A 57,281-nucleotide genomic window follows, 5' to 3' on the forward strand; every position below is an offset into this window, starting at 1 on the left:
AGCCACCAGCGTTCGCCAAAAAGCTGAATGCCGCACCCGGATTCAGGACATGAACGAGGTTGAAAAACGGGGTGATTTCGACTTGCTCACCGTAGGCAAACGTGCGGATGATGGCGAACTTCGTGAGCTGATCGGTCATGACAGCACTGGCGGCCACGGTGAACCAGACCCAAGCCGATGTGCGGCGGGCCGATTGCCACACAGGGGCGGCCAACGGCAGCAACCACCCGGCGAGTGCCGTGCAGCTCCATCCCAGCGTCCACCCCGCCAACACATCGGCCGGAAAGTGCATTCCGGCCGCGATGCGCGACCAGCCGACCAATGTGGCGTACAGCATTAAACTGAGACGACCACGGCGGCCCATCAAAGGCCAGAGCGCGCCGACCACCATCGCGGCATAGGTGGCATGCCCGCTGGGCAGGCTGTAGTGAAGCTCTTTGTCCCCGATGACGCGCGCCAGGTCGCCAAGGACGGCAGGCGGGCGTGGAAAGTCGAACCATAGCTTCAAGGCGGTGGCGACCAATAACGCCAGCAAGAAGGCCGCGCTAAAACCAATAAGGCGATGCCGAACGGCCGTACCACGCGCCGGGTTTGTAGCCGATTTCGACCACCACCACAGACCCAACAGCATCAGCGGCGCTGTCCAGTAACTTCCCACGAGGCCAAAGAACCATGCCAGTGGTTTCAGCGTGGCGGGCGTGCCTGTGTTGATGGCTTGAAACAACGCGATGTTCAGGCCACCCCAGTCATAGAGAAAGAGTTTCCAGCTCATCGGCGCAACAACCTCAAGCCGTTGCCGACAACAAGCAAGCTGGCACCCATATCGGCGAACACAGCCATCCACATGGTCGCGTGACCCGTGAAGGTGAGCACCAAAAATACCGCCTTGATGCCAAGGGCCAGCACAATGTTTTGCATCAGCACCTGTGCTGTCGCACGCGACAGGCGCACGAAGGTCGGAATCTTGCGCAGGTCATCGTCCATCAGGGCCACGTCGGCGGTTTCAATAGCGGTATCTGTGCCCGCCGCTCCCATTGCAAAGCCAATGTCCGCACGCGCCAAGGCCGGTGCGTCGTTGATGCCATCACCGACCATGCCAACCTTGCCGTTTCTGGACAATTGCTCCACTTCGCGCAGTTTGTCGTCGGGCAGTTGGTTGCCTTGCGCGCGGTCAATGCCGGCTTGTGCGGCGATGGCCTGTGCCGTGTGGGGGTTATCGCCGGTCAACATCACGGTGTTGATGCCCAGAGCATGCAGCTCGGCGATGGCTCTCTTGCTGCTGTCCTTGATGGTGTCCGCAACGGCGAATAAGCCATGTACCCCTTTTGCGCCCACCAGCATCACGACGGTCTTGCCTGCGGTTTCCAGCGCTGCGATGCGCTGCTCCAGCTCTGGTGTGCACTGCCCCAGCTCTTCCAGCATCCGGTGGTTGCCCAGATGGTAGGTCTCCCCGTCGATTTGGCCTTGCACACCTCGACCGGGCAGCGCGCTGAACTCGGCCACGTCGAGCAAGGCAACCCCATCCCGCTGCGCAGCCTGCGCCACCGCTTTGGATACCGGATGGTCTGAGCGGGCCGCCAGACTGGCAGCGATGCTGCGGCTATCCGAGGCGAGTGCATGACCCCATGCGACAAAATCGGTCTGAGCAGGCTTGCCGTGCGTGATTGTGCCGGTCTTGTCCAGAGCCAGCCAGCGCAGCTTGCGGCCTTCTTCCAGATAGACACCGCCCTTAACGAGAATGCCGTGGCGGGCAGCGGCGGCCAAGCCGCTGACGATGCTGACCGGCGTGGAGATCACCAAGGCGCATGGGCAGGCAACCACCAGCAGAACCAGTGCACGGTAAATCCAGTCCATCCATGCCGCGCCCATGAAAAGCGGGGGCAGCAGTGCGACGGCGATGGCTAGGGCGAACACGAGAGGCGTGTACCAACGGGCGAACTGATCGACAAAACGCTGGGTCGGCGCACGGCTACCTTGTGCAGCCTCTACCGCGTGAATGATGCGGGCCAAAGTGGAGTTGCTGGCCAAGGAGGAAACGCGGTACTCGAAGGAACCGGATTCGTTGATCGTGCCCGCAAACACCGGATCGCCGGGGGACTTCTCGACCGGGAGGCTTTCGCCCGTGATCGGGGCTTGGTTGACCGTGGAGCGTCCGTCTAGCACCTCGCCATCGAGCGCGATGCGCTCACCCGGTCTGACCCGGACTCGGCTGCCAATGGCGATTTGCTTGGCGCTTGCCTCTCGCCAGGTGCCGTCAGGCTGTTGCACCGTGGCCTGCTCCGGGGTCAGGTCGAGCAGTCCACGGATGGCGTTGCGGGCGCGATCCAATGACTTGGCCTCGATCACCTCGGCCAGCGCGAAGAGCACCATCACCATCGCAGCTTCGGGCCAGTGGCCGATGAACATGGCACCTGTGACAGCAATGGACATCAGGGCGTTCATGTTGAGGTTACGGTTCTTGAGCGCGATCCAGCCCTTCTTGTAGGTGGACAGGCCTCCCGTCAAGACCGCTACAAGCGCCAGAATGACGACCGACCAATGATTGCCGTTGTGGAACCAGTAGACCGCTTCGGCCGCTGATGCGGCGATGAGGGAAATACCGAGTGGCCACCAGTTGGTCTGCGTTGTCACAGGGGACGCCGATGGCGACGCGGCCATGGCCTTGTCCTCGACCTGCGCCTCGAATCCGAGCGCTTGTAGTGCCACAAGCACATCCGGCAGAACCCCGTCAGCATGGCGTACCGACAACGTGCGCTGCATCAGGTTGAAATCGAGACCGGTAACCCCGGCCACGGTGCCGAGCTTGTTGCGGATCAATGCTTCCTCTGTCGGACAATCCATCTTGGCAATGGACAGCTTGGTTGTCTGCCCAGCCGACGCCTCATCCATGCGCACAGCTTGCATGCCGATGGCCTTCAGTGCCTGTTCAACGGGAGACAGCGAAGGCAATTCGTGCTGCACGGTCAAGGTACGCTGCATCAGGTTGAACTCAAGACCAACCACACCCGCCAGCCCAACCAGCTTGCCTCGGATCAGCGCCTCTTCCGTGGGGCAATCCATGTTCTCGATGCGGTACACCGCTTGAGCCGATCCGGTTGTCGGCGGGGCTTGTGTCGTGGGTTGCATGATCGGCCCAGCCGAGCAGCCACACGCCTTTGAAGCGCATTCACTCATGGATAACTCCTTCAAATCTTCTGTACAACCTCCATTAAAAACTCTATAGTTACTATAGAGTCAAGTGATAAATGGAGATTGAGGCATGGAAATCAGAATTGGCGATCTAGCCAAGCGCTCTGGGTGCGAGGTCGTGACCATCCGCTACTACGAAAAGGAAGGGCTGCTGCCAAAGCCAGCGCGAAGCGGTGGCAACTTTCGGTTGTACAGCGATGTGCACATCGAGCGTTTGCAGTTCATTCGTCATTGCCGTTCGCTTGACATGACGCTGAGCGAAATCAGGATACTGCTGGGCCTACGAGATAACCCTGCTCAGGACTGCGGCGACGTCAATACACTACTGGATGCCCATATTCGTCAGACCGAAGATCGCGTCGAAGCGCTGTTGCAATTGAAGCGGCACTTGCTCTCGCTGCGTGAAAAATGCTCGGGCGCTCGACGAATAGAGGCATGTGGCATCTTGCAAGGTTTATCAGATTGCAATCATCCGGGATGCAACGCATAGCATGAGTTGTTTCGCACGCCGACATTGGCCTGCGATTTTGGATTCGTGAGCGGCCTGCCTAATTGGCATCGGAGAAGGTCGTGCGGCTGACTTCTGATATTCCGTGCAGTCGTCTTCTGAAAATGACAACAATCGACTCTATTCTGACGTTTCGAGATGGGCTATCCTGACATCAGGTTAGGGTATAGCTCAAGCAGACACATGCCTTGAGTCAACCTTGAGGCGACACTATCTGGCGTTTCGAACGCAAATTGAAAGCGAAGGCGACTAGCGCCGTGAACAGTACGGCGAGTTGAGCCAAGAGTGTTTGCCACGATGGATGAATGCCCAGCAGGTCGATGCGAGGAATTGCGATTGGACTAGTGTGCAGCAATCCGGCTTCTTGAAGCCCCGCGATGCCCTTTCCTGCTAAGACCACGGCAAGTACGGCCACCAGTAGCGAGCTGGCAGCGAAAAACTGACCAATCGGCAGACGCGCACTGGTACGCAGCAGTATGATCGCAAGTAAGGCCAACAGTACAATGCCGGTGCCCAAGCCTGCCAGTAAGGGCCAGCCATTCCCCTCTGTCCAGAGCGCGGCAAAGAACAGCACTGTCTCGAATACCTCGCGATATACGGCGACGAAGGCCAACGAAAACAGGAACCATGCCGTGCGCTTATTGAGTGCAGAGGACAACTTTTCCTTGAGGTAGACCTGCCAGCGACCGGCAACGCTCTTCTGGTGCATCCACATGCCGACGCCGAGCAGTACCACGGCGGCAAAGAGTGACGAAAAGCCCTCAGTTAGCTCCCGGCTTGCCCCGCTGACGCCGACCAAGTAGGTCGCTACTGCCCATGTTATCCCGCCAGCCGCCAGCGCGACAATCCAACCAGCATGGACGTATACCACCACGTCCTGCCGTTCGGCCTTCTTGAGAAATGCCAGCATGGCCACCACCACCAGCAGGGCTTCCAAGCCCTCACGCAGCAGGATGGTTAACGCACCGACGTAGGCCGCCACGGCATCGTCTTCGGAGGGGGCAAGCACTTTGTCCGCTTCATCCAGCAGTCCCTGCAAACGTTGCTGGGCCGTCTGAACGTCAGTGGGTGCGCCTTTAGCAACCAAGGCGCGATAAGACACCATCGCGGCTTCGATCTTCTCGAACAGCGGCCGATTGCGGGTGGCCAGCGCGGGTTCGACTGGCTCGAAGCCATCGAGATAAGCAGACAAGGCCAGCTTGGTCGCGCCTGCGCGGTCGCCAGCCAGCAATGCCGTCACACTCTCGCTGAGTTTGGCCTTGGCAATCGCGGTGCCCTTCGGGCTGTTGACGGTCAGCGCGTTCGGGTTGGCGCGTAAATAGGCGGTAAGGGCTTTGGCGGATGGCACATCCAGCTTGTCCGCCAAGACATGCTCGGAGGTTTGCGTCAGCGCATCCAGACTGGCGACCGTCTGGCGAACCTGCGCATTGGCTTGCCAGAGCTTGGCCCCTTCGTCCTTGTCGCTTTGCGCATAGGGCAGTGTGCCGACAAAGAACGCCAGTGCCCAACGATCTTCATCCGACAACGCGCCAAAGCCCTGCATGGCGGTGCCTTGGACACCGTTGCTGATAATCTGGTGCAGCGCGAACAAGCTGCGCTCACGCGCCCGCGTGTGATCGGCCAGCGCGGTCGGCTTGGGGTTCAGGGATGCCGCCAGAGGGCCGTCACCGCGCCCTTGCTGACCGTGACAGGCCGCACATTGCGCCTGAAACAACTGTCCTCCCTTCGCCAAGACCGGCATCGCAGTCGGCGCGACTGGAAACGGATACGTCTTTTGCACCGCACTGGACAGCGCATGCGCCAGTTTCGCCACGCTGACCGGATCGGCCTTAGCAGCTACCGCAGCACGCAACGCGGACGCTTGTTGCAACAGGATGCCCTTATCGGTCTGGTCAGGCAGTTCTCCCAGTTGACGCTCGGCTGTAGCGGCAAATTCCTGCATTTCAGCGTACTCCGACGCTTTCAGCACGGCACCGTTGGCGACCGCGCCGCCGTAATCGACGGCGACGTAGTCCAGAAGCTGCCAAATCTGTTTGGCTTTGAGTTCGGTGGTTTCGGCTGCGTAGTTTGGCCCGCCAATCAACGCACAAGTCGCCAACAGCAAAGTCATCAGCCAGCGATAGGTTGCTCGGCAAGTCATGGAAATTCTCGGATTATATCATTGTGAATGATTATAATTCTCATTTACGCCGGTGTCCAGTGCCTTGCCTTGGGTCAACATCTGCATGATGAGCAAAGCAGCGCCCGATGTGATCGCCACATCAGCGAGGTTGAAGGCGGGCCAGTGCACAAGCTGCCAATGGAAGTCGAGGAAATCGACAACCGATCCACGCAGCACACGATCCGCGACATTGCCGAGCGCGCCACCAAGGATCAGGCTGTAGCCCACCGCTTCGAGGCGTGGCCGCTGCTGGCACAGCATGCGACCCAGCCAAGCAGAAACGACCAGACCCAGCGTGATGAAAAAGTAACGTTGCCAGCCGCCAGCGTTCGCCAGAAAGCTGAATGCCGCGCCGGGATTCAGGACATGGACGAAGTTGAAGAAGGGCGTGACTTCGACCTGTTCACCGTAGGCAAACGTGCGGGTGATGGCGAACTTTGCGAGCTGATCGGTCATGACAGCACTGGCGGCCACTGCGAACCAGACCCAAGTCGATGTGCGGCGAGCCGATTGCCACACAGGGACGGCCAGCGGCATCAGCCACCCGGCGAGCGCCGTGCAACTCAATCCAAGTACCCACCCCGCCAGCACATCGGCAGGAAAGTGCATTCCGGCTGCGATGCGTGACCAACCGACCAATGCGGCGTACAACACCAAGCCGATGCGGCCACGACGGCCTATCAAAGGCCAGAGCGCGCCGACCACCAGCGCGGCATAGGTGGCATGCCCGCTGGGCAGGCTGTAGTGTCGTTCGATGCCCCCGATAACGCGCACCATGTCGCCAAAAACGGCAGGCGGGCGTGGAAAGTCGATCCATAGCTTCAAGATGGTGGCGACGAGAAATGCCAACGCAAAGGCCACGCTAAAGACTCTGAGTCTGTACCGGATGGCATCGGCCCGCGTTGGGTCAGGTGCCGACTTTGACCATCCCCACATCGCCAAGAGCATCAGTGGTGCAGTCCAGTAGTTGCCTATCACAAGGTTGAAGAACGATGCCAGCGGTTCCAGCGCTGCAGGTGTGCTCATGTTGATGGCTTGGAACAACGCGATGTTCAAGCCACCCCAGTCATAGAGAAAGAATTTCCAGCTCATCGGCGCAGCAGCCTCAAGCCATTGCCAACGACGAGCAAGCTGGCCCCCATATCAGCAAACACAGCCATCCACATGGTCGCGTGACCCGTGAAGGTAAGCACCAGGAATACCGCCTTGATGCCGAGGGCCAGCACGATGTTTTGCATCAGCACCTGCGCCGTCGCACGCGACAGGCGCACGAACGTCGGTATCTTGCGTAGGTCATCGTCCATCAGGGCCACGTCGGCGGTCTCGATGGCGGTGTCCGTGCCAGCAGCTCCCATGGCAAAGCCGATGTCCGCTCGTGCCAAGGCCGGGGCATCGTTGATGCCATCGCCAACCATGCCGACCTTGCCGCTTCGGGCCAATTGCTCAACTTCGCGCAGTTTGTCGTCTGGGAGCAGATTGCCTTCTGCACGGTCGATCCCGGCTTGTGCGGCAATGGCCTTTGCCGTGTGGGGGTTGTCGCCGGTCAGCATCATGGTGTTGATACCCATTGCATGCAACTCGGCGATAGCTCTCCTGCTACTGTCCTTGATGGTGTCCGCTACCGCGAATAGGGCATGAACCCCCTTTGCGCTGACCAACATCACGACAGTTTTACCTACGGTTTCCAGCGCCGCGATGCGCTGTTCCAGCTCTGGCGTGCTCTGCCCCAGCTCTTCGAGCATCCGGTGGTTGCCAAGATGGTAGACCTCACCGTTGATTTGGCCTTGCACACCCCGACCGGGCAGCGCGTTGAATTCGGCCACTTCGAGCAAGGCAACCCCGTCCGTCTGCGCGGCCTGTGCCACCGCTTTGGATACAGGATGGTCCGAGCGGGCCGCCAGACTGGCAGCGATGCTGCGACTGTCCGAGGCGAGCGCATTGCCCCATGCGGAAAAATCGGTCTGTGCGGGCTTGCCGTGCGTGATCGTGCCGGTCTTGTCCAGTGCCAGCCAGCGCAGCTTGTGGCCTTCTTCCAGATAGACGCCACCCTTGATGAGAATGCCGTGGCGTGCAGCGGCGGCCAAGCCGCTGACAATGCTGACCGGTGTAGAGATCACGAGTGCGCACGGGCAGGCGACCACCAGCAGAACCAATGCACGGTAGATCCAGTCGAGCCATGCCGCACCCATGAACAGCGGCGGCAACAACGCGACGGCGATGGCAACGCCGAATACAACGGGGGTGTACCAGCGGGCGAACTGATCGACAAAACGCTGGGTCGGCGCACGACTCCCTTGAGCAGCCTCGACCGCATGAATTATGCGGGCCAGTGTGGAGTTGCTGGCCACGGCGGTGACGCGGTACTCGAATGAACCGGATTCGTTGATCGTTCCCGCGAACACCGGATCACCGGGGGATTTCTCGACCGGCAGGCTTTCGCCCGTGATCGGGGCTTGGTTGACCGTAGAGCGGCCTTCCAGCACCTCACCATCAAGGGCGATACGCTCCCCCGGCTTCACCCGGACGCGGCCGCCGAGGGCGATTTGCTTTGCGCCCACCTCGCGCCATGTGCCGTCAGCCTGTTGTACCGTGGCCTGTTCCGGGGTCAGGTCGAGCAGGCCACGAATGGCGTTGCGGGCGCGATCCAACGATTTGGCCTCGATCACCTCGGCTAGGGCGAACAGCACCATCACCATGGCCGCTTCGGGCCAGTGGCCGATCAACATGGCACCCGTGACGGCAATCGACATCAGGGCGTTCATGTTGAGGTTGCGGTTCTTGAGCGCAATCCAGCCCTTCTTGTAGGTGGAGAGGCCGCCCGTGAAGACCGCGACGAGCGCCAGAACGACGACCGACCAATGATTGCCGTTGTGGAGCCAGTAGACCGCCTCGGCCGCCGATGCAGTTACCAAAGAGATGCCCAGCGGCCACCAGTTGGTCGGCGTGGTCAAAGGGGAAGCGGATGGCGCGGCCTCGGCCGTGTCCACCACCTGCGCCTCGAATCCAAGCGTTTGCAGAGCCACGAGCACGTCTGGCAGAGCCTTATCGGCGTGGCGTACCGACAGCGTGCGCTGCATCAGGTTGAAATCGAGATCGGCAACCCCGGCCATGGTACCGAGCTTGTTGCGGATCAACGCCTCTTCGGTCGGGCAATCCATTTTGGCAATGGACAGCTTGGTCGTTTGCCCGGCCGACACCTGATCCATGCGCACGGCTTGCATGCCAATGGCAGTTAGCGCCTGCTCAACGGGAGACAGCGAAGGCAGTTCGTGTCGAACGACCAAAGTACGCTGCATCAGGTTGAATTCAAGACCCACCACACCCTCAAGCCCGCCCAGCTTGCTTCGGATCAGCGCCTCTTCCGTGGGGCAATCCATGTTCTCGATGCGGTACACCGCTTGAGCCGATCCTGTTGCCAGCGGGGCCGGTGCCGTGGGTTGGGTGATCGGTTCGACCGAGCAGCCGCACCCCTTTAAAGCGCATTCGCTCATGGGTAACTCCTTCAAATTATCTGTTCAGACTCCATTAAAAGCCCTATAGTAACTATAGAGTCAAGCGATAAATGGAGATTAAGTCATGGAAATCAGAATTGGCGACCTCGCCAAGCGCTCTGGTTGCGAGGTTGTAACCATCCGCTATTACGAGAAGGAGGGGCTGCTGCCAAAGCCGGCACGTAGCGGAGGCAACTTCCGGCTGTACGGTGATGCGCACATCGAGCGTTTGCAGTTCATCCGGCATTGCCGTTCGCTCGACATGAGGCTTGCCGAAATCCGGACATTGTTATCCCTCCGTCAAATGCCGAAGCAGGATTGCACAGAGGTCAATTTGTTACTCGACGCTCATATAGCAAACATTGAAGAGCGGATTAATGACTTAACAAACCTGCGAACTCATTTATTCGCGTTGCGAGGAAAATGCGCTGGTATGCGCCCCACTGAGTCTTGCGGCATTTTGAATGGCTTGTCGCGTTGCGACTGTCACTCGCAAGTGCAGAATATCGAAACGGAGACTGCCTAAATTGCCGCTTCGTAGAGCTAAGAAGGAGCTTCAGGGTTAAATACGTTCAAAAGGAGAAGTGAAATGAAACAAGCCATTCGGTCCATGATTTTTGTTGTTGCCTCTTTGGTTGTGGCGGGTCCAGTACCCGTTTTTGCACAGACCACAAAGCCTTCCCCGGTGCAACCAAGTATTCCCAATGTGCAAGAGTTCGATAAACAACTTTCTCAAGCACAAGAGAATATGAAGTTGATGCAGGAGCAAATGGAAAAAATCCGCCAAACTCAAGATTCACAGGCGCGGCAGAAACTTCTACAAGATCATTGGGCAACGATGCAGAGCAACATGCAGTTGATGCATGGAATGTGGGGGGCGAGTGGAGGCGCTGGCTGCTGCATGCGAGGCTCTGCCATGGGCCCCGGAATGATGATGGACGGGCCCATGATGGGATGGGGGCATATGGGCGGCTACTACTCGAAACTGACCCCGGAACAACAAAAGCAGCGCCAGTACATGACGGATCAATATATGCCAATGCAGCAATTCATGATGGATCACATGATGCAACACAATCAATGGATGTGGCAGTCCCGGTAATCGTTATGGCTGCACGGGCCGGAGGTGGTCGGAGATAAAGTTGACACCGAGAGCTGTTTTGGGTAGCGCCGGTTGAGGCCGCAGTCTCTCACCTCCTCGCATGCGCGGCGGCGTTCTTTCCGGGCTATGAGAACAGCTGGGAGTGTGTGTCGCTTCGACCGCTGCAACCGCCTTAGCGTGCTTTATTTTCCGTTTTCTGAGACGACCCCTGTTAGCGCGGGGCGCCGATGAAAATCAATGTCGGCTTTCCGCCATCGTCGTCACCCCGGACAACCTCGATCCGCCCCTCCTGGTTCCCGCCGATGGTCAGGAGGCCGTGCCGGCGCGGCTGTATTCGCAGTTCGGCCATACGGTCTGGCGATACGACTTCCGTCTCCCTTCGCGCGAGAACGCCGCCTACCGTTTGGGCGATGTCATTTTTCCGGTGGCTGCAGACCTTTCAGGAGATGTGCGGATCGCCTACGTCTCTTGCAATGGGCAGGAGTCCGAGGCGGATCAACCGTCGAACGAACGCAACGCGATGTGGCGCCGTCTGGCGGCCGAGCACGCGCGTACGCCGTTCGCCCTTCTTCTGCGCGGTGGCGATCAGCTCTATGCCGACGAAGTCTTTCAGTCGCATTTCGCCCTCGCTCGATGGGCGGCGAACGCGAGGAAGGAAAAGACAGACCACGTGCTCAGCGCAGATATGCGCATGGCGGCGGAGAGTCACTATTTCCACCGCTACCTGACGCTCTACGCTCAGCCGGAAATCGCCCATTTGAATGCCCGAGTGCCGTCGCTCATGATGTGGGACGACCATGACATCTTCGATGGCTGGGGTAGCCTTCCGGAAAAACTCCTCGATGGCCAGGTCGGTCGAGGCCTGTTTGATGTCGCGCGGCGCATGTTCATGCTGTTCCAGCTCGGCGCAACCGATGAAATGCCCCCGGTCGGAGGGGATGAGAGCCAACGCCAAAGTCTGACCCAGGTCGTCCGCTTCCCTCGGTTCTCCGTGATAGCGCCCGATCTTCGCTCCGAGCGCCGGCCGACGCGGGTGATGGGCCCTGCGGGCTGGACCGCATTCGAGCGCGCGCTCGCGCAAACCAATCGCGACGACCGTATTCTGGTCATGTCAAGCGTGCCGGTTCTCGGCCCGCGGTTCAGCTGGATCGAGAAATTGCTGGACGTGCTCCCCGGCGTCCAGAAATACGAGGACGACATGCTCGATCAATGGCAGAGCCGGTCGCACCGTGCGGAGTGGCAGCGAATGCTGGAGACGCTGCAACGTCGCGCCACCGAGGGCCAAAACCCGGTCACCGTCCTCTCGGGCGAAATACATCTCGCCACGCGGGGCGAGATGCGGTTCACCGACGGAACGATCCTGCATCAGCTTGTGGCGTCTGGAATTGCGCATCCACCGCCGCCAGCGTCCTACGCCCGTGTTCTCGGCTATCTCGCGGCGTTGGGCGAGAACCCTTTGCATGGCCAGCCGGTGCGCTTAAAACCTTTGCCCGGCCAAATGCAGATCTATGCAGCCGAGCGAAACTATGCCGTCATGAACCGGCGTGGCCAGGAATGGTCCGCCGAGTGGGAGTTGGAGGGGAGCGGACGTACGCCTGCGATGGCCCTTTGAGGGCGCTCATGACTGAGTGGAAGATCGTCTTCTGCCCCGGTTCGCTTGGAAAAGGCAAAGCGGCCGCCAAGGTGGCCAAGAAGGGCCCTGTCGCCATGAAGCACAACGCCAGGGACGCCTGCAAGGCCGAAGCCAGGGCCGCCTGGGCCGAACGGGAGCAGCGCTACAGGCCAAGCTCGAAGAACGAGGCCGAGCGCACGCGAGGCCAGTCCGACAGGAGAGGAAAAGAAAGCGTTTGCTCGCTGCCATTCGGAGCGCAGACGATGGCGGAGCGGCCTTGCGCGCATTCGCGAAGCGGATCGCGGATACGGGGATCGGCCGCGTTGGAGTATCTGTCGTGACTTCGGCCGCACCCGCCTTGTCGGCCGGGATTGCCGGGCGAATCGTGTACTCACGCCGGGCGCACGCTCGATGCTGTCGGAGGCGGATTGGCGTTGGTTCGAGCGGCAAGCTCACGGGGACTTCGATCATCTGCTGATCGCCATGTCCGCGCCCTACCTGCTCACGCCTGCGCTCCATCACGTCGAGTCATGGAGCGAAGCGGTGTGCGATGGTGCCTGGGGCCGCGCCATGGCCGCCCTGGGAGAGCGCGCGCGGCAGGCCATCGAACTCGATCATTGGGCCGCTTTCCGCAATTCATTCGACGACTCACCGACCTGCTGCGCCGAGCAGGCTCGGGCGAGTGCACGCCCGCGCTAGCGTCGATCGTGGTGCTGGCAGGCGACATACACAACGGGTCAATCGCCGAAGTGCTGTTTCACTGCGCGCCCCCCCATCAACCTCCTACTTACCAGGTTGTTTCGTCGCCCGTACGCAATGCGCTCCGGCGGTGGGAAAGGCTCGCGCTCATGATCGCTGGCTCGCGACCGGCCGCCATGTTGGGGCGAGCGCTCCTCGGCACGGCAGGTCTCGTGCCGCCGGCATTGCGGTGGCGCAAACTCGCCGGGCCCTGGTTCGACAATCGCATCAGCACGATAGAAGTGCGTGACCGCCAGGTCAGCATCCGGGTCGAGCGGGCGGTGGGCGCCGAAGGAGGCCGGGCGGATCTCGCGCCATTGGCTGTGTTCAAAGTGCCTCATCCTTCTGACGGTTTCATGTCCTCATAAAGGCAGATTCTTCGCGAGAGCGACACGCTACACTGGGGCGAACAGCAAACTTGGAGGACAGCCAAATGGGGCATCATCGAGGAGACTACGGTCATGGCGGCCGTGCGACAGGCTTCGGCGAGCCACTCGCCCGACTGCCGCGCGGTGTCAAAGCCGTGCTGGCGCTTGTTGCGCTGCTGGTGGTATTGGCAGGCCTGGCGGTGGTGGTGGCGGCAGTCCTGGTAGTCATCAAGTTGGCGGGCGGTGGCACGTTGCCCGGCGCCCTCCAGAATGCCTGGGAGCTCTTCCAGCGCAACCTTCCGGCGCTGCTGAACTTCTGGAAGGCCGTCCAAGGCCTTGCGGGCAAGTAGCAAGGCCGCCGTCGCATGATTCACATTCATGTGCGCAAGTTTGCGCGATGAAGTCGACGCTTTCCCGCTGTGCGGCAGCCGTGCCCGAACATCGACTGCGCCACGGCACCACCGCCACCGCCAGCATGCCGACCAGCAACGTCCACAATTGATGTTGTCGCTCGCAGGCGGTTGCAGGGGGCACATATCAAGCTTTGCGGTAATCGGATAGGTCTAGTCGGAACATTCCCCGAAGATCTGGCTCCAACCTGACCACAGATCGACCAGGAGATGCAATGAGATGGATTTCATTGGCATTGGCGCTGCTTGTGGCAGCGGCAACCACTGGCTGTGCTGTCTCTCAACCCGGCTTGGCAGTGCCGCCGCCCCTGCGTATTGACGAGGTGGTGGCGATGAGCTTGCGCGGAGAGAGTGATGCAGCAATCATTGCCCAAATCCAGCAGCGAGGCGCTGCTTTCGTGGTGGGGGCCGAGGATTTTGCGCAGCAGCGCGCTGCGGGTGTTAGCGACGGCGTGCTGCGCTATATCCAGGGCCGTAGCGACGGCGATCAGGCCCTCAAGGCTCGCATCCTGTCTGGCCGGTACCAAGTTCCAGCGTATTACGGCAGTTCATACCTGGGATATTCTTACCTCGGATACCATGCAGGACAGCACTACTATGGTGGGAGTTTGCGCGGCTACCCACGGGGGTACGCACACATGCACCACGGGGCCCATCATGGCGGTGGACACCACTGATGCCTGCGCCGTTCGTCGATGCCCGCTCGCTACGGGACGCGCAAGCGCACAAGAGCAAGGCCGGGCAGTCTAGGAAGGCGACCGGGAAGGTTGCCGGTGGTGGATCGTTTCTGGCAACGCCAGCAAATGCTCGTGGCAGGTGAGCCGCGCAAATGCGCTAGTGGACAAATGGCCACGAAGAGGGGTGAGTGGCTGCATCAACGCTCCTGTGCATCAACGTCGAAGGACTCCATCACTTCCCTGAGGCGCTTTGCGGTGACCCGGCCCTTCGTTCCTTAAATCCAACGATGAATCGCACGACTCGACCAGAGATGGGTTGGACTGCTCACCAATGGCAGGCCTGGTCGTTTCCTGCCCTCACTCTCCTAGCTATGCTCGGAGGCGTCATCCTTTGGGATGGAGGCGTCGCACACCTGTCGGCTTGCCCGGCCCAACAGATGGCGTTCCTGGCGGTAAACAGGGGCTCCACGATCCTCCCTGCATGGTTCTGGTACGGTCTGACTGGGTTGGGAGACGCGGCAGTCCTGATGCCGGCGTTGGCGCTCCTGACGCTGCGCAAGCCGCAGGCCTGGGCCGCCGTCGTCGCATCGGTGCCTACAGCAGCGCTGATGTCCGTGCTGGGCAAGCATTGGTCCGCTGGGGCCCGCCCAGCGGCCGTTCTCGATGCGTCGTCATTCACACTCATCGGGGAGGCCTTGCGCTACAACAGTTTTCCTTCCGGCCACAGCATCACAGTGTTCGCGGCGGCCGCGGCGGTTCTCGCTACTTTGCTGCCATCGCCGCGCACGAGCCGCGCCAGACTGCTGCTCGCTGCCGGTGTGACGGTTGCGCTGATGATCGCGCTCTCGCGCGTCGCGGTGGGCGCGCATTGGCTGGCCGATGTATTGGCTGGTGGCGCAGGCGGTTGGCTCGCCGGACTGAGCGGTGCCGCTCTGGCCCGCCGGACCGGTTGGTGGCGCTGGCTCCTGGTCGGAAAGGGGCGCCAGGCAGCCGGCGCGTTCCTCTGTGTGTGGGGTTTGCTGCTGCTGCTTCAGGCGCATCGGGCGAACGGCAACGCAGCCATCCTGGCACTGTCCGGGTTGTGCGGCCTTGTTGCCGGGTTCGCGCTGTTGATCCGCCGCCCCAACCAGGCGGCGGCCGGAACCTGCCGCGGAACATCTCTTCAACGGCCGTCTGACTGAGGTGCGCCGATGGCGTAGATGTCCAGTCGCTTGGCATACACACCGCCGCGCATGTCGAAGGCGCCCATCACGCTGTGGAAGATATTGGCCTGGGAGTGCGCGGTGCCGCGCGCCAGGCGTGCCTCGTCTATTTGCTTGCGACGCTTGAAGGATTCAGACATCCAGACAAGGAACGGCACCTCCTTCTGGACGTCAGGTGCCAACGCGATCGGCGTGCCGTGCAGGTAGAGGCCGTTCTCGCCGAGCGACTCGCCATGATCAGAGATATAGAGCAGGGTCGAGGGGATGCCGTCCAGTCCTTGCAGCAGCCGGATCGCGCGCGCCACAACGTGATCGGTGTAGAGGATCGTGTTGTCGTAGGCATTGACGAGTGATTCGGGGGTGCAGCGATCGAGCTCGACCGACTTGCACACCGGCCGAAAGACCTCAAAAGACGGCGGGACCTTGGCGGCGTATGCAGGGCCGTGGCTGCCGCTCTGATGCAGTACGACGAAGACCTTGCCGCGCTGCGAGCTCCGTATCCGCTGCTCCAGCCCGTGCAGCAGCAGGTCGTCCTGCGTACAAAGGCTTCCGACGCAGCCCGCCTCCAGATCTTTCGCGCGCTCATAGCTCGCCACGCGCATGGGTGGCTCACCCCAATTGTTGCTGCGCCAGAACACGTCGATGCCATGACGCTGCAGGTAACTGGGCAGCAGCTCCTTGGAGCCGGCCAGCCGCAAACCCGGGTCGTCGTGCGAAAGAATGCAAAGCACCGCTTCCGTGGTGTAGGTGGCGCAGGCTGAGGTGTTCGACAGGGCCACGGCACCTGAGACTGCCAGCTGCGGATTCGTCGCACGCCCATAGCCGTACAACGAAAAGTTTCGGGCCCGCGCCGATTCGCCGATCACGAGCACCACGACCGTTTTTTCGTCACTGCCGAAAGTGGCGTCGGGCAGGGGATCCGCTTGCCGCTCAGCCGCCCACTTTGCCGTTTGGTACCGTGCGAGATTGATCGTGTACGACCATGGCAGGATCATTCCGCCGAGTGACCGCGCGTGTTTGTCGATCCATAGCCAGGTGCTTGAAGCAGCATAGATCCAGCCCAGGCCGCCCACCACCGCCACCAGCGCGAATGCGGCAAGGCGGACGCGGCGCACGGGGCGCAAGTCAATCCGAGCTAAAAGCACGCATGGAACCAGCCCGAAGACGGCCACGTAGAGCAGCAGCTTTGGATGCCATAGAGACCAAGCCTCGGCCAAGTCGGTGTTCACCACGTTCCCCATCATGGTTTTGTCCAGCAGCACACCGTACGTCTGGATGAAATACAGCGCGCAAGCGTTCAGGATGGCGCCAGCCATGCACAGCGGTTTGAGCAGTCGTTGCGAGACGAGGCCGGCAAGCGCCAGCAGGGTGGCGGTGACGAACGCCACTACCACATAGAGCGTCCCCAAGGTCAATGCGCCGCTGAAGCTGAGCGTGTCTTGCCTTGCGGCCGCATAACCGTACAGGGGAGCCTGATAAATCGCCGCGTTGAGCAGCGCGATTATCGCGACCAACAGCACGGCATCAGGGCGCGGCCGACGAGCCGCGGCCCGTAGCGTCCTGGTAAGGTGCCCCCGGGTGGGCGTCGCGGGCTCTGAACTCTGAGTCATGACTTCAGGAAACTTTCCAGGCTGATGTTCAACCCCACGATTTAGGCCACAAAAACATGCGCCCTCAGCGGCATCTTTGATGCGGGGGCCTGTATCGCTTGCTGTGATGGTGAAATTAAAGCAAAGAGAGCAGATGGCAAGAATACAGGGGCACGCTACAACCGCGCAACGCACTTCCTGGGTGGTAGGACGGCATCCCGAAATTGCGAAGAGCTGGCGGTAGCGCGTTTACTCAGCCGTTGCGCCCGACGGTATCAGGACCTGACCCCCGGCGTGCCGCCGCCTGCGGATCGTGCCCATGAATCGTGGCCTCCAGTTTCCTCACGGCGCGCCAGGCGGCCGGCCCCGACAGCATGAACAGGACGGCGGCGAGACCGAGGTACAACCACCCCAGCATGGTCAGCGAAGCGATGGCCTTGGCGGCATCCGCGCGATAGACAAAGGCGAGAACGATCTGGACCGAAAAGAGGGCCGCCAGCACGACTGCCGATAGCAGGCTGAAGCGCAACCGGAGCAACAAGGCCACTCCAAATAGCGACTGTGCCGCGGTCAGAAAAAATTCCTCGTGCTGCCGCGCGTCCAGCGGCAACGACGTAATCGCTCCGGCGCCGACGCTCATCGCCAGCGGCAGCATGCCCACCAGCAGGGTCCACTGGTTGATCTTGTCGCTGATCATGGTTGTGAGCCCGCCCTCGGCGCGCCCTGAAAGGACGAACAGGACGGCGATGACGACTGCCGGCGCCTCGCTCGCCAAGGGTGCAAGCCACTGGATCAGCAGGACGATGGCTGCTTTTCGTCCTTGGCGCGATCGTGTTCGCTGTGTTCATGCTGCATTCTTGTTTCGCCCTTCGGTGCGTCCTCGGCAGCGTAGCTTTCCTTGCCGGCGACTTCAAAAGGAAGGCAATCATGCGGCCGCACGTCGTCATCCGTTTTGATCACGCTGATGCTGCCGTCCAGCTCCAAAATTGCGAACGCCACGTCGCATAGGCGAATGATCCCCTGCTTGCGAATCGCGGCCAATAGGTCGTTGTCTGAAACATCGAATTTTCTCATCATCTCATTTTCGACCTTGCCCTCCTGCACCAGCAGTACCGGACTGCCTTCGAGAACTGCGCGCACCTTGACATTTCGCGAGGTAGCGCGATTCAACAGCGAACTGAGAATAACCAGAATCGCGGCTCCAGCGGCCGCGCCCAGCACCGAGTTGTCGTTGCCAATCATCGCGTTTTGCACAACGTTGGAAATCATCAGGACAATCAGGAAATCGAAAACGGTTGCGCTGGCCATCTCGCGCTTGTTGGCAAGCCGGAAAATCAGCAACAGCACGAGGTAAACCAATAGCGGACGCACGAGCTTCTCCCCCCACGACAACTCGGGGAGCAGCATCTGGCGCCATGGGATCGCGAAGAACGTGTCTGTCATACCATCTCCTCAGCCTACTGCGGTTTACTTGTTGCACGCCCGCTGCTGACTTCGACGAGGTAACGCGCGCGGCCGCGTGGTCACCCACCCGACACTCAGCGCAGCACCGTCCACGAAGGACACCGTGCAGCAGTGGCTGGCCCTTTAGGATGCGGCGGGCTTACCGCACCCGGGGCAAAACTTCGCGGCGGGCGGCACGTCGGCGCTGCACGCGGCGCACTTTGTCGCCGTCTGGGCAACCCCGCACTGCGGGCAAAAGCGCGTGCCTGCCGTCACGAACGTGCCGCACTTTGCGCATGCTGCCCCGGGCGGCGCAGGCTGGCCGCCGTAATTGCCGGGAGGCATTCCGCCCGGCGGGGGACCGCCGTAATTGCCGTAGCCGCCATGGTGGCCGCCGCCGTGGCCACCGCCGTGGCCACCGCCGTGATGGCCGCCCATCATTCCACGCAGGTGATCAAAAAATCCCATGAGGACACTCCTTGCAAACGCATCTAACCGAAGAGAAATGACCGGGTGGCCGGGTCGATGCCCTTTAATGTATCCTGCCCAGCAGTTCGAACAGGGTAAGGCGGCGTTCTTTTGGCTCCTGTCCTACGTGTCCGGCGCGAATGGGCACGCAATAGACGGAGAACACCGTTGTCACTCGCGCTTCCAATGCTGCCCTGCGGGTATGACTCATAAAGTGCGCACCCCGCAACTGCTGGGCGAGCCCGAGCAAGAGGCCGCTCGCCAGCGAGTCCTGCAACCAAATGCGCGCTGTTCGGGGGCGACGTTCCGGGATAACAAAGTAGCCTCCGATAAAGGCGAAGCCGGCCGAGGCGTGTCCCGCAGGAAAGCAATGTCCGCCGCCCCCATCGGCCACTGCGCTCCAGTGCGGCACGTAGGGCAACCATCCTCCGAAAATCTTCAGATCCCAAGGGCAACCAGTAAGGCTGAGCCACTTCAAGGCCGAGACGGACAGCGAACACCAGTGGGGTTGTCACAGCCAACTGCACGCGGGACTGCCGATCGAGCCGGCGCAGCGGTCCCACTGGCCAGACCGCCAAGGCCAACCCCGCAGACAGCACCCATGCCGCGCGGCGGCCACCCGTGTGGAGTATCTGAGTCAAGAACCAATGGTCGCGAAGCGGAAATCGTTCCGCGCCCCCCCATGGCGCGTGCGAGCGCGACGTCGAGTGAGGTCGCATCCAAGAGCATCAAGCCCACGAGGACCAGGCCGGTTATGAAAAGCAATGACCGGTCGGACCGGGGCGCAGCAGCCATGGCCGCGATTCTGCACCGCGCGACTGGAGAAAACTTGTCTAAAACAGCAGAGTTGCCGCACCCCCTGCCAAGTGGATGAGACGGAACAGTGTCGTCGCATATGGCGCGAAGATTTGGACTGAGCGCAGGACCGGGCGTTCGCGCGCTATGGTACGGGTCACCGCTGCAGCGCGTCTCGGCTGTGGAGTGCGTGAAGCGCAATCGCGGGCGTGCACCGTCACGTTATGCTAGCGAACCATGCCACTGCAGATACTGGCCCGTCAATGAACCCTGCTTGAACAAAGATCCCCATGAATTCTGAAGGAATTGAGCTAGATCTCGGCAAAGCCGCTGATGCCGTCGTCGGCGTCACCGCCGACGATGACGGTGACCTGACCGACATGCTGGGAGAGCTGCGTGTGTTGCTTCCCAGTGCCCAGTTGCTGTCGGCCTTTCTCATCACCGTGCCGTTCAACAGCGGCTTCGCCAATATCGTCGCTTCGGAGAAGACGGTTTTTCTCGCGACATTCACCCTGTCTATCTTGAGCTTGGTGCTGCTCAGTGCACCGGCGGTGCAGCACCGGGTCATCCGCCCGCTGACCGACCGCGCCGGTTTCAAACGCTTGGCAACGCGGCAGATCGTCGTGGGGGCGGTTTTGCTCGCGATGGCACTTACGTTGGCGACACAATTGGTGCTTTCCACCGTGTTCGGTCACGGGGTCGGAATCGTGTTCGCCTCTCTCACTGGGGGGCTGCTACTCCTTCTATGGTGGGTGCTGCCGAAGGTGTTGCGAGCCAAAGGGCACATGTGACGCCGGACGGAGCCTGAGCCAACTCTCGGGTACCCTGAGATTGGCAACCGGCTATCAGATCAATCGCTGCGCTTCAAGGAGAGCACCATGAACGGCAAACTCACACTCAACTTAGAAAAATCGGCCAGTGTCCTGCGCCTCGCGCTCGACAAGGCCGGCGTGGTCGCAAACGTCAAGGCGGAGACCGCTGCGATTATCGATGTCTCGGGCTCTTTCGAGCACGAGCACGAGGAGGGCACGACCAGCCTCCTCCTTGAGCGGCTCGTGCCGTACTGCGTCGTGCTTGACCCGGACCGTAAGATGGATGTATTCACTTTCAGTTCGGGCGAACCCAGTGCGCACTACGTGGGTAGCGTCACGCCGGAGGATGCCCAAGGCTACGTCACGCGCAACATCGTCGAGCGGGTTCCCGGCTGGAACGGCGGCACGACTTACAGCTTCGTGATTGAACGAGCGCTGGAGCACTTTGGCTGGAAGGAATGCGAGGAGGCCCACCAGACGTCGCAGGGCAAGGGTTTCCTGTGGCGGCTCTTCAACTCGCCAACGCACGACCATGGGCACGGGACGCCCCACACCCACGAGAAAAAGCGCTCCCTGGTGCTCTTCATCACGGACGGCGAGAACGAAAAGAACGACGAAGGCCGCACCACCCGCGTGCTCGAGGAGTCCCAGCGGCGTGGCGACCAGGTCTACTTCCTCTTCATAGGCGCCTGCGAAGACCGGAACGTCAAGTTCGAGTTCGTCAAGACGATCGCGAGCCGTTTCAGGAACACCGGGTTGGTGGTCATCCGCGATCTGGAAGCCTTCGTCGCTCAGTCGGACGAAGAGCTCAATGCGGCCCTGCTCGGGCCGGAGCTGCTGGAGTGGCTGAAGTCTTAAGAGGGACGATCCTAGCGCCTGCGTCGCCACCTCTATGCCCTCGCAGCCACGAAGGGCTTTCGGATCACGGCAACGGCCTGGGCAGTCCTACATCGCCCAGCGGTGACATCTGCATAATTGCCTCATGCACTGGCGCATGGGAAGGATCATGTCATGAGACTCACGCGGATTGCTCCTGGCGTTTTGCTGGCGTATCTTGCCTTGGGCGCCAGTTTGGCACAGGCGACAGAGCAAATTCTCTATAAGTCTGTTCTGCCAGATGGCACCGTGTCGTATTCGGACAAACCGATTCCGGGTACCCGCGCGGAGCCATTAGCGGTCGAACCGCACCCGGCCAATCCCAAGGCAGCTCAGGCTGCCGAAATTTCGGCGGTCAAGCGCCGAGAACAAATGCTGCGCGACTTCGATGCCCGAGCGGCGCGCGCCGCTGAGTTGGATCAGCACATTCCCGTGGCAGCGTCCGTGGCCGAACAGGCCCGAGAACAGGCCCGGCGAGGAGCAGCGGTGCAGGAGGGTGATCGCCAGGGGCGACGGCTCACGTCCGAATACTTCCGTCGTCAGCAGCTCTTGCAGACTGCGCAGGCACAGGCAGAGGTGCGGTTGAACGCACTGGTGCAGCAACGGGCGGCTCTCCAGCCCTAGTCAGAACGCCTGCGCGGCGGCGGTCGGTTACGTCCCACGCACAAACGAGCACATCCCCGACAGCTATCCGACATGGTAGAGCCCTCTAATGAAAGTAACCGGGCCTTTTGTCCGCCAAGGAGTTGCAATGAAACTGCTTATCGCCCTGTTGGCCGTTGCGGGCCTTTCCGGCTGCGTCGCCTATGGCGGCGGCGGCTCGTACGGAACCGGCGCTCATTACGACAACTCGCCCTACTACAGCGGCGGCTACTACCGCAGCCAGCCGTACTACTACGGCGGCACCTATCGGCGCGACACCGACCGCGAGGGCCACCGCGACCAGCGTGATCGTGACGGGGACGGAGTGCCCAACCGCCGCGATGCGTATCCGAACGATCCCTATCGCCGCTGACCTATCCACGCGAGCCCAGTCAACTTTGCCACCAGAAGGCCCCCAAAATGAACCACAAGCTAATCTCACTCGTCGCCGCCTGCTTTGCCGTGGGCAGTACCGCGGCGCTCGCGCTCACCAACGACGAGCACAAGGCCGAGATGAAAAAGGTCGAAGCCACCGCCAAGGCGGACAAGAAGGCCTGCGCAGCGATGAAGGACAACGCCCGGGACATCTGCAAGGCCGAAGCCAAAGGCAGGGAGAAGATCGCCAAGGCCGAGCTGGAGCAGCGCTTCAGGCCCAGCCCGAAGAACGAGGCTGATGTGAAGTCCGCCAAGGCAAATGCCACCTATGACGTGGCCAAGGAAAAGTGCGAGGACCAAAAGGGCGCTGCCCAAGCCACCTGCAAGAAGGAGGCGAAGGCAGCGCACGAGTCCGCCAAGGCCGACATGAAGGCAGAAAAGAAGGCCGAGAAGGCCGTACCTGCGAAGGCGGCAAACGCGAACAAGGGCTAGCGACTGGGTCTCAGGAGGCAGTGGCGGGCGCTGCTTGTGGAACCGCGGCACCGACGGAAGGCACACCTTCGAATGCCAGCAAGCGCAGCGCGTTGACCACCACGAGCAACGTCGATCCTTCGTGGAACAGAACAGCCGTGCCAATGTTCAGCCCAAAGATGGTTGCCGGGATCAGCACGGCCACAACCCCCAAACTCACCCACAAATTCTGGCGGATCACCCGCGCCGTGCGCCGCGACAGTGCGACCGCGAAAGGCAGCTGGCTCAGGTCGTCGGCCATCAGCGCCACGTCCGCGGTCTCCAGCGCTACATCTGAGCCGGCCGCGCCCATCGCGATGCCCACGGTCGCGTTCGCCATGGCCGGCGCATCATTGACCCCATCGCCCACCATCGCGACCCTTCCCTTCTCAAGCAACTTCTTGATGGCATCCACCTTGTGTTCCGGCATCAGGTCACCCTGCGCTTCAGTGAGGCCGACACTCTGCGCCACGGCTTCGGCAACGCGCTGGTTGTCGCCAGAGATCATGATCAGGCGCTCGATTCCGAGCTCCTTAAGGGCTCGCATCACGCCCGCTGCGGCCGGCCGGGGCGTATCCATGACGCCGAGCACACCCAGGTAGCGCTCTCCCAGGCGCACGACCATGGTCGTGCGTCCCTGGGCGATGAGCGCCTCGTTGGCGCGAGCCACCTCTGGCGGCATTGGCGCCCCGCCGATCTCGGAGAACATGGCGGCCTTGCCCACATGCAACATTTCCCCGGCAACTCGTGCCGATACGCCCCGGCCAGTGATGCTCTGCACCGATTCGACGCCGGGTTCGGGGCTGCCTGAAGTCAGTCGCTTTTGTGCGCCTTCGACTATCGCGGAGGCCAGCGGATGGTCGCTGTGCCGCTCCACCGCCAGCGCGACCGTCAGCAACTCCGATTCGCTCGAACCGGGGCCGGCAACCACGTCCGTCAGCCGGGGCTTGCCTTCCGTGAGTGTCCCCGTCTTGTCGAACGCAATCGCCGTCAGGGTGCCCAGGTTCTCCAAAGGGCCGCCGCCTTTGACCAGCACGCCGCTGCGCCCGGCGCGAGCCACGCCGCTCAGCACGGCACTAGGCACCGAAATCGCCAGTGCGCAGGGGCTGGCCGCCACGAGCACGGCCATGGCCCGGTAGAAAGTTGTGCTGAACGGCTCGTCGATGACGAAGCCGGCGAACAGCAGAAGAACCACGCCAATGAGGATGACGGGAACGAAAATCCGTTCGAACTTGTCGGTGAAATTCTGCGTGGGTGAGCGCTGCGTCTGAGCTTCGGTGACCAGCTTGACAACGCGTGCCATCGTGGACTCCGTCGAGGCACGGGCCACCATGACTTCGATAGCGCCGGGTCCATTGATCGTGCCTGCGAACACCTTGTGCAGTGCGGCAACCTTCTCGAACGCCCGCAACGCCGCCTGGGAATCGTCGACCGGCCGCTTGTCCACGGGCACGCTTTCACCGGTGACGGGGGCCTGGTTCACGCTTGACTCGCCACGTACCACGAAGCCGTCGGCGGGCAGCCGCTCGTTCGGCTTGACGAGCACCACGTCGCCCACGGCGAGTTGCGCCACCGCGACCTGCTCCGTGCTGCCGTCGGGCCGTTTCACCAGCGCAGTTTCGGGCGCGAGTTTTGCCAGCGCTTCAATCGCCTTGCGCGCTCGCCCCATGGCGTAATGTTCCAGCGAGTGGCCAAGACTGAACAGGAACAGGAGCAGGCCTCCTTCGGCCCATTGACCGAGTGCGGCCGCGCCGGCGGCGGCAACGAGCATCAGCGTGTCGATCTCGAAGCGCTTCGCGCGGATGTTTTCGATCGCCTCTTTTAGCGTGTAGTAGCCGCCGAAGACATACGCGGCAATGTAGAAGCCCTTGCTGACGAGTTCGGGCGCGAGGTCGCGCCACGCCAGCAGCCAGCCGATGAGCACCATGAGGCCGGCCAGCAACGCAAAGATCAATTCGGACTTTTCTCCGAAGGGCCCGCCATGGTCATGGGCATGGCCCGCGCCGGCGTGATCCGCATGGTCGTGGTCATGGTCCTTCCCGTCGGCATGGTCATCGTGACCGTGCTCGGCATGCGCATGACCCTGGTGCGGCGTTGGCGCGTCATCGTGCGCATGGCCGCCCTCATGCGCACGGCCGTCGTGCGAATGCACGCCTTCACCGTGTTTCGCCGGGGCCGAGCTCGCTGGCTTCAGGGGAAGCCCAAGCATTTCGAGTTCGGACCTGACCTTCGCTTCATCGACCAGCGACCGGTCGAATTCGATGCGAACGGAACCCGTGGTTGAAACTTCCGCCTCGACCACGCCCTGGAGTGCGGAGATCTTGTCGCTCAGGCGCCTCGCGGCGCGCGCGTGCTGGGTCGATGTGTGGAACGCCAGATGCGCGAAGCGTTCGCCCAGCTCGGCGCCCGATGAGGCAGCGAGTTCGCGCACACGCTGCAGCGAGATCGTGTCGGGCCGGTAGTGAATGCACAACTGAGGCGGCTGCGAACCCCCGGCGTTGGCAACATGCACCTCACTGATGCCGTTGCGACCTGAGAGCAGCGAGATGAGCCGCGCCACGCACAGGTCCTTGACATCTTCCACGCCGGATAGAAGGACGGGAATGTCGAGGCGGATTTTTTCGGCTTTGGCCATGGGTGCACTCCAGTTTTTCTTGTCAAGCTGCTGGGCTACTATGCAGCTCCAGCTGTTGTGAACAGTGGATTATGAGGTCGCGAGTTATCGCAGTCGGGCCCGCCGAGGGCCCCACAGCACACAAGCTCGTGGGTAAGATCGGCTGCCGGGCCAAACCCGACAACGTACTGCGAAGCACCACAATGAGAAAGTTTCTTGTCCTGCTGGCCATTGCCATTGCCGCGATTGTCCCGGCCGCCATCTTCCGGATCAGCGGATGGCGCCCCAATGCTGTCGTGGACACGGCCGTGTTCGGGCTCGCCGTGCTGGCGGCCGGCTTCATGCTCTCGTGGGGCGCCGAAGCCGCAGAGAAGCGCATTTCGCAGGGCCTCATACTGGCTCTCGTCGCACTCATCACAGTCCTGCCCGAGTATGCAGTCGACATGTACTACGCGTACCAGGCTGGCAAGGCGCCTGAGTCGAACTATGTGCACTATGCCGCGGCCAATATGACAGGCGCCAACCGGCTGCTGGTCGGCGTGGCGTGGCCTCTCATGGTGTTCCTTCATTGGTGGCGCACCCGCAAGCGCACCATCGAACTGGCAAGCGTGAACGTGCTGGAAGTGGGTTTCCTATTGGTGGCCAGCGTCTACGCATTTTCGATCGTCCTGAAGAACCGCATCAATCTGGTTGACACGGTCATTCTGGTCCTGATTTTCGGCACCTATCTTTGGTTCACGAGCCGGCTGCCGAAGGTGGAAACGGGCCTCGAAGCCGACGATGAGCCCGGCCCGGCCGCGGCGCTGTCGGAGCTCTCTCCGCGAAAGCAGTGGGCCTGGATGGCCGGGCTGGCGATCGTCGCCGCGGGCGTGATCCTGGCGGCAGCCGAGCCGTTCGCTGAATCCATCGTCGCCTCAGGGCGCATCCTGGGCATCGACGAGTTCCTGCTGATCCAGTGGCTTGCACCCTTGGCGAGCGAGGCGCCGGCAGTCGTCATCGCCATCCTGTTCGTCCTTTCGGGGCGCGCCGAGGGCGGGCTCACAACTATGATCAGCGACAAGATCAACCAGTGGACCCTGCTGGTGGGCATGCTGCCGCTGGCGATGAGCGTCGGCGCCGGAGCGATTGCGTCGTTGCCGCTGGACGCGCGGCAGCACGAGGAATTCTTCCTGACCGCGGCACAGTCGCTGTTCGGGGTGGCCCTACTGCTGCGGTTGCGCTTCAGCCTGCTGTCGGCGGTCGTGCTTGCGGCCCTTTTCTCGGTTCAAATTGTCCTGGCCTTTGTTTATCGCGCGGATGCCGCCAAGGCGATCGCTTCGCTGACTATGCTGGGATGGTTGTACCTCGGGCTTGCCGCCGTCCTATTCATGCTGTCGGGGCCGGCCGCCTGGCGCGCCGTCAGGAAACTGGAGGCCACGATTCATGGGCACGATCCGCAGGCGGCGGCACGCCGGGGGTCAGGTCCTGATACCGTCGGGCGCAACGGCTGAGTAAACGCGCTACCGCCAGCTCTTCGCAATTTCGGGATGCCGTCCTACCACCCAGGAAGTGCGGTAGCGCTAAGGTTGGCCCTTCAATCCAAGGAGCAAATCATGGCCAATCAACCCGCCGAGAAACCCGGCCCCCATCATCCGCACCAAGGCCACGTTCCAGGTGATCTGGATCCCCAAGGCCACCGCGACAAAAGCGCTCCACCAACAGGCACAACGGAAGAGCCTGGCGCCCATCATCCGCACGAGGGCCACAAACCCGGGGACCTGGACCCGCACGGACACCGCGATACGTCGGGCGGACAACAGAGGAAGTAAGCTGCTTACGCAGCACTTGAGCGAGGCGGCGAGTCCGCCTCGTTGCGTTTCAGGATGGCACGTAGATCAGTGCCGTCATTCTCAGGCTGAGATCGAACCGATCCGCCTGAAAGCGGACCCGGTCCCCGTCGCGCCTGCCAATCAGCCACTTCGCCTCAACGAACCTGAAGGTCGTCGTCCCGGCCCGAAGGTGCAGATAGGGAATGGCATCGTGCTGCAGGGTGATCTTGCCTGCCTCGTGATCGATCTTGACGATCCGGCCAGAGATGAAGTCGCTGGCGGAAGGCTCAGCGATGCACGCCGCGGTCGCGACCAGCGCCAGTCCAAATCCCACAACCCATTTGCGGCGCGTCAAATGCAAGGTATCCATGGCTAAGTTCCCCCGTTGCGACAGGGGCGAGCACGTCTCGAGAGTCGCTCGGAAAGGGGTTTTTGTCTGCTCGTCACGTGCCATTGCATGTTACAGCCCTTTTCGCCGAGGGACTCCCCAGTTGCACAGGCATTGCCGCTACGCTAGCCGCCGTCGCGGTCTCACCGCGCAGGCGCACTCCTACAGCTGAGGCACAGTTGAGCGATGTTGAAAACAAAGCGATTCGCTCCAAGTCTATTTTCTCGTGCAATACCAAGGCCAGGAAAAAGCCCACCAAAGCAGCCGCATAGCGCCCGGCACATCAGGATGCTTCGAGCTTGGCAATGGCACGGGTACTCGCCTAATGAGCAATATTGCCAATCCAAGAAATAGCCAAGCAGTCGACAGGAGTTGGACGATCGTCTTGAAGTTGTCGTCGATCACCCGCATGACCAATACACCGGCGAGGACATCCACCAGCTGCGCTTCATTTGCTTGTGCCGGGCGATGGACATGTCGCTCGAAGAGGTTCGAACACTGCTGAGCTTGGCTTTGCGCAGGAAAGCAGATTACCGAGCGGCGAATCTTGCACTGAATGAGCACATCGGTCATGTCCGCACCCACCTGACGGAGCTCAAGGGGCTGCTCGCCGATTTGACCGATCTGCGCGGCAGGTGCGATGGCCTCGGAACCAAGTGCCGGATTGTCGAGGCGCGGCACAGCAGGGCCGATGTGGTTCCTGCCGCAGGGGCTCGTACAAAGCCGCATAGGCATGTCTGAGGCAGGGTATGAGAGGCGCACCGGAACGCCCCCAGGACTGCCTTGACTACCGCAAAGGGCATGCACCTAGCGGTAGCTCGGAACGATAGAGCCGCCACGAACTGCATCGGCCTCATGACGCGTTCATTGACAATGCTATTGAGATAATCTTTCTTATCGCCATAGTCATGTCATTCCGCTAAACTGGCGATCGTGAAAAGTACCCGAGTCTCCAAGCCGGCGAATGCGGAAAAGGAATTCCCCGGCACCGCGGCCCTCGCGGCGCTGCGCGCCTGGTACGCGGGCCTGGGTGCGCGAGCGGCCGTTGCCCAATATCTTGGGGTGGACAGGGCGGACGGCCAGTCCTCTCGCGCAATGCTGGGCGACATCCGCCGGCAGCTGACCAAGCATGCGCGCCAGCGGCACCGGGAAGACCTGGCCAGCCTGCTCGAACACTCGGCGGCGGAACGCGCGCAGCGCGCCCGCGCCGTGATGGATGCGATCGAGACGCTGCGGCATCTGCCGGTGCCCGCGCCCATGGTGACGGACGACCTCGAGCGCTGGCTGCCGGCGCGTGCCGCCGGCGCCATGAAAGCCCATGGCTTCAAGACCCTGGCCGATCTGACGGTGCGAATTCCGCGGCGCCGGCGCTGGTGGACGGGCATTCCCGGCTTGGGCGCGGCCAGCGCCAGGCAGATCGAAGCCTTCTTCGCCGCGCACGCGCACCTCACGCAGCAAGCCCGCGCGCTGGTGCCCATCGGCGCTCAAGATGATGTGGCGCCCTGGGAAAGGCTGCGCGTGCCCCATGAGGTCGACGGCTCGCGGGGCACCTTCCGCGCACCCAAGGCCACCTGCACGCTGGACGCAAACAACGACTACGAGGCGGTGCAGGCTTGGCTGGCGCTGCACGAATCGGCTGCAACCCAGCGGGCCTACCGCAAGGAGGCCGAGCGGCTGATTCTGTGGGCCGTTGTGGAGCGCGGCCGGGCGCTGTCCTCGCTCACCACAGAAGACGCGGTCGCCTTTCGCGCCTTCTTGCGACACCCAGCGCCCAGGGCCCGCTGGATCGGCCCGGCGCGGCCGCGCTCGTCGCCCGAGTGGCGGCCGTTCATCGGTGGACTGTCAGCCCGATCGGTGGCCTACGCGCTGTCGGTGGTGGGCGCCATGTTCCGCTGGTTGATCCAGCAGCGCTACCTGCTGGCCAACCCGTTCGCCGGCATCAAGGTGCGCGGCGCATCGCGCTCCGAATCGCTGGCCGTCACCCGGGTCTTCGGCGAAGGCGAATGGTCAGTGATCCAAGCGGTCGCCGAAGGCCTGGAATGGGGACATGGATGGCAGGCACCGGCGGCGCAGCGCCTGCGCTTCGTGCTGGACTTCGCCTACGCCACGGGCCTGCGCATCGGGGAGCTGGTCGGCGCCACGCTGGGACAGATCGAGACCGATGCGCATGGTGATCGCTGGCTGCACCTGGTGGGCAAGGGCAGTAAGGCCGGCAAGGTGGCGCTGCCGCCACTGGCTTGTGCGGCGCTGGACCGGTATCTGATGCAGCGCAAGCTGCCGATCACGCCCGCGCGATGGGATCCGCTGGCACCGCTCATTGGCAGCCTCGATCAAGAGAGTACAGCGGGCATCACCGCGACGCGGCTGTGGAGTGTGATGCGACGCTTTTTCACAAAGGTCGCCGAAGTCATTGAGAAGGACAGCCCGGCCACGGCCGAGAAACTGCGCCGTGCCAGCCCACATTGGATGCGCCACACCCATGCTACGCATGCATTGGCGCGCGGGGCCGAATTGACCACCGTGCGCGACAACCTGCGGCACGCATCGATTTCGACGACCTCAATCTACCTGCACGGCGACGAGGTTAAGCGGGCGCGGCAGATGGGGGAGGCTTTCGCAGCCCGGCGATCTTGACGGGTCGCAGCGTCAGGCGAACTGCAGCTCGATCTTACCGGCACGCCGCCGTACTGGACCGACCACGATCTTCACGTCATGCCCCAGCTTGGCCACCAGTTCCAGCAGCTTCGCCTCGCTGACCCCGCGAAACTGGCCGCGCGTGATGCGGGAGATCTTGGACTGATCGATTTCCAGCAGCGCGGCGGCTCCCTGTTGCGTCAGGCGTCGCGCCTTGATGGCGCGGGCAATCTCAGCCGCGAGCTGCGACTTGCGCTGCATTTCCGCAGCGTCGGCATAGCCCAGGTCCGCGTAGACGTTGGTGCTGCCTTCTTCGATGGTGATGTGGCTGTTCTGGCTCATCGCTTTACTCCTTGCTTTGCTTGCCAAGCCTCAAAATCCTGCACCGCAGCCTTCAGCCGTGCCTTGATCAGGTCCAGGTCCTCCTTCGGCGTCTTGATGCCGCTCTTGGACTTCTTCTGAAAACAGTGCAGCACATAGACCCAGCCCGCGAACTTGACCGTGTAGACCGCCCGGAACGTGTCGCTCCGGAAATCCTCGACCACTTCCAAAACCGCGGCGGAACCAAACCCGCTCAGCGCCTTGGCGTCCGGGTGCTTGCCACCGGCTTGCGCCAGGTCGATCGCATGGCCGAACACGTCTTGGACGTCCTCGGGCATTCCGTCTAGATCCCGCTTGGCCGAGCCGACCCATTTGAGCGGTTTGCGCGGCTGGGTGGACATTAGTGGTGATTATGCCAATTTAGGCATAGACCGTCAAACCGAACTGAGCCCGGTGGGACGATGGCGGTGACATCTGATGAAAGGGAGCCGCAACCCTCAAAGCGCACCAATCTGCACGCAAAGGACGGCGCGCCGGAAATTCAGACATTCACAAGTGGTTGTTTTTGAAAGAACTTTTTTCGCGAAGCGCACCAATTTGCACGGAAAGTACGATCACCCCTCGACGGGGGGGTCACTGTGAGTACCGCCACAACCACGATCTCCATGGCATGCAGCATGGACAGCGACAGCCTCTCAAGCCGGCTTGGCCGCATTGCAGGCCTTGCCCAGCGCCATTTGAATCCGAGCGGCGGGAGGGTCGAACACTGCGGCTGCGGTACGCCCATGCAGCGCGTGCCGAACTCCGAAGCATCGTGGAGCTGGAGCGCCAGTGCTGCCCGTTCCTCGTCTTCGACCTGACTGAGGACGACGATGCCGTCGAGCTGTCGATCACTGGGCCATCGGATGCCGGCGCATCCGCCGCGACGATCTACGACCACTTTCGCGGGGCTGCGTCCATTCTCCCCACGCGAAGCTGCGCGGGCAGCGGTTGCGGCTGTGCTGTCTAGGCTCGTGACCGCTATGACCAAACTTCGGCATCTGTTGCTCTGGCGTTTGCTGTTCGCCGGAAGCCCAGCACCAAACCCGAATACATCAAGACGGCGACCAACTACGCGAGCCAGGCCCTCGGCGAGTCACTGGCCGGCAAGCCCGTGAGCAAGCCAAAGTCCCAGGCCTACGGCTGCAGCATTCACTATGGGTTGGGCGACACCTTGAAGAACCTGTTCAAACCGGCTGGCTGACGCCATCAGCGAAAGATCGGGCTTGCGCGTACGGGCATTGCAGAAAGGTTTTGCCTAGCATTGCGATACTACGGCCGCTGCGCGATCTCCTGTCCTGCAGCAGACACCTTTGCCAAGCTTGACCCGAGAACCATTGCGCATGCAGAACACCAGGGATGCCCTTGAGAGGCACCAGATTTCGATCTACTTCGTGGCGGTGGTCGTTGCCACGGTCGTCGCCTTGGTCATCCCCGGTACTGCGGTGCTCGAAGGTGCTATCAACCCAGCCCTGGCGCTGATGCTGTACGTCACTTTCCTGCAGGTCCCTGTCGCCGAGCTGCGGCGTGCGTTTGGCCAGGTGCGGTTTCTTTGCGCACTGCTGGTCGCCAACTTCATCGTCATCCCGCTGCTGGTCGCAGGGCTGATCCAGTTCCTGCCCGCCGACCCCATGCTTCGGCTGGGCGTGCTGCTGGTGCTGCTCACGCCGTGCATCGACTACGTGGTGACGTTCGCCCATCTGGGCCGAGCCGACTCGCGCCTGCTGCTGGCTGCGACGCCCACCTTGCTCATCGCGCAGATGACTCTGCTGCCCGGTTACTTGGGCTTGTTCCTGGGTGAAGACGCTTCGCGCCTCGTCAGGGCGGGCCCTTTCATCCACGCTTTCCTGTGGCTGATCGCCGTGCCGCTCGTGCTGGCAGCCTTGACCCAGGGATGGGCGGTCAAGACTGCCCTTGGTGCGCGTGCCTCTGCGCTTCTTGGGTTGCTGCCCGTCCCATCGACCGCACTGGTGTTGTTCATTGTGATCGCGGCCGTAGTCCCGCAGCTGGGTCCGGCAACCGGTTCTGCGCTGGCCGTGGTGCCCATCTACGTCGCGTTTGCAATCTTGGCGCCTCTGCTGGGCTGGATAGTCGCCCGGGTTTTCAGATTGGAAGCTACTGCCGGCCGCGCTGTCGCGTTCAGTGCCAGCACACGCAATTCCCTGGTCATCCTGCCGCTTGCGCTCGCGGTTCCTGGGGCCATCCCGATCTTGCCTGCGGTCATCGTTGCGCAGACGCTGGTGGAGCTGGTAAGCGAGTTAGTCTATGTGCGGCTGGCACCAAGACTGGGGCGCAGTTCCTGAGTAGTCACTGTTCTAGAAATGTGAACTTGGCATCAACTGCGGCATGCGAGTGCCGAAAATAACGCAGCACAGCGGGGGCTGTACTTCGGTCCAGTTGCCTTCCCTTGGGCCCCTCGCTCTTTATTTTCCCAGCCCTCCAATCCCAAGCCCTGTGTCTTGGCAATCGCGACCATCTCCAGTCTTTCGATGTGCGCATTATTCGCACCAGGACCTTGAAGCAAATTAGCCGAGTTCCGAGATTTCTCGAAGGACCAGTTGCTGTGTTTTCTGCACATCCTCGGGACGTGCAGACTCGGCATATGCCATGGTCAGCAGCGTGAGCGGATGGATCTTCAGGGTCTGCGCCAACAGCTCAAGCTTGGCGAGCGTGGGACTTTGGATGCCGCGTTCCAGCACGCTCAGATAGGTCCGGCTTGAAACCAGTCCAAAATCTTCCTGCGTGAGGCCACGCGCTGCACGAGCCGCCTTGAGGGCAGCTGGCAGCTTGTTGTGGATCACCTTGGCGGAGGACATTCCTCGATTACCAAGGAATGAACACCATAAGACTACAATCTATAGTGTTCATTCACGGCCAATTCCACTCATGTTTCTCACGCACAGCTCGAATACCCACCCCATGTCAAAGTGGATTCAGAGCAGTGAGATCACCTATTGGTCCGCAGTCGAGTTGGCAGTGAGCGTCCCTTGGTTCATGGTGCAGTTGCGCAAGAACTCGACGCTGAAAGAGACCAGCGACATGCTCCTCTCCGGGGTGGACGACTTGCTGCGGCTCATGGAGACGCAGGCATCCGATGAATGCGAGGTGACCTCGGTGAGCCTGGTGTCGCCTGCGCACATGAATGGCGGAACGGGATGGAAGCTCGAACCGCTTGCTGCGCTATGGGAAGCAGAGGAACCGGATGCCGAGGGGCAGACCGCGGACGTGTACGAGCTGACCTCGGGCACCTGCTATGCGCGCTCGGCGCTCGGAACACCCTTGGACAGTTTGCGCAAGGTCCAGGTGATCGCGGATTTTCGGTAGCGGCAGGAAGGAACCCGGCTCGCTCGGCGCGGTCAAACATCCATGCCGGTCCTATTCTTGGATTTCGACGGGGTACTACATCCCGAGTTCTGCCATGAGTCCCGGCATTTCGAGTGCGTGCACCATCTGGCAAGCGCTTGTGGCCAGCGCGGCGATCTGGACATTGTCGTCAGCAGCACCTGGCGCCACACGATGGGCCTGTCTACCTTGAAGGCACGATTTCCGGAGGCACTGGCGCGGCGCATCATCGCAGTTACACCGGCCTATACAGCCCTGCAGGATCTGCCTCACAAAGTCATGCCATTCGAGCGGGAAGCAGAGTGCCTGGGCTGGATGCGGGTCAACAGGCCCGGACACGCCACATGGATCGCGGTCGACGACCGGCCGTGGCTGTACCGGCCTTTCTGCTCGGAGCTTTTCCTGGTCAATGGCAAGACGGGGCTGGATGCCGCCGCTGTCACTCGGTTGCTTGAACGACTTGAACGCCTGTAGTTCTCGCAATTGATACAGCAAGACACGATGCTGTCAAAACGGTAATGCTGCGGTCACTGCGGTGTCCCTCGCAGATTTCTAGACTTGTCTCGTGGTGTTAAAGAAGTGCACTGCCTGAATTCTCAGCGGGAGCTTCAGGGCCCATGACCTAGATGAGGGCACCACGTCAACCCTGGTTTTCCAACCAACCGAACAAGGAATTACTATGAAACTGAAGACCACCATCATCATCCTCGCGCTGAGCGCGGCCCCCGCATTTGCGTTCGATGCCGACCACGGCGCAAAGTCCAAGACCCGCGAAGAGGTTAAAGCCGAGCTCGCTCAGGCTCTTCGCACCGGAGACATCATGGCGGGCGGCGAGATCGGCGCTCGCGTCAACGAGCTGAACTCGGGTCGCTATCAAATGACGCCCGGTCAGGGCAAGACTAGGGATCAGGTCCTGGGCGAACTGCAACAGGCCGTGCGCTCCGGCGACATGCTTGCTGCGGGCGAGTCTGGCGCCACGCTGAACGAACTGCAGCCCAACCTGTATCCCGCCAAGGTGGCACAGGCCAGCAAGACCCGAGACCAGGTCAAGGAGGAGCTCGCCCAAGCCATGCATACCGGCGATCTGATGGCCGCCGGCGAAGATGGCCGCAAACTCAACGAAATCTACCCCGGCCGATACCATCCACATCACACCGGCTCGGTGGCCGCGCATTCGGGTGACCACAAGGGCTCGGACCTCTGAAAGTCCCAGGTCGGATCAGCCAAGCCCAGCCCAGCCTGGCGTGGCGTTTGGAGAAACGCCACGGCGCTCAGTCCCTGCTCTGAACGGCGCGATGCGGCTCCAGACACTCGGGACTGGGCATCCCATCATGTGGGCGCTTTCCAATGTTCGGTGCTTCGGCCTTCTGCCTTGTCCAGCTCCCCCTGAATGCAGGAGGTGGATTCCAGTTGAACGGTGGTGTGGGTGATGGCGAATTGCGATGCCAGTAGCTGATTTACCGCGACGAGCAAGGCCTGCGGTTGCGACGTCTGTGGGTCATAGACTACGTGCGCGCTCAGACTCGTCTTTGCGCTGCCGACTGCCCAGACATGCAGCTCGTGCACCGAAAGCACCCCTGGCACGCCCAGCAGGGCCTGCTTGAGTTGCGGCAGGTCTATGCCCTCGGGCACGCCCTCCAGCAGAATATTGAGTGTTTCCTTCAGCAGGATCCAGGTGCGCGGCAGCACCCATAGGCCGATAGCGACGGCTATGACGGTGTCCACCCAGTTCCACCCGGTGAAGCGGATGACCAGCGCACCAATGATGACGCCGATCGAGCCGAGCAGGTCGCTCCAGACCTCCAGGTAGGCGCCTTTGACGTTGAGGCTGGAGTCCTTGCCCGCGGACAGGAGGCGCATGCTCACGATATTGACGATCGTGCCAAGCACCGCGATGACCAGGACGCCAGTCGTTTGGACCGCTGGTGGATTGCTCCAGCGCTGCCATGCTTCATACAGGATGTATGCCGCGACACCGAAGAGCAGCAAGGCATTGAATGCGGCAGCGAGAATTTCGAAGCGGTGGTAGCCAAAGGTGCGTTGGTCGTCCATGGCGCGGCGCCCCACCCGGATGGCGGCCAGCGCAATCGCCAGTGCCGCCACATCGGTGAACATGTGTGCGGCGTCCGATAGCAGCGCCAGGCTGTTGAGCATGACCCCACCAATGACCTCGGCCAGCATGAAGCCACCGGTCAGCATCAGCGCGTAGCGCAATGCCTTCTCGTTTCCCGGCGCCGGTAAGGCGTGCTCAGATCCCTTGCCCATGTGTGTTCTCCTTGAGTTTCGTTGTGGTGCTGTTCCAGCCAAAGGAAGCTGCGCTTGCCGGTGCCGGTGGCACCATCGATCAGGGCTGAATGTTTGTGCGCTTATGCAAAAAAGACTCGCAGTTGCGGACGTTCACATAGACCGCAGAGTTCAGCTCAATCGATGCACTCTCGCGGTAAGCGGCCACCCGCCACCGAACCCTACCTACCTCCCTCCACCGAACTACCGCGAAGACCTCCACGGGTTGGCGAGGCGGTGAGAACCCGCACTGCCACTCGTATCTGCGTTGAGCCAATTCGTCGAGTCCGATCCGTTCTACGACACCGGTCCGCCAACCATCACTCCAGGCAAAGCGGCCCTCGTAGACAGGGGTCGCGCACCCAGCCAATGCTGCCGACGCCAACAACGTCACGATCCAGTAGGGTCTGTATGCCATGGTGTCTCGGCCTCATTTTTGATCTGCCGTGGTGCAAGCTGCATGCAGGCATGCAGGCACGCAGCCGAGCGGCTGCTCAGGTATGGCCGGTTCGTACCAGCCTCAGTGGTGATCGTGCGATCGCGGCTTCTTGGGGGGCCTGGTTTGCAAGCGCAGCGCCTGACGCTCTCTCAGTCTGTTTGCAAGGCGCTGGCTGTACTTGGTCCGCTCCACCAGCGGCGGGTGGTACTTGAGCCAGAGGTGGCGCAGGCCCCAAAACACCAACACGGATACCAGCAAGCCGATCCATATCCAGAACAGCTTGGCAAATAGTCCGTCCGGGGCCGACTGCATGGACATGCATCACCCCTCTAGCGAAACCGGACGGGCGGCGTCAAGTTCTCTCCAAGAGGCGACGCACGGCAAGGCGGACAGCGTTGCCTGCACCCCCGCGCAGCGAGGCCTCCCCTGGTGCGGGGAGTTCGTGCCCAACCTGGAGTTGCCACCTGGCCATATCGCATGGCAGTTGCAGCCTCGTTTCGCGCTACTTCAGCGTGAAACGGACGGAAGCCACGGCCTTTCCAGCCTTCGAGACGGCAACCACGGCTTTGGTGCCTGCCGCGACCTTGAAATTACCGGCGGCTTCGAGCTTTCCGTCCACGGGCTGGAGCTGGACTTCCTGCTTGTCCCTACCGCTCAGGATGGTGGCCTTCGCGGTCATGCCTGAGACGTCAAACGGTTTGCCGTGGTCGCGCATGAACAACTGCAGCTTGTCGGCCTTGGCCACTAGCTCGTAGTCCACATCCTTCGCTTGGGCGGTGACGCCCCCGTGCATTGGCTTGGCTTCGTGGCCGTGGTCATCGGCAGCGAAGGCCGTGCCGGAAATCGAGACTACCAGTGCGATGAGGACTTGAGAGAATTTCATGTAAGTTCCTTTGGAGCGAGATTTAGGGAAAGGAGAGGTCCCGCCGCGAGCGGGACCTCCCGCGCTTACACCGGTGCGGGTGCGTCCGGGTGTTTGGGTTCGGCCGAAACATCCTCGTCTTCCTCATCGGGTCGGTGGGCCAGCCGATAAAGAATCGGCAGCACGAGAAGCGTGAGCAGCGTGGACGAAAGAATTCCGCCAATCACCACGGTTGCCAGGGGACGCTGGACTTCAGCGCCAGTGCCTGTAGCGATGGCCATGGGAATGAAGCCCAGTGAGGCCACCAAGGCGGTCATCAGAACGGGGCGCAAGCGGGTCAGAGCGCCTTCACGGATCGCCTCGTCAAGGCCCACACCACCTTCTCTCAAGCTTCGGATGTAGGAAATCATCACCAGCCCGTTGAGGACGGCCACCCCCGACAGCGCAATAAACCCTACGGCCGCTGAGATAGACATCGGAATGTCGCGAAGCCAAAGCGCCAAGATGCCGCCCGTCAGCGCGAATGGAATACCGGTGAAGACCAGCAATCCATCCTTGACGTTTCCGAACATCGCGAACAAAAGGACGAAGACCAGCAGCAGGGACACGGGCACGACGATCTGCAAGCGCTTCGTAGCCGATTGCAGGTTCTCGAAGGTTCCACCCCAGCTCGTCCAGTAGCCCGTAGGGATCTTGATTTGAGCGAGGCCTTGCTCGGCGTCAGCCACGAAAGATCCCACATCGCGTCCGCGCACGTTGGTGCTCACCACAATGCGCCGCTTTCCGTTCTCGCGGCTGACCTGGTTGGGTCCTGGTGCCAGATCGAACGTAGCGACCTCACCCAGCGGAATGAAGTTTGTCTTGCCCTCCGTGCCCGTTCCGGAGCGTGGGAGCGCAATGGGCAGCCGCTTCATTCCCTCCAGGTCGTTGCGCAGGGCTTCGGGCAGTCGAACCAGGATGTCGAATCGGCGGTCGCCCTCGAACATGGTGCCGGCCTCACGTCCGCCGATGGCCGTGGCCACGGTGTCTTGGATGTCGGCGACGTTCAGGCCATAGCGTGCGGCCTTCTGGCGGTCGATATTCACCGTGAGCATCGGAAGGCCTGTTGTCTGCTCGACCTTCACCTCGGATGACCCCTGGATCTTCTGCAGCATTGCGGAAACCTCTTCGGCGGACTTGTTCAACACGTCCATGTCGTCACCGAAAATCTTTACCGCCACGTCGCTTCGCACACCCGAGATCAGCTCGTTGAAGCGCAACTGAATGGGCTGGGAGAACTCGTAGTTGTTGCCAGGAATTTTGCCCAGGACTTCCTGAATTGCGGCAAGCAACTCGTCTCGGGTCTTGCGCGGCTCAGGCCATTCGTCCACGGGCTTGAGCATGATGTACCCGTCCGAAATGTTCGGCGGCATGGGGTCCGACGCAATTTCGGCAGTGCCGGTTCTCGCGAAGATGCGCTCGATCTCGGGAAACTTCGCTTTCAGTGTCCGCTCGATCTGCTGCTGCATAGCCACCGACTGGGACAGGCTGGTTCCCGGAATGCGCAGCGCCTGGATGGCAAGGTCACCCTCATTGAGGTTGGGAACGAATTCGCTGCCCATGCGGGTGGCAATCAGTCCGCACAAGACCACAGCCACTGCGGCAATGGTGAGAACCAGCGTTTTGGCGCCCATCACGCGATCGAGCAGCGGGGCGTACATGCGCTTGGCATAGCCAAGGAGAAAGTTCTCCTTCTCGCTGACCCGGTTGCCAATGAAAAGGGCAACCGCTGCCGGGATGAACGTCACCGACAAAATCATCGCGCCGAGCAGTGCAGCGACCACGGTGAACGCCATCGGGTGAAACATCTTTCCTTCAACACCCGTGAGCGCGAAGATGGGCAGGTACACCACCACGATGATCAGTTGCCCGAACAGCAAGGGGCGGCGCGATTCCTGGGACGCGAGGAACACTTCATGGAAGCGCTCTGCCCGGGTCAGCGGCCGCCCATGATGCGCTTGCGCGTGGGCAAGACGCCGAACACAGTTCTCAACGATCACGACAGCACCGTCAATGATGATGCCGAAGTCCAGGGCCCCGAGGCTCATCAGGTTGGCACTCACCTTGTACTGGACCATGCCCGTGAACGTGAAGAGCATCGACAAGGGAATGACCATTGCGGTGATGATCGCTGCGCGGATGTTCCCCAGGAAAAGGAAAAGGATCACGATCACGAGAACCGCGCCTTCGAGCAGGTTTTTCTTCACCGTGCCGATGGCCTTGTCGACGAGCACCGTGCGGTCATAGACCGTCACCGCATGCACACCCTCTGGAAGGCTCTTGTTGACCTCCACCATCTTCTTGTCTACCGCCTGGGAGACGGTCCGGCTGTTTTCTCCAATCAGCATGAACACGGTGCCGAGAACCACTTCCCGTCCGTTGTCCGTAGCAGCTCCGGTTCGAAGCTCCCGGCCAATGCCCACTTCGGCCACGTCCTTGACGCGCACGGGCACGCCGTTGGCGCTGCTGAGGATCACGTTGCCGATGTCCTCCAGGGATTTCACTTGGCCAGGCGCACGGATGAGGTACTGCTCGCCGCGCTTTTCGATGTAGCCCGCGCCCACGTTTCCGTTGTTGCGATCCAGAGCGGTCAATACGTCCTGCAGCGTCACGCCCAGCGAAGCCAGGCGCTCGGGGATGGGCGCGATCTGGTATTCCTTGGCGAAGCCGCCGATGGAGTTGATTTCCGTCACGCCAGGAACGTTGCGCAGCTGTGGCTTGATGATCCAGTCCTGGATCTCGCGCAGGTCGGTCGGGGTGTAGGGTGAGCCGTCGGGCTTCTTCGCGCCGTCCTTGGTTTCGACGGTCCAAAGGTAGATTTCCCCCAGCCCGGTCGAGATGGGCCCCAGCGCTGGCGTGATGCCAGCCGGCAGTTTGTCCCGGGCCTCCTGGATGCGCTCGTTAACGAGTTGGCGGGCGAAATAGATGTCGGTGCCGTCCTTGAAAATGACGGTGACTTGCGACAGTCCATACCGCGAAAGCGACCGCGTCTGATCCAGGTTCGGCAGGCCGGCCATGACCGTCTCAATCGGGTATGTGACCCGCTGCTCGGTCTCAAGGGGCGAGTAGCCGGCCGCCTGCGTGTTGATCTGGACCTGGACGTTCGTGATGTCGGGCACGGCGTCAATAGGCAGCTTCTGGTAGCTGAAGACGCCGAAGGCCGCCATCGCGAAGGCCGCAAGCAGCACCAGCCATCGCTGCTCGATGGAGAATCGGATGAGTTTTTCAAACATGTATAGGCTCCGGGATCAGTGCGTGTGTTCGGCAGATCCCTTGCCGAGCTCGGACTTCACGACGAAGCTACCGGTCGAGGCGTAAGGCATGCCGGCCTTGAGGCCCCCAAGGACCTCGATCCGCTTGCCATCGCTGCGGCCCAGCTTCACGGGCTGAGCAATAAACCCACCGTTGACCTTCAGGAAGACAACGGGCTTGTCTCCAAGGTTCTGCACCGCGTCAGCCGAGATCGTCACAGGTGCCGCTGTTTCTTCAGAAATAACCTCGACGTTCACGAACAGGCCGGGGCGCCAGGCGCCTTTGGGGTTGTCCAGAACCACGCGGGCTTTGGCTGTGCGGGTTTGCTCGCCGATCAACGCGCCCACAAAAGCAACCGTACCCGTGGCCGACGCATCAAACGCAGTGGCCTTGATGGTGACTTTCTCCCCCACCCGCACCGACGGCAGATCCTTCGCTGGAAGGTTGATTTCAGCCCAAACGGTGGAGAGGTCCGAGATGGTGAACACGGCCGCATCTTCCTTGACGGCTTCGCCCAGGCTCAGATGCTTCTCGATGACGATCCCGTCAAAGGGCGCACGCAGCTCGATGCGGTTGAGACCGGAAGCCGACGAGGTGGACAGGCCCAGCGCACTCAGCTTTTGATTGGCGTTGGCCACAGCCACCTCTGCTTCGCTCAGGGCTTGCCTGGCCTGCAGGTAGTCCTGTTCGGCAGATACCTTCTGCTCCCACAGCTTCTTTTCTCGCTCGTAAGTCGTCTTGGCCAGAGCGAGGCGCTTGTGGGCCGTCTGCAGCTCGCTGCGTTGCTCCGAGGCAGTGGGGCTGGCAATGGCCGCCAGGACTTGTCCCTTCTTGACGACCTGGCCAAGGCTGGCGCTGACGCTTTCCACCACACCGGCGAGCCGTGGAACCACATGCGAGGTGCGGTCTTCGTTGAGCGTGATTTCACCAGGCAGCAAGAGTGCCGTCTTGATGTTGGCGGCGGATGTCGTATCCACCGTAATCGAGGCAGCCTTGATCTGGGCGTCTGCCAATTCAACCTTGCCTTCTTCCTTGCTCATCACGAACATGAAGGGCTCGGTGGCCGTCTGCGCGATGATCTCGATCTCGAATGCATGGGGTTCGGGAACGATTTCCTTACTGACCAGGCTGTCTTTTTCCTGAACGAAAGTCAGCTTCTGCTTTTCGTCTGTAAGGCGGGTCACCGTTGCGGTGACCGTCGCGGCATTCAGCGGCAGCGCCTTGTCCTTGTCGAACAACCAGATGCGCAGCCGCGGCTCTCCACCATCCTCGGACAGCAGCGCCTCCAGGCTGAAATCGCCTTCCTTGAAAACGGTACCGCCGTGAGCGCCCTTGGCTTCGCTCTTTTCGTGGTGCTCGCCGTCCGCATGGCCCTTGTCATCGTCGTGGCCCTTTTCTCCTGCCTTGCCGTGGTGCTCACCGTCGCCGTGGCCCTTGGCTTCAGTGTGGCCGCCGTGCCCGTGGCCATCGCCTTCGGCAGCTGCCGTGTTGGGCTTTCCGCCGCCCTGCAAGATGAAGGCGCCGGCCCCGACCCCCAATGCGAGGACGACGGCAATGGCGATCAGGTGCTTTTTGCTGATGGAGGATTTGCTGGTGTTCATGGTCATTCTCAGTTCTGCGTTGCGATCAGGCGGGGGTCGGAAGGGCCACCGAGCAGGCGGTCCACCTCGGCCGCCGCACGATGTGCTTCGCCGAGTGCTTTGAGATATTGGGATTTGGCGGTGAAGTAGGTGCGCTGCGCATCAAGCACTTCCAGGAAATTGAACTTGCCGTTCTCAAAGCCAATGGTTGCCGCGTCATAGGCGGACTTCGCCCCTGGAAGAACATCCTGCTGCAGCGACTGCACCTCCGCTGCAATCGTGGACAGTCGTTCCCGGGCCTGTGCCACTTCGCTGTGCAGACGCACAGTGGCCGCCTGCAAGTCATCTCGCGCCTTGTCCTCAAGCTTCAGTGCTTCCAGGAGATTGCCTTGGTTGCGGTCGAACACTGGTAGCGGGACAGAAACACCGAAGAGGAGCACGTTGCGCTGCGTCTCGTTGCTGCGTTGCATGCCCACGCTGACGGTGACGTCCGGCACTCGCTTGCTTTGTTCCAGATCAGTGAGGGCCTTGCGCCGATCCACCTCGATGCGTGCCAGGACAACGGCAGGCGACGAAGAAGTCTGCGGACAACCTGCACCACCGGCTCGACAGCGGCGAGCAGCCTCTGGAGCTGGTGCCGTTAATCGACCAGTTCAATGCGCTGCTGGCACGCATCGAGAAGGCCTACTCGCAGATGGAAGGCTTCAATGCAGATGTGGCGCATGAGTTGTGCACCCCACTGGCCACCCTCATTGCAAACAACGAGCTGGCACTCAGGCGTCCTGAGCAGGCGGACATGCGGGAGGTCCTTGCCTCCAACCTGGAAGAACTGCATCGCCTGACGGGAATCGTCAACGACATGCTGTTTCTGTCCCAGGCGGATCGGGGCGTGGGCGCACGCCGCACTCGCGTTGCCAGCCTCGCATCGGTGGCTGCGGACGTGTTGGATTACCACGAGGCAGCACTGGCCGATGCCGGCTTGACTGCCAAGGTGGTGGGCGACGCCCATGGCGCCTTTGATGTGCCTTTGTTGCGCCGGGCCTTGTCGAACCTGCTGGGCAACGCCACCCGGTACGCGAGAAAAGGCTCGATCGTCCAGGTCATCTTCAGGACCGTCGATGAGGAGCACGTGTTGCTCAGCGTCACCAACTGCGGCGACACCATCGATCCCGAAATTCTCCCGCACCTGTTTGACCGCTTCTTCCGCGCCGATCCCGCCCGCAGCCATGGACAAAGCAACCATGGCCTGGGCCTGGCCATCGTTGGCGCAATCGCTCGGATGCATCAGGGCAAGCCAGTCGCACGGTCAGAGAATGGCGTGACGAGTGTCGGGATAGAGATCCGCGCCCAGTGACCACCGATCGCGTGCGGCGCTCGCAGCCGAGGAGCCGAATGGTGGTGGCGCGGCTTGCCGAGTGGATTTTTGGGTCAGCGCCTGCCTAGTGCCGTCTGTCTGGTGCCAGATCCGATTTCGCCATGCGCTCCCGGCGGATGCCCCTCGCCGGGTTGCGTTGGCGGCATGTGGTTGTGCTGGCGCGCGGCTGTAGCCAGGCCACCCAGAATTCCGCAGTCCCCGGCCAGATGGCCTGGCGAACATTGCTCTTGCAGACTGCGAAGCTCCACCTCCAAGGCTTGCAGTTCCCGAATACGAGACACGACGTGCTCGATATGTGCCTGAAGGAGCGCGTCCACCGCGCCGCAGTTCTCACCGGGCGCGTCTTTGAAATGCAGCAGCACGCGGATCTCATCGAGCGTCATGTCCAGGCAGCGGCAGTGGCGGATGAAGGCCAGCCGCTCCACGTGGCTGCTGTCGTACACCCGGTAGTTGCTTTCTGTGCGCGTTGCAATCGGCAGGAGGTTCTCGCGCTCGTAATAGCGGATGGTCTCCGTTTGGGTGCCAGTGGCTTTGGCGAGTTCGCCGATTTTCATTGAGGGGGTGCTTCGCAAAAATCCGGTTTACGTAGGACAAGGCAGCGACATCTCACGCACTGCTTGACTTTAAGGTCACTACAGGGTTTCCAATTAGGCCATGAAACCAGAAACCAGCACCTCCACAAGCGTTGACTCCTGCGGTTCCGCAGGTTGCTCAAGTCCTGTCCCCCCTGAGAGCACCACAGCAGGCGTCCCCGGCCAAGGCAAGCTTTTCAAAATCGCAACCATGGACTGCAGCGCCGAGGAGTCTGAGATCCGCCGGGCGCTGGAGCCATTGGAGGGAATTCGCTCCCTGGGCTTTCAGCTCGGCGCGCGCACGCTGAAGATCGATGCCCAGGAAAGTGCGTACCCTTTGGCCTTGGAGGCGATTCGCAAAGCAGGCTTCGATCCGCAGCCTGTAGCTGCGGCATCAGATCCCATCAGCCAAGGCAAGCTGTTCAAAATCGCGACCATGGACTGCAGTGCCGAGGAGGCAGAAATCCGCCGGGCGCTGGAGCCACTGGAAGGTATCCGCTCTTTGGGCTTCCAGCTCGGCGCGCGGACGCTGAAAATCGATGCGACAGAAAGCGCGTACCCCTTGGCCCTGGACGCGATCCGCAAAGCGGGCTTCGATCCGCAACCAGTAGCTGCAGCGGTGCAAACCGAAGGAGGACCGGCCGCCGAACATGCCGACGCAGATGACCACGGACACGGGTTTGCCGGTGGCATTTCTCGCCTAGTCGCAGCGCTTGTGTTCGCCACGGGCGCGGAGGTGCTCTCCTTCTTCGCGCCCGACCAAATGGCCTGGAAGATCGCGGGCATGGCCATCGCCGCGCTGGCTATCTGGCTGGCGGGCATCGACACCTACAAGAAGGGCCTTGCAGCGCTGATGCGCGGCAAGCTCAACATCAATGCCCTGATGTCGGTGGCCGTCACAGGCGCCTTCCTCATTGGCCAGTGGCCTGAGGCCGCCATGGTGATGGCACTGTACGCCATTGCCGAGCTGATCGAGGCCAAGGCCGTGGACCGGGCCCGCAACGCCATCAAGGGCTTGCTGGAGCTTGCCCCGGAAGAAGCTCTGGTCCTCGGCCCTGACGGCGCATGGTCCGTCACACCGGTGGCCTCGGTGGCCATTGGCGCAACCGTGCGCATCAAACCGGGTGAACGTGTGCCGCTGGACGGCAAGGTGACCAAGGGAAACGGGGCCATCAATCAGGCCCCGGTCACCGGAGAGAGCATCCCCGTGGACAAGGCACCTGGCGACCAGGTGTTTGCCGGCACCATCAACGAAACCGGTGAGCTGGAGTTCCAGGTCACGGCATTGTCCAGCAACACCACTCTTGCCAGGATCATTCAAGCCGTCGAACAAGCGCAGGGTACGCGCGCACCGACGCAACGCTTCGTAGATCGGTTTGCCGCCATCTATACGCCCGCGGTCTTCGCCATCGCTGTGGCGGTGGCGGTGCTCACGCCGTCTCTGATGGGCCTGACTTGGCTGGAGGCACTCTACAAAGCGCTCGTCCTGCTGGTGATCGCCTGTCCGTGTGCCCTGGTGATTTCCACGCCTGTCACGGTGGTCAGCGGATTGGCCGCTGGCGCGCGTCGCGGGATCCTGATCAAGGGGGGAACCTATCTGGAGGACGCAAGGCTCCTCAAGGCCGTGGCGCTGGACAAGACGGGCACCATCACCGAAGGCAAGCCCAAGCTGGTGGAATGGAAGGTTTGGGGTGCGGGTGACAAAGTCGCTACCCAGCAGATGGCCGCCAGCCTGGCCGGCAGGTCCGATCACCCAGTGTCCAAAGCGATCGTCCAGGGCCTGGAAGTGCAAGGTCCGGAGGCCGAGAACTTCAAGGCCTTGCCCGGGCGCGGTGTCGAGGGCGTGGTCAACGGGTTGCGCCTAGTGCTGGGCAACCACCGGCTCATCCATGAGCAAGGACTGTGCACCCCCGAGGTGGAGGCGGAGCTGGCCATTCACGAAAAGCAGGGTCGCACGGTGACACTCCTGGCCGACGACTCCCGCGTCCTGGCCCTGTTTGCCGTGGCTGACACGATCCGGGAGACATCGAAGCAGGCCATTGTCGATCTCAAGGCACTGGGGGTGACCTCGGTCATGCTGACCGGAGACAACACAGCCACGGCCAAGGCGATCGCGGCGCAGGCCGGCATCGATGACGCCCGCGGTGATTTGCTGCCCGAAGCCAAGCTCGATGCCATCAAAGAGATGCAAAAGCGCTATGGGGCCACCGGCATGACCGGCGATGGCATCAACGATGCGCCGGCATTGGCCCAGGCCGATATCGGCTTTGCGATGGGTGGCGCAGGTACCGACACCGCCATGGAAGCGGCCGACGTGGTCATCATGAACGACAACCTGGAGCGCGTCGCGGAGACGGTGCGGCTGTCCAAGCGCACCCACGCGATCCTCTGGCAGAACATCACCCTGGCGCTGGGCATCAAGAGCGTGTTCCTGGTGATGGCGGTGGTCGGCACCGCAACCATGTGGATGGCTGTCTTCGCGGACATGGGCGCGAGCTTGTTGGTGGTGGCCAACGGCCTGCGTCTGCTTCGCGGTACCCGGGTGGAGCCATCCGCCAAGCCAAGCCCCTCAGAAACGAAGGAGCATGCACATGCCCACTGAGCGTTCGCCTCTGCGCGCCGAGCGCGCCAGATGGGCGTGCGGAGCCTTCACCGATGTTCCGCGTTCATTTCTTGGTTTTGGAGACCTCTTGCGCCACCAGTTCAGCCAGTTGCTTGTGGCCAAAGCTGGGTAGCGGGCGACCGTTGACGAAGAAGGTGGGAGTCTTCTCGACCTTGAGGGCGGTCAGGTCCCGTACGTCCTGCAGCACAACGGCGTTCAGCGCAGGGGCTGCCATGTCCGCCAATGCCCGCGGCATGTCCAGTCCCGCCTGCTCAGCCGCCTTGTAGGCCAACTCCAGTTTGGGGGTTCCATGGTCCGCCCACTGTGGCTGTGCGGCCAGCACCGCCTCCAGCACGGCCAGGTACTTGTCCTGCCGCCGGGCCGATTCCAGCAACTTGACCACCTGTTCCGAGCCCTGGTGGAAAGGTGCATAGCGGATGACCAACCGCACCTCGGTGGGGTACTGCTGCATCAATTCCTTCACCACCGGATAGAAAGCGCGGCAGGTCTCGCAGGCAGGATCGAAGAACTCGACGATGGTCACGGGTGCCTCACGGGGACCGATCACGGGCGAATGCATTCGGACCAGGCGTTCGGCCTGTCCTGCCACCTGCAGCTCCTGTGCACTTTGCACGCGGCTCTGGTACAGATTCACGCCGACAAGGAATGCCACAAAGGCCATGCCCAGCACGAGGAAGATGATGAGTTTGCGGTGATTCATTTGGCTGTCTTACGCAGATAAAGGGAGAGTGAAACGGCGATGGCAATGAACGCCGCCAGTGAAAGCCAGGGCAACTCAATGCCGTAGAAGATGTCGAGCTTCTGATCGGCGCAAGACACGCCGGCGCCGCAGGGAACCCAAGCCTTGGGGACGAGGCCTGCCACCAAGAGGCTGTGGTAGAGCGCCACGGCAGCACCCGCCAGCGCCAGAGGCACGGCATAGACAGCACCCCGGCGGTCTTCGCTGTAGAAGGCCATACCCAAAAGCAAGGCCAGCGGGAACATGGCAATGCGCTGGTACCAGCACAAGACGCAAGGAACCATGCCAATGACTTCGCCGATGAACAACGCACCGCCCGTGGCGCACACAGCCAGCAGCCAAGCGATCAAGAGCAGCATCGAGGGTCGACTCATAGCCACCCCCTTGGACAACGGTTCTGGCAGGAAGCGCCAAGCAAGGCGCAACTGCATGTGAAAATTCCAGGGCCGTGCGACCCGTCAGTGGTGGACATGAAAAGATCCCGAAGGCATCACAGGAGGCCAGCACACGCTGTGCTGGCACGCTTGGCGGGGATCGGAGACGGTTGGCGACCGATGCCCTGGTCAGCCCAGGGCGTGCCACTGCGGGCGTTCGGGGCGACTGGCGGACTCTGAAGACGGCCACCCGCGCGTGTCGGTATGAAAGCGCGCGAGGTGCAAGGCCGGCACAAGATCGCGTTGCGCCTGAAAGGCTTCGCAGCCCTGCAGATGGCATGCACCACAGTCCACGCTGGGCGCTGCATCGCCGGCTCGGGCGGGCTCATTCATCGCACCATCCCGCTGCTGGGCGTGCTCGCAGCAATGCACTGCCACAAGAGGCAAGGAACCCGGTCCGCCATCGTCGCAGTACGCGCCCACCGCAGCCCAGCACAGTTGCAGCGGCAACAGTACCAACAGGAAAACAAGCAGATGGGCGCGGGTGTGCATCCGGAAAATTGTAGTGGCATCCCAGGCGGAACCATCACTTTCAAGCGCCGGCCGATGCAATGCCCGGCAGTGTCGAATCGATCACACAGCCAGGCGCGACAACATAACAAACTTGTAATCCTGCGGTGCGCAAGCTGTTGGCATACGGTCAGTGACTCGTCGGCTGGCCAGACGTTGGTGCAGTTTCCGGGGCACGTTCATTCAAACCCAAGGAGATACACATGACAGTTCGCACCTTCCTGACCGCCTTGTCGCTTGCGGCGGCCGTCGCCCCGGCCATGGCCAGTGGCGTGATCCATCCCGCGACGACCGAGATGGGGTACACGACGCACCCGGAACACGCGCAAGCTGGCAAATCGCGTGACCAGGTCGTGGCGGAGATGGACCAGTCCAAGACGGACGGCCTATGGCAGTACCACCGCTTTGGCGCCCCTGTACCAGTGAAGGGCAAGGCAGCGACTCGCGATGATGTGCTGGCTGAGCTGGAGCGCTCGCAAAAGCATCCGAGCTGGGCACTTCGCCGCGTCGGCGCACCAGTTCCGGCAGTACCTGCACCCTGAAGCGATCCATTGTCAGCAGCGTCCCCGGTGCTGGCAATGCAGACGGCAGATCCCAAAGGGGGCCAGTCCTGGAGCCGCTTGTGAGGCGCGCACTGGCCCCGTCATTGTCCCTGCAGCTATGCGGCATTGAATTGCCCCCCACCGGACTGGCTTCGAGCTTGCCAATGGTCGACGAAGCATGTGTCGTCTGGGAAGGCAAGGACTACTTGATCCCGTCTCTACCGTGAGCCGGACCCGTTCCCGCTGATCGGGCAACGACTGCTGCGCCTGGCACGATTGCCTTTGATGGAGGCGGTAAAGTCGTGCGTGCAGACCAGCAGGAGGTGCCCAGTCTGGCTGCACTGACGGGAGATGTTGTGGGTGAGCTCTATGACTATCTGCAGGCGGCCGACCGTGAGACCACGGTGCGCTACCTCGTGACCTATGCGGGCTCCCACAAAATTAGCACCCTGAGGCAGCGGCGGCACACGAAAGCACTGGATAGCTGTAATGCGGAGTTGCCGTCAACCTGCCGAGCAGGTATATTTCGTGTCGACGCGCTGATCGGCCCACCCGCAAGGGCGCCCCAGTGTACAGAGTTGACGGCCTCCGCAAGGAGGCTTTTGGCTATCTGGGCCTCATTCGCGCATGGTGCCACGCCAATTTCGCAGCAGGCACGCAACGGAGTTGCCTGCCGTCCACTGGCTGGCGGGTCGGCCAATCTTCTAAGCTTTCAAAGTCGATCGCCTGACCGTCCTAACCTTTGTCTGTTGTGCCGACCGAGAAGCGATAGGGGTCCCACGGGCAGTGGTGCCAAGCTCACACCCACAGGTCAACGGCTGTTCGAGAAGAATCACCTCTATGATCGGACGCAACGTGTTGCTCGCATGTGGTCATGCTGCTGTGGACGTTGTTGAAAATGATGCCACCTGAGCCGGCCTTGACCCATAGCTATTCCGCAAGCAGATGAACCGTCTTGCCCAGTACATCAAGGCTGCGGAGCGTGATAACACGCGTCGGAGCTACGCCGCTGCGATTCGACATTTTGAAACCGAGTGGAAGGGCCTGCTGCCGGCCACTACAGACGCCATTGCCCGCTACTTGGCCGACTACGCCGCTACCCTGACCATCAACACGCTGCGCCAGCGGCTGGCGGCGCTTTCCCGCTGGCATGCCGATCAAGGTTTCGCCGATCCCACCAAGTCGCCGCTGGTGCGCCAGGTCCTCAAAGGCATTCGCTCCGTCCACGCCGAGCCAGAAAAGCGTGCACGTCCGTTGGAGCTGGCGGTGCTTCAGCAGGTTGATCAGTGGCTCGATGCCGCGATCAGTAACGCTCAGCAGGCTGGCGACCAATCTGCGTTGCTTCGCCACACACGCAACCGTAGCCTGATGCTGCTGGGGTTTTGGCGCGGGTTTCGCTCCGACGAGCTGCTCAACCTGCGCGTTGAGAACACCGAGGTCACCCCGGGCGAGGGCATGGCCTGCTACTTGGGCCGCAGCAAGGGCGACCGGCAACTGCAGGGCCGGGTTTTCAAATGCCCAGCGCTATCGCTCCTGTGTCCCGTGACCGCCTACAAGGCCTGGATAGACCTGGCCGGTTTGAACGAGGGTCCGGTGTTTCGAAAAATTGACCGCTGGGGTCATATCGCAGGGGAAAACCTGCATGCCAGCAGCGTGATCCCCTTGCTGCGCAGCCTGTTTGCAGAATCGGGTGTCGAGTCGCCAAAGGAATACAGCAGCCACTCCATGCGCCGCGGGTTTGCCGGCTGGGCCCGCGCCAGCGGCTGGGATATCAAGGAGTTGATGGAGTACGTCGGCTGGAAAGATGTCAAGTCAGCCATGCGCTATCTGGACGCGTCAAATTCAAGCCTGCAAGCCCGGTTCGAGCAGGGACTGACAGTGTTGGCACCGACACCTCGCAAACCAACGCATCCTCTATTGCCAGGGACCGAACAGGTCCAAGTTCTACGCTTGCCGGCCGCAGAAGAGATGCCCATCGCGATCGTGCGCGTCACCATGGTGCTGGCCCGCTTCAGCAAGCAGTCGCGGGGCCTGGCCAGGGGCCGTCGACTGATCGAGCAGACCTGCTTCGAGCGTTTTGCGACGCAACGCCTGAACACTGAGGGCACGCTCTATGAACTGGCGATTCCCTACCAGTCCCGCGACACGCTGGACGAGATGATCGCCGAGCTGCTGGATGACATGTACCGTATCGCAGAGGACAACCAGTGCCTTCTGGAAACCTCTTTTCACGAGCCCGCCACCGACTCACACTGGGATTGAGGCTGTGGGTGGACCGGTTGCCAAACAGGGGTAGTGGGCGCACATGACCACACGCAATGAGACGGCCTATCCCAGCCTGAACCCCGATCCAACCCCCCGTGAATTGGAAGAGCTTTACACTCCGACCGAGGCTGAGAAGCTCATGGCTGCCGGTATTGGCAAGCGGCCCCTGCCTCGCATCGTTGCGTTGATCCACCTGAAGGTATTCCAGCGCCTGGGGTACTTCATCCCCCTCGCTGAGGTACCAGCGGCCATCAGAGAGCGTATCGCACAGCAGGCCGGGATTGCCAGAGAGCCCACGCTCGCCGACCTGAAGCGCTTCGAGGCCTCGGGCTCGCGTATGGCGCTTTTCGCGACTTTGCGCCGGCATCTCAATGTCAAATCCTTGGACCCGGCCGGTCACGCCTGGTTGGGCGTTGTGGCCGACACTGCGGCCGAAACCAAACAGGCAGTGGCCGACATCATCAACGTGATGCTCGAAGAGCTGGTCCACCATCGCTACGAGTTACCCGCTTTCTCAACGCTGGACCGAATGGCATTTCGGGCTCGGGAAAAGAGCAATAGCCGGTACTTCTCAGCCATCGCAGGTCAACTCACCGCGCAGACCCGGGCCCTGATCGATGGACTTCTCAAAACCGCCCCGGGGGAGTCCGCTTCTGCCTGGCAGACGCTCAAGCGCGAGCCCAAGCGGCCGACAAACAAGGAAACCCGAACCTACATCCACCATATCCGGCGTCTTCAGCACCTGGTGGAGCAGTTGCCAAAGCCAGATGTCCCTGTTCCCAAGCTCAAGCAGTTCCGGCACTTGGCGCGCGCGCTCGATGCGACAGAGATGGCTGAACTCAAACCGCAAAAGCGCTACGCCCTGGCGGTGATATTTATCCGGGCCCAGCATGCCCAATCACTGGACGATGCCGCGGATCTGTTCATTCGCCTCATGCAGAACCTGGAAAACAATGCCCGTGAAAAATTGCTGTCTTTCCAGCAGGAACGGGTACAGAAAACCGACATGCTGGTTGGTCAGCTCAAAGACATCCTGGGGGTCTATCAACTGGAGGGAACAGACACTCAGCGCGTGGATGCCATTGGGACCACACTGGTGGCCGACGTGGAAGACCTGCTCAACGAATGCGAGCAACACCTGGCCTATGCCGGACGGAACCACCTGCCTTTCCTGTTGCAGCCCTACAAGACGGTTCGGGCCCAGTTGCTCAACTGCATCAGCATCGCCTCACCGCAAGCCAGCAGTGAAGACCTGGTGATGGAGCGGTTGATTGAGGCGCTCTACAACCTGCGTGACAACCGTGCCGACATCGTTTCACTAGACGCATTGGGGTTGACTGAAGACAGGGATTTGCGTTCGATGTCGGCGCAGTGGCGCAAACTGGTACTGGTCAAACCACCAGGCAAGGGCCGGGCAGAAGCGGTACACCGCCGGTACTTTGAGCTGGCGGTGATGTACGCCATCAAGGACGAACTGAAGTCGGGCGATCTCTTCATCAAGTACGGTGAACGTTATGACGACTACCGGGAGCAGTTGGTCGATGACGAAACCTTTGAAAAAGAGGTGGGCGAGTATGGCAAGGTCACCGGCATCGAGACGGAGCCCAGTTCCTTTGTATCTTTGCTGAAATCGGCCATGTCGCTGAGGGCGAAGGAAATAGATGCAAATTTCCCGGAGAACGCCCATGCGGAAATTGTCGATGGACGTCTGATCCTCAGAAAACCACCGCGCTCTGACATCGTCGAAGCCGCCGCACGGATCGACGCCTTGATATCCGAGCGGATGAAAGCGGTCAGTATCGTGGATGTGATGATCGATACCGAGCGTTGGTTGGACCTGCACAAGCTATTTCGCCCATTGGCCGGGACAGACAGCCGCCTTGAGGATCTTCGGATGCGCGTTATCACAACGCTGTTTTGCTACGGCTGCAACCTCGGGCCGGTTCAGACCGCCAAATCCATCAAAGGGCTGAGCCGCCGCCAGATCTCCTGGCTCAACCTGAAGTACGTGAGCGAAGACCTGTTGGACAAAGCCATTGTGAAGGTGATCAATGCGTACAACAAGTTTGAACTGCCAGGCTACTGGGGTACCGGCAAGCACGCGTCGGCCGACGGCGCCAAATGGAGCCTGTATGAGCAAAACCTGCTATCGGAACACCATATCCGCTATGGTGGTTACGGCGGCATCGGCTACTACCATGTGTCCGACAAATTCATCGCGCTGTTCAGCCATTTCATTTCCTGCGGCACTTATGAAGGTCTGCACATCTTGGACGGGCTGCAGAGCAACGAGTCAGACATTCGCCCTGACACCATTCACGGTGACACACAGGCTCAAAGCTACCCCATTTTCGCGTTGGCCCATTTGCTAGGCATCAAACTTATGCCGCGCATACGGGGAATCCAGGATCTCAAGTTCCATCGCCCAGCGCCAGGCAATGCGTATCCCAACATCAACGCGTTGTTCAGTGATGTGATCGACTGGCGGCTCATTGAAACGCATTTTCCGGCGATGCTGCGGGTGGCGGTTTCCATCAAGACCGGAAAAATCACTCCATCCACCATCTTGCGTCGGCTGGGTACGTACAGCCGCAAGAACAAGCTGTACTTTGCCTTCGTGGAACTGGGCAAGGTGGTCCGCACCATGTTCCTACTGAGCTATATCGGCGATGTTGGGCTGCGCAAGGTGATCCATGCCGAAACCAACAAGAGCGAGCAATTCAACGGCTTTGCCCGCTGGTCACTCTTTGGAGGAGGTGGGATCATTGCCGAGAACATCCGGCATGAACAGCGCAAGGTGATCAAGTACAACCATCTGGTGGCCAACATGATCATTCTGCACAACGTGGTGGGAATGACGCAAGTGCTGCAGGAGCTGCGGGACGAGGGCATCGACATCACTTTGGACATTCTGGCGGGCTTGGCGCCGTATCGCACGCAGCACATCAACCGGTTTGGGGACTACACGCTGGATTTCCGGCGCAAGATCAGCCCCTTGAACTTCGAAGCCACCATAATTCCAATGGAATCATAGACTTAAGGTCGTTTCTGCGGTTTTTTACATGAATCCCTGCCGACCCTCGACCTGGGCCGAGGGCGCGGCCCCGGCCCAGCAGGCGGGCAGCAAGGCCCAGCCGCGCGCTTGGGCCTCGCTGATGAAGCCGCCGATGGGCAGGCTGCTGCCGGTGAAGCGGCGCAGCATGTCGGCCCCTTCGCTGTAGGCCGGAAAGCCGTCGCCACGCAAAAAGGCGGCCCAGTCGGCGGGGCTGGGGGCGAAGGTGTTGGTCTCGTGCTGAAAGCCGGCGATCAGGATGTTCATGGTGTTTGGCAGTGTGCAGGAATGGGTTGAGGCCAGGGGCTGGGGGCAGGGGGCTTACCAGCCCAGGGCCAGGTGCAGGCCGAGCAACACGCCCATGCCGGCAAACAGGGCGTGGTTGATGTTGCGCCGGCCCCCGAAATAGGTCAGCAGGGAGGCGGCGCAGGCCCACCAGCGGGCATCCTGCCATTGCGGCGCCCACTGGCCCTGGTTCAGCGCCACCTCGGGGACGACCATGGCCAGCAGGGCGCCCAGCGGCGCAAAGCGCAGGCAGGTGCGCAGCCAGCCCGGCAGGCGGGGCTGCTGGCCGGGCAGCAGAAAAAAGGCCCGGGTCAGCACGGTGATCAGCACCAGCAGGGCCACGGCCAGCCAGCCGCGGTGCTCGGGGTCATCCAGCATGCGTCCTCGGTTGGCGGTGTTCGGCCAGCAGGCCGGCGGCCATGGCGGCCAGCATGGTGACCAGCACGGGCAGGCCGCGCGGCAGGGCCTGGGCCGGCAGGGCCACGGCACAGGCCGCCAGGGCGGCCACGCGGGTGGGGCGGTCTTTGACCATGGGCAGGGTCAGGGTCAGCAAGGCCAGGATGGCCACAAAGCGCAGGCTGTTGGCGCCCGGCAACTGGTCGGCCAGCACCAGGCCCACCGCCGACGACAGCTGCCACACGGCCCAGTTGCTCAGTGCCAGGCCCAGGTAGTAGGCCACCTCGCGGCGGCGTTGCCGCCCGTTGCGGCCCGGCAGGGGGTGGCGCTGGGTGAACAGCGCGTAGATCGGGTCGCCGGCAAAGTACGACAGGGCCACGCGCTGGGGCCGGCTCAGGTGGTGGAAATAGCGGCTCCATTCGGCGCTGAACACGACGAAGCGCAGGTTCAGCACCGCCGCCGTGGCCCCCACCAGCCACAGCGGGGCCTGGCTGGCCATCAGGGGCAGGCAGGCCAACTGGGACGAGCTGGCATACACCAGCAGCGACATGGGCAGCAGCACGGCCATGGGCAGGCCGCTCTGGGCCATGGCCACGCCCGCCACCAGCCCCATGGCGGCGGTGCCGGTGGCCGGCCCGGTGACGGCCCGCACCCCGGCCAGCGCATGGCGCAGGGTGCGCGGGCCGGGCCAGGCCAGCCAGGCGGGCAGGAAGGACCGCCAACGCCGCATCAGGCCCCCGCGATGTGCGCCGAAATGTGCGGCCAGGGCCGTTGGGCCGGGCGCATCTGTTCGAAGGCGCGCGCCATCTGCAGCACGCCCAGGTCGTCAAAGCGGCGCCCGGCGATCTGCAGGCCGATGGGCACGCCGTGGCTGTCGTAGCCGCAGTTCACCGAGGCGGCAGGCTGCTCGCTCATGCTGAAGGGCAGGGTGAAGCCGATGTGGTCCATGGCCTCGTTGACGTTGTTGGTCGGGTAGGCCCATTCCGCCGGGAAGCTGGTGTTGGGCGAGACCGGCGACAGCACATAGTCGTAGGGCTGGGTGGCGGCCACGGTGGTGGCGCGGGTCTTGAAGGTCATGCTGTAGGCCTCGAAAGCCTGCTCGCCGCTGAAGCCCAGGCCGCCTTCGGCCCACTGGCGCACGATGGGCAGCACCTTGGCGCGACGCTCGGGCGGCAGGGCCTGCACGTCCACACCCGAGCGGATGCGCCAGAAGCGGTCCACCCCGTGCAGCAGCTCGTTGCTCATCCAGGGCTGCAGGGTCTCGATCACGGCACCGGCCTGCTCGAACAGGCGGGCCGCGGCCACCACGGCCTGCTGCACCTGGGGCGACACCGGCATGCCGCAGCCGGCCTCCAGCAGCAGCCCGATGCGCAGGCCCTTGAGCTCGCGCTGCAGCGACAGCCAGGGGATGTCGGCCGGTGGCAGGCTCATGTGGTCGCGCGGGTCGGGGCGCGACAGCACGGCCATCATCAAGGCCGCATCGGTGACGGTGCGGGTCATGGGGCCGGCGCAGCGACCCATGTAGGGCGGGTCGATCGGCACCCGGCCCAGGCTGGGCTTGAGGCCGGCCAGGCCGCACCAGGCGGCCGGCAGGCGCACCGAGCCGCCGATGTCGGTGCCGATGTGCAGCGGGCCGTAGCCCGCCGCACCGGCGGCGCCCGCGCCGGCACTGCTGCCGCCGGGGTTCATGGCGGTGTTCCAGGGGTTGCGCGCCAGGGCATGGAAGCTCGACAGGCCCGACGACAGCATGCCGTACTCGGGCATAGTGGTCTTGGCCACAAAGACGGCACCGGCCTCGCGCAGGCGGGCGGCGGGCGGGGCATCGGCCGCTGCCGGCACCGGCAGGCTGGCGGCGGTGCCCACCGGCACGGGCACGCCGCGGGTGGCAATGTTTTCCTTGATGGTGGCGGGCACGCCGT

53 protein-coding genes and 1 pseudogene (1 of these 54 running past the window's edge) are annotated in these 57,281 nt (G+C 62.0%); 26 read left to right on the forward strand and 28 right to left on the reverse strand.

What is annotated here, in order from left to right; all coding sequences use genetic code 11:
* Window positions 1–772 (reverse strand): phosphatase PAP2 family protein (locus tag F624_RS0116420; protein WP_019575415.1); only part of this gene is annotated, 772 nt, incomplete at its 3' end.
* Window positions 769–3,174, reverse strand: coding sequence for a heavy metal translocating P-type ATPase (locus F624_RS0116425; RefSeq protein ID WP_005303896.1), 2,406 nt, complete (start codon window positions 3,172–3,174; stop codon window positions 769–771). The genes F624_RS0116420 and F624_RS0116425, both read right to left, overlap by 4 nt.
* 85 nt (window positions 3,175–3,259) lie before the next feature.
* Between F624_RS0116425 and cadR (F624_RS34130) the strand changes: the two genes are divergently transcribed.
* Window positions 3,260–3,679, forward strand: a complete 420-nt coding sequence (cadR, locus tag F624_RS34130) for a Cd(II)/Pb(II)-responsive transcriptional regulator (protein WP_005303894.1) — start codon at window positions 3,260–3,262, stop codon at window positions 3,677–3,679.
* A 211-nt stretch (window positions 3,680–3,890) separates the two neighbouring features.
* Here cadR (F624_RS34130) and F624_RS0116435 read toward each other — a convergent pair whose 3' ends face one another.
* The 3 genes from F624_RS0116435 to F624_RS0116445 are packed head-to-tail and all read right to left on the reverse strand — an operon-like array spanning window position 3,891 to window position 9,349.
* Complete coding sequence (locus F624_RS0116435) at window positions 3,891–5,807, reverse strand: cytochrome c/FTR1 family iron permease (RefSeq protein ID WP_019575417.1); 1,917 nt, start codon at window positions 5,805–5,807, stop codon at window positions 3,891–3,893.
* A gap of 48 nt (window positions 5,808–5,855) precedes the next feature.
* The gene (gene lspA / locus F624_RS0116440; RefSeq protein WP_019575418.1) at window positions 5,856–6,950 is read right to left on the reverse strand and encodes a signal peptidase II; all 1,095 of its coding nucleotides are present in this window, start codon (window positions 6,948–6,950) and stop codon (window positions 5,856–5,858) included.
* Window positions 6,947–9,349: a heavy metal translocating P-type ATPase gene (locus tag F624_RS0116445; RefSeq protein ID WP_019575419.1), complete on the reverse strand. Its 2,403-nt coding sequence runs from the start codon at window positions 9,347–9,349 to the stop codon at window positions 6,947–6,949. The genes lspA and F624_RS0116445 overlap by 4 nt, the downstream gene beginning before the upstream one ends.
* A gap of 85 nt (window positions 9,350–9,434) precedes the next feature.
* Between F624_RS0116445 and cadR (F624_RS0116450) the strand changes: the two genes are divergently transcribed.
* From cadR (F624_RS0116450) to F624_RS33485, 8 genes are all read left to right on the forward strand, one after another.
* Window positions 9,435–9,875, forward strand: a complete 441-nt coding sequence (gene cadR, locus F624_RS0116450) for a Cd(II)/Pb(II)-responsive transcriptional regulator (RefSeq protein ID WP_031255281.1) — start codon at window positions 9,435–9,437, stop codon at window positions 9,873–9,875.
* 63 nt (window positions 9,876–9,938) lie between these two features.
* Window positions 9,939–10,451, forward strand: coding sequence for a hypothetical protein (locus F624_RS0116455; protein ID WP_031255282.1), 513 nt, complete (start codon window positions 9,939–9,941; stop codon window positions 10,449–10,451).
* Between the two features lie 142 nt (window positions 10,452–10,593).
* Window positions 10,594–12,063 carry an alkaline phosphatase D family protein gene (locus tag F624_RS0116460; RefSeq protein WP_211224161.1) on the forward strand — a complete coding sequence of 490 codons (1,470 nt, stop codon included), beginning with the start codon at window positions 10,594–10,596 and terminating at the stop codon, window positions 12,061–12,063.
* Window positions 12,064–12,071: 8 nt separating this feature from the next.
* Complete coding sequence (locus tag F624_RS33470) at window positions 12,072–12,404, forward strand: hypothetical protein (protein WP_019575424.1); 333 nt, start codon at window positions 12,072–12,074, stop codon at window positions 12,402–12,404.
* A gap of 70 nt (window positions 12,405–12,474) precedes the next feature.
* Window positions 12,475–12,762 carry a hypothetical protein gene (locus F624_RS33475; RefSeq protein WP_051107434.1) on the forward strand — a complete coding sequence of 96 codons (288 nt, stop codon included), beginning with the start codon at window positions 12,475–12,477 and terminating at the stop codon, window positions 12,760–12,762.
* A 457-nt stretch (window positions 12,763–13,219) separates the two neighbouring features.
* Window positions 13,220–13,519, forward strand: coding sequence for a hypothetical protein (locus tag F624_RS0116470; protein WP_157443496.1), 300 nt, complete (start codon window positions 13,220–13,222; stop codon window positions 13,517–13,519).
* Between the two features lie 275 nt (window positions 13,520–13,794).
* Window positions 13,795–14,256, forward strand: a complete 462-nt coding sequence (locus tag F624_RS0116475; RefSeq protein ID WP_055400842.1) for a hypothetical protein — start codon at window positions 13,795–13,797, stop codon at window positions 14,254–14,256.
* 437 nt (window positions 14,257–14,693) lie between these two features.
* The gene (locus F624_RS33485) at window positions 14,694–15,437 is read left to right on the forward strand and encodes a phosphatase PAP2 family protein (RefSeq protein WP_169426621.1); all 744 of its coding nucleotides are present in this window, start codon (window positions 14,694–14,696) and stop codon (window positions 15,435–15,437) included.
* On the opposite strand, the gene eptA is transcribed toward F624_RS33485, so the two are convergent.
* The 5 genes from eptA to F624_RS36515 all read right to left on the reverse strand — a co-directional run bounded on the left by eptA (window position 15,419) and on the right by F624_RS36515 (window position 19,436).
* Window positions 15,419–16,978 (reverse strand): phosphoethanolamine--lipid A transferase EptA, encoded by a 1,560-nt coding sequence (gene eptA, locus F624_RS0116485; RefSeq protein ID WP_031255287.1) that lies wholly within the window; start codon window positions 16,976–16,978, stop codon window positions 15,419–15,421. The two genes, F624_RS33485 and eptA, sit on opposite strands and share 19 nt — an antisense overlap.
* Window positions 16,979–17,300: 322 nt before the next feature.
* A complete protein-coding gene (locus F624_RS0116490) occupies window positions 17,301–17,822 on the reverse strand; it encodes a hypothetical protein (RefSeq protein ID WP_019575430.1) in 522 nt (173 codons plus the stop codon).
* Window positions 17,823–17,839: 17 nt separating this feature from the next.
* On the reverse strand, window positions 17,840–18,490 hold the full coding sequence (locus tag F624_RS32600; protein WP_019575431.1) for a DUF421 domain-containing protein: 651 nt from the start codon (window positions 18,488–18,490) through the stop codon (window positions 17,840–17,842).
* 144 nt (window positions 18,491–18,634) lie between these two features.
* Window positions 18,635–18,958, reverse strand: a complete 324-nt coding sequence (locus tag F624_RS36395; protein WP_084679543.1) for a double zinc ribbon domain-containing protein — start codon at window positions 18,956–18,958, stop codon at window positions 18,635–18,637.
* 64 nt (window positions 18,959–19,022) lie between these two features.
* Window positions 19,023–19,436: a hypothetical protein gene (locus F624_RS36515; RefSeq protein ID WP_425387311.1), complete on the reverse strand. Its 414-nt coding sequence runs from the start codon at window positions 19,434–19,436 to the stop codon at window positions 19,023–19,025.
* Between the two features lie 607 nt (window positions 19,437–20,043).
* Between F624_RS36515 and F624_RS0116505 the strand changes: the two genes are divergently transcribed.
* The 5 genes from F624_RS0116505 to F624_RS0116525 all read left to right on the forward strand — a co-directional run bounded on the left by F624_RS0116505 (window position 20,044) and on the right by F624_RS0116525 (window position 22,950).
* On the forward strand, window positions 20,044–20,544 hold the full coding sequence (locus F624_RS0116505; protein WP_019575434.1) for a DUF6328 family protein: 501 nt from the start codon (window positions 20,044–20,046) through the stop codon (window positions 20,542–20,544).
* Window positions 20,545–20,631: 87 nt separating this feature from the next.
* Entirely contained in the window at window positions 20,632–21,423 is a 792-nt protein-coding gene (locus F624_RS0116510) for a vWA domain-containing protein (RefSeq protein ID WP_019575435.1), read from the forward strand.
* Between the two features lie 153 nt (window positions 21,424–21,576).
* The gene (locus tag F624_RS34140; RefSeq protein ID WP_084679544.1) at window positions 21,577–22,065 is read left to right on the forward strand and encodes a DUF4124 domain-containing protein; all 489 of its coding nucleotides are present in this window, start codon (window positions 21,577–21,579) and stop codon (window positions 22,063–22,065) included.
* A 127-nt stretch (window positions 22,066–22,192) separates the two neighbouring features.
* The gene (locus F624_RS0116520) at window positions 22,193–22,456 is read left to right on the forward strand and encodes a hypothetical protein (RefSeq protein WP_019575437.1); all 264 of its coding nucleotides are present in this window, start codon (window positions 22,193–22,195) and stop codon (window positions 22,454–22,456) included.
* A 47-nt stretch (window positions 22,457–22,503) separates the two neighbouring features.
* Window positions 22,504–22,950 carry a hypothetical protein gene (locus tag F624_RS0116525; protein WP_019575438.1) on the forward strand — a complete coding sequence of 149 codons (447 nt, stop codon included), beginning with the start codon at window positions 22,504–22,506 and terminating at the stop codon, window positions 22,948–22,950.
* A 10-nt stretch (window positions 22,951–22,960) separates the two neighbouring features.
* On the opposite strand, the gene F624_RS0116530 is transcribed toward F624_RS0116525, so the two are convergent.
* A complete protein-coding gene (locus tag F624_RS0116530; protein ID WP_019575439.1) occupies window positions 22,961–25,603 on the reverse strand; it encodes a heavy metal translocating P-type ATPase in 2,643 nt (880 codons plus the stop codon).
* 182 nt (window positions 25,604–25,785) lie between these two features.
* Here F624_RS0116530 and F624_RS0116535 point away from each other — a divergent pair, with 182 nt between their 5' ends.
* Entirely contained in the window at window positions 25,786–27,072 is a 1,287-nt protein-coding gene (locus F624_RS0116535; protein WP_011805132.1) for a sodium/hydrogen exchanger, read from the forward strand.
* Between the two features lie 367 nt (window positions 27,073–27,439).
* Here F624_RS0116535 and F624_RS0116545 read toward each other — a convergent pair whose 3' ends face one another.
* Window positions 27,440–27,760 carry a copper-binding protein gene (locus tag F624_RS0116545; protein WP_067513095.1) on the reverse strand — a complete coding sequence of 107 codons (321 nt, stop codon included), beginning with the start codon at window positions 27,758–27,760 and terminating at the stop codon, window positions 27,440–27,442.
* Between the two features lie 390 nt (window positions 27,761–28,150).
* Here F624_RS0116545 and F624_RS0116550 point away from each other — a divergent pair, with 390 nt between their 5' ends.
* Window positions 28,151–28,519 (forward strand): MerR family DNA-binding protein, encoded by a 369-nt coding sequence (locus F624_RS0116550; RefSeq protein ID WP_019575443.1) that lies wholly within the window; start codon window positions 28,151–28,153, stop codon window positions 28,517–28,519.
* 192 nt (window positions 28,520–28,711) lie between these two features.
* Complete coding sequence (locus F624_RS0116555) at window positions 28,712–30,412, forward strand: site-specific integrase (protein ID WP_031255293.1); 1,701 nt, start codon at window positions 28,712–28,714, stop codon at window positions 30,410–30,412.
* A 12-nt stretch (window positions 30,413–30,424) separates the two neighbouring features.
* Here F624_RS0116555 and F624_RS0116560 read toward each other — a convergent pair whose 3' ends face one another.
* Entirely contained in the window at window positions 30,425–30,754 is a 330-nt protein-coding gene (locus F624_RS0116560) for a helix-turn-helix domain-containing protein (protein ID WP_011805135.1), read from the reverse strand.
* Window positions 30,751–31,134 (reverse strand): type II toxin-antitoxin system RelE/ParE family toxin, encoded by a 384-nt coding sequence (locus F624_RS0116565; protein ID WP_011805136.1) that lies wholly within the window; start codon window positions 31,132–31,134, stop codon window positions 30,751–30,753. Before F624_RS0116565 ends, F624_RS0116560 begins: the two co-directional genes overlap by 4 nt.
* Window positions 31,135–32,115: 981 nt before the next feature.
* On the opposite strand from F624_RS0116565, the gene F624_RS0116575 reads away from it, so the two are divergent.
* Window positions 32,116–33,075: an arsenic resistance protein gene (locus tag F624_RS0116575; RefSeq protein ID WP_019575446.1), complete on the forward strand. Its 960-nt coding sequence runs from the start codon at window positions 32,116–32,118 to the stop codon at window positions 33,073–33,075.
* Between the two features lie 222 nt (window positions 33,076–33,297).
* On the opposite strand, the gene F624_RS0116580 is transcribed toward F624_RS0116575, so the two are convergent.
* A complete protein-coding gene (locus F624_RS0116580; protein ID WP_019575447.1) occupies window positions 33,298–33,588 on the reverse strand; it encodes a helix-turn-helix domain-containing protein in 291 nt (96 codons plus the stop codon).
* A gap of 103 nt (window positions 33,589–33,691) precedes the next feature.
* Between F624_RS0116580 and F624_RS0116585 the strand changes: the two genes are divergently transcribed.
* The 3 genes from F624_RS0116585 (at window position 33,692) to F624_RS0116595 (ending at window position 35,318) form a co-directional block, all read left to right on the forward strand.
* Window positions 33,692–34,096: a hypothetical protein gene (locus F624_RS0116585; RefSeq protein WP_157443497.1), complete on the forward strand. Its 405-nt coding sequence runs from the start codon at window positions 33,692–33,694 to the stop codon at window positions 34,094–34,096.
* A 42-nt stretch (window positions 34,097–34,138) separates the two neighbouring features.
* Window positions 34,139–34,588, forward strand: a complete 450-nt coding sequence (locus F624_RS0116590; protein ID WP_019575449.1) for an HAD domain-containing protein — start codon at window positions 34,139–34,141, stop codon at window positions 34,586–34,588.
* Between the two features lie 205 nt (window positions 34,589–34,793).
* Window positions 34,794–35,318: a DUF4148 domain-containing protein gene (locus F624_RS0116595; protein WP_019575450.1), complete on the forward strand. Its 525-nt coding sequence runs from the start codon at window positions 34,794–34,796 to the stop codon at window positions 35,316–35,318.
* A gap of 125 nt (window positions 35,319–35,443) precedes the next feature.
* Here F624_RS0116595 and F624_RS0116600 read toward each other — a convergent pair whose 3' ends face one another.
* From F624_RS0116600 to F624_RS0116630, 6 genes are all read right to left on the reverse strand, one after another.
* Entirely contained in the window at window positions 35,444–36,379 is a 936-nt protein-coding gene (locus tag F624_RS0116600; protein WP_019575451.1) for a cation diffusion facilitator family transporter, read from the reverse strand.
* Window positions 36,380–36,917: 538 nt separating this feature from the next.
* A complete protein-coding gene (locus F624_RS0116610) occupies window positions 36,918–37,154 on the reverse strand; it encodes a hypothetical protein (RefSeq protein ID WP_019575452.1) in 237 nt (78 codons plus the stop codon).
* Between the two features lie 184 nt (window positions 37,155–37,338).
* A complete protein-coding gene (locus F624_RS0116615; protein ID WP_019575453.1) occupies window positions 37,339–37,719 on the reverse strand; it encodes a hypothetical protein in 381 nt (126 codons plus the stop codon).
* A 65-nt stretch (window positions 37,720–37,784) separates the two neighbouring features.
* On the reverse strand, window positions 37,785–40,970 hold the full coding sequence (locus tag F624_RS0116620) for a CusA/CzcA family heavy metal efflux RND transporter (RefSeq protein ID WP_019575454.1): 3,186 nt from the start codon (window positions 40,968–40,970) through the stop codon (window positions 37,785–37,787).
* A 15-nt stretch (window positions 40,971–40,985) separates the two neighbouring features.
* Window positions 40,986–42,596, reverse strand: a complete 1,611-nt coding sequence (locus F624_RS0116625) for an efflux RND transporter periplasmic adaptor subunit (protein WP_019575455.1) — start codon at window positions 42,594–42,596, stop codon at window positions 40,986–40,988.
* Window positions 42,597–42,598: 2 nt separating this feature from the next.
* Window positions 42,599–43,111, reverse strand: coding sequence for a TolC family protein (locus F624_RS0116630; protein ID WP_019575456.1), 513 nt, complete (start codon window positions 43,109–43,111; stop codon window positions 42,599–42,601).
* Window positions 43,112–43,119: 8 nt separating this feature from the next.
* Between F624_RS0116630 and F624_RS0116635 the strand changes: the two genes are divergently transcribed.
* Entirely contained in the window at window positions 43,120–43,923 is an 804-nt protein-coding gene (locus F624_RS0116635) for an ATP-binding protein (protein WP_019575457.1), read from the forward strand.
* A 74-nt stretch (window positions 43,924–43,997) separates the two neighbouring features.
* Here F624_RS0116635 and cadR (F624_RS0116640) read toward each other — a convergent pair whose 3' ends face one another.
* A complete protein-coding gene (gene cadR, locus F624_RS0116640) occupies window positions 43,998–44,498 on the reverse strand; it encodes a Cd(II)/Pb(II)-responsive transcriptional regulator (RefSeq protein ID WP_019575458.1) in 501 nt (166 codons plus the stop codon).
* Between the two features lie 100 nt (window positions 44,499–44,598).
* Here cadR (F624_RS0116640) and F624_RS0116645 point away from each other — a divergent pair, with 100 nt between their 5' ends.
* Window positions 44,599–47,118, forward strand: coding sequence for a heavy metal translocating P-type ATPase (locus F624_RS0116645; RefSeq protein WP_281170942.1), 2,520 nt, complete (start codon window positions 44,599–44,601; stop codon window positions 47,116–47,118).
* A gap of 64 nt (window positions 47,119–47,182) precedes the next feature.
* Here F624_RS0116645 and F624_RS0116650 read toward each other — a convergent pair whose 3' ends face one another.
* Entirely contained in the window at window positions 47,183–47,839 is a 657-nt protein-coding gene (locus F624_RS0116650; RefSeq protein WP_019575460.1) for a DsbA family protein, read from the reverse strand.
* On the reverse strand, window positions 47,836–48,309 hold the full coding sequence (locus F624_RS0116655) for a disulfide bond formation protein B (protein ID WP_019575461.1): 474 nt from the start codon (window positions 48,307–48,309) through the stop codon (window positions 47,836–47,838). Before F624_RS0116655 ends, F624_RS0116650 begins: the two co-directional genes overlap by 4 nt.
* Before the next feature lie 716 nt (window positions 48,310–49,025).
* Here F624_RS0116655 and F624_RS0116660 point away from each other — a divergent pair.
* The 3 genes from F624_RS0116660 to F624_RS0116670 all read left to right on the forward strand — a co-directional run bounded on the left by F624_RS0116660 (window position 49,026) and on the right by F624_RS0116670 (window position 54,663).
* Window positions 49,026–49,364, forward strand: a complete 339-nt coding sequence (locus F624_RS0116660) for a DUF4148 domain-containing protein (protein ID WP_019575463.1) — start codon at window positions 49,026–49,028, stop codon at window positions 49,362–49,364.
* 945 nt (window positions 49,365–50,309) lie between these two features.
* On the forward strand, window positions 50,310–51,626 hold the full coding sequence (locus tag F624_RS32610; RefSeq protein WP_019575464.1) for a site-specific integrase: 1,317 nt from the start codon (window positions 50,310–50,312) through the stop codon (window positions 51,624–51,626).
* Between the two features lie 43 nt (window positions 51,627–51,669).
* Entirely contained in the window at window positions 51,670–54,663 is a 2,994-nt protein-coding gene (locus F624_RS0116670; RefSeq protein WP_031255302.1) for a Tn3 family transposase, read from the forward strand.
* 48 nt (window positions 54,664–54,711) lie between these two features.
* On the opposite strand, the pseudogene F624_RS0116675 reads toward F624_RS0116670, so the two are convergent.
* The 4 genes and pseudogenes from F624_RS0116675 to F624_RS0116690 form a co-directional block, all read right to left on the reverse strand.
* Window positions 54,712–54,948 (reverse strand): annotated as a pseudogene (locus F624_RS0116675) (M81 family metallopeptidase); the annotation flags it as partial.
* 54 nt (window positions 54,949–55,002) lie between these two features.
* A complete protein-coding gene (locus tag F624_RS0116680; protein WP_019575467.1) occupies window positions 55,003–55,344 on the reverse strand; it encodes an AzlD domain-containing protein in 342 nt (113 codons plus the stop codon).
* The gene (locus F624_RS0116685; RefSeq protein WP_019575468.1) at window positions 55,334–56,092 is read right to left on the reverse strand and encodes an AzlC family ABC transporter permease; all 759 of its coding nucleotides are present in this window, start codon (window positions 56,090–56,092) and stop codon (window positions 55,334–55,336) included. Before F624_RS0116685 ends, F624_RS0116680 begins: the two co-directional genes overlap by 11 nt.
* On the reverse strand, window positions 56,092–57,281 hold the 3' portion of the coding sequence (locus F624_RS0116690) for an amidase (RefSeq protein ID WP_043426126.1). 229 nt of this gene lie beyond the right edge of the window; only the last 1,190 of its 1,419 coding nucleotides appear in the window; the start codon falls outside the window, past its right edge — the gene reads right to left on this strand; it ends in the stop codon at window positions 56,092–56,094. The genes F624_RS0116685 and F624_RS0116690 overlap by 1 nt, the downstream gene beginning before the upstream one ends.

The sequence above is a fragment of the Curvibacter lanceolatus ATCC 14669 genome (genome assembly GCF_000381265.1).
Lineage (GTDB): Bacteria > Pseudomonadota > Gammaproteobacteria > Burkholderiales > Burkholderiaceae_C > Curvibacter > Curvibacter lanceolatus.

Coding starts and splice junctions, on each gene's coding strand:
- F624_RS0116425 (WP_005303896.1), bottom strand. CDS start 3,174: ATGAGTGAATGCGCTTCAAAGGCGTGTGGCTGCTCGGCTGGGCCGATC.
- cadR (WP_005303894.1), top strand. CDS start 3,260: ATGGAAATCAGAATTGGCGATCTAGCCAAGCGCTCTGGGTGCGAGGTC.
- F624_RS0116435 (WP_019575417.1), bottom strand. CDS start 5,807: ATGACTTTGCTGTTGGCGACTTGTGCGTTGATTGGCGGGCCAAACTAC.
- lspA (WP_019575418.1), bottom strand. CDS start 6,950: ATGAGCTGGAAATTCTTTCTCTATGACTGGGGTGGCTTGAACATCGCG.
- F624_RS0116445 (WP_019575419.1), bottom strand. CDS start 9,349: ATGAGCGAATGCGCTTTAAAGGGGTGCGGCTGCTCGGTCGAACCGATC.
- cadR (WP_031255281.1), top strand. CDS start 9,435: ATGGAAATCAGAATTGGCGACCTCGCCAAGCGCTCTGGTTGCGAGGTT.
- F624_RS0116455 (WP_031255282.1), top strand. CDS start 9,939: ATGAAACAAGCCATTCGGTCCATGATTTTTGTTGTTGCCTCTTTGGTT.
- F624_RS33470 (WP_019575424.1), top strand. CDS start 12,072: ATGACTGAGTGGAAGATCGTCTTCTGCCCCGGTTCGCTTGGAAAAGGC.
- F624_RS33475 (WP_051107434.1), top strand. CDS start 12,475: ATGCTGTCGGAGGCGGATTGGCGTTGGTTCGAGCGGCAAGCTCACGGG.
- F624_RS0116475 (WP_055400842.1), top strand. CDS start 13,795: ATGAGATGGATTTCATTGGCATTGGCGCTGCTTGTGGCAGCGGCAACC.
- F624_RS33485 (WP_169426621.1), top strand. CDS start 14,694: ATGGCGTTCCTGGCGGTAAACAGGGGCTCCACGATCCTCCCTGCATGG.
- F624_RS32600 (WP_019575431.1), bottom strand. CDS start 18,490: ATGACAGACACGTTCTTCGCGATCCCATGGCGCCAGATGCTGCTCCCC.
- F624_RS36395 (WP_084679543.1), bottom strand. CDS start 18,958: ATGGGATTTTTTGATCACCTGCGTGGAATGATGGGCGGCCATCACGGC.
- F624_RS0116505 (WP_019575434.1), top strand. CDS start 20,044: ATGAATTCTGAAGGAATTGAGCTAGATCTCGGCAAAGCCGCTGATGCC.
- F624_RS0116510 (WP_019575435.1), top strand. CDS start 20,632: ATGAACGGCAAACTCACACTCAACTTAGAAAAATCGGCCAGTGTCCTG.
- F624_RS34140 (WP_084679544.1), top strand. CDS start 21,577: ATGAGACTCACGCGGATTGCTCCTGGCGTTTTGCTGGCGTATCTTGCC.
- F624_RS0116520 (WP_019575437.1), top strand. CDS start 22,193: ATGAAACTGCTTATCGCCCTGTTGGCCGTTGCGGGCCTTTCCGGCTGC.
- F624_RS0116525 (WP_019575438.1), top strand. CDS start 22,504: ATGAACCACAAGCTAATCTCACTCGTCGCCGCCTGCTTTGCCGTGGGC.
- F624_RS0116530 (WP_019575439.1), bottom strand. CDS start 25,603: ATGGCCAAAGCCGAAAAAATCCGCCTCGACATTCCCGTCCTTCTATCC.
- F624_RS0116535 (WP_011805132.1), top strand. CDS start 25,786: ATGAGAAAGTTTCTTGTCCTGCTGGCCATTGCCATTGCCGCGATTGTC.
- F624_RS0116545 (WP_067513095.1), bottom strand. CDS start 27,760: ATGGATACCTTGCATTTGACGCGCCGCAAATGGGTTGTGGGATTTGGA.
- F624_RS0116560 (WP_011805135.1), bottom strand. CDS start 30,754: ATGAGCCAGAACAGCCACATCACCATCGAAGAAGGCAGCACCAACGTC.
- F624_RS0116565 (WP_011805136.1), bottom strand. CDS start 31,134: ATGTCCACCCAGCCGCGCAAACCGCTCAAATGGGTCGGCTCGGCCAAG.
- F624_RS0116575 (WP_019575446.1), top strand. CDS start 32,116: ATGCAGAACACCAGGGATGCCCTTGAGAGGCACCAGATTTCGATCTAC.
- F624_RS0116580 (WP_019575447.1), bottom strand. CDS start 33,588: ATGTCCTCCGCCAAGGTGATCCACAACAAGCTGCCAGCTGCCCTCAAG.
- F624_RS0116585 (WP_157443497.1), top strand. CDS start 33,692: ATGTCAAAGTGGATTCAGAGCAGTGAGATCACCTATTGGTCCGCAGTC.
- F624_RS0116590 (WP_019575449.1), top strand. CDS start 34,139: ATGCCGGTCCTATTCTTGGATTTCGACGGGGTACTACATCCCGAGTTC.
- F624_RS0116595 (WP_019575450.1), top strand. CDS start 34,794: ATGAAACTGAAGACCACCATCATCATCCTCGCGCTGAGCGCGGCCCCC.
- F624_RS0116600 (WP_019575451.1), bottom strand. CDS start 36,379: ATGGGCAAGGGATCTGAGCACGCCTTACCGGCGCCGGGAAACGAGAAG.
- F624_RS0116610 (WP_019575452.1), bottom strand. CDS start 37,154: ATGTCCATGCAGTCGGCCCCGGACGGACTATTTGCCAAGCTGTTCTGG.
- F624_RS0116615 (WP_019575453.1), bottom strand. CDS start 37,719: ATGAAATTCTCTCAAGTCCTCATCGCACTGGTAGTCTCGATTTCCGGC.
- F624_RS0116620 (WP_019575454.1), bottom strand. CDS start 40,970: ATGTTTGAAAAACTCATCCGATTCTCCATCGAGCAGCGATGGCTGGTG.
- F624_RS0116625 (WP_019575455.1), bottom strand. CDS start 42,596: ATGACCATGAACACCAGCAAATCCTCCATCAGCAAAAAGCACCTGATC.
- cadR (WP_019575458.1), bottom strand. CDS start 44,498: ATGAAAATCGGCGAACTCGCCAAAGCCACTGGCACCCAAACGGAGACC.
- F624_RS0116645 (WP_281170942.1), top strand. CDS start 44,599: ATGAAACCAGAAACCAGCACCTCCACAAGCGTTGACTCCTGCGGTTCC.
- F624_RS0116650 (WP_019575460.1), bottom strand. CDS start 47,839: ATGAATCACCGCAAACTCATCATCTTCCTCGTGCTGGGCATGGCCTTT.
- F624_RS0116655 (WP_019575461.1), bottom strand. CDS start 48,309: ATGCAGTTGCGCCTTGCTTGGCGCTTCCTGCCAGAACCGTTGTCCAAG.
- F624_RS0116660 (WP_019575463.1), top strand. CDS start 49,026: ATGACAGTTCGCACCTTCCTGACCGCCTTGTCGCTTGCGGCGGCCGTC.
- F624_RS32610 (WP_019575464.1), top strand. CDS start 50,310: ATGAACCGTCTTGCCCAGTACATCAAGGCTGCGGAGCGTGATAACACG.
- F624_RS0116670 (WP_031255302.1), top strand. CDS start 51,670: ATGACCACACGCAATGAGACGGCCTATCCCAGCCTGAACCCCGATCCA.
- F624_RS0116680 (WP_019575467.1), bottom strand. CDS start 55,344: ATGCTGGATGACCCCGAGCACCGCGGCTGGCTGGCCGTGGCCCTGCTG.
- F624_RS0116685 (WP_019575468.1), bottom strand. CDS start 56,092: ATGCGGCGTTGGCGGTCCTTCCTGCCCGCCTGGCTGGCCTGGCCCGGC.